The organism is Variovorax endophyticus, assembly GCF_025376855.1.
Taxonomy (GTDB): domain Bacteria; phylum Pseudomonadota; class Gammaproteobacteria; order Burkholderiales; family Burkholderiaceae_C; genus Variovorax.
Genome location: NZ_JAHUTH010000041.1, coordinates 1 through 55,709, shown reverse-complemented (window position 1 = coordinate 55,709; position 55,709 = coordinate 1). Strand labels below are relative to the sequence as shown.

Below are 55,709 nucleotides of genomic sequence, written 5' to 3'. Positions count from 1 at the left end.
CGAACACGGTGGCCACGATGAACAGCGAGAACGGCAGGCCCAGCAGGTAGCCGCTGCCGAGGAAGAAGAAGGGCTTGTAGTAGATGGTGATGATCTGGCCGTCGGCGATGAGCTGCGCGATGCCGCGACCGGCCACCATGAGGATCAGCGTGGCGATGATCGGCTGCATGCCGACCTTGGCGACCAGCAGGCCGTTCCACAGTCCGCACAGCAGCGCGATGCCGATGGCCGCCAGGATGGCCAGGCTCATGGGAAAGCGGCTCACGTCGCTGGCCACCGAGCCGCCGATCATCCAGGCCGCGAGCGCCGCCGCGATGGCCACGACGGCGCCGACCGAGATGTCGATGCCGCGGGTGGCGATCACCAGTGTCATGCCCAGCGACACCAGCACCAGGGGAGCGGCGCGGTTGAGGATGTCGATGAGGCTGCCGTAGAGATGGCCCTCTCGCCATTCGAGGTGGAGGAAGCTGGGGTTGAAGGCCGTGTTGACGGCCAGCAGGAGGAACAGCGTCACCAGGGGCCAGGTGAGGCGGTGGTGCATTGCTTCGTGCACTCGGCTTTTTGTCGTTGTCATCGGGGGGTTCTCTGCTGGAGGGCGGGGGCGCGTGCACAGGACAGCGGGTACTTCCCTCCGCGAATGTCCCCCGCCTTCGGCTCCTCCTTTATTTCGCTGCGGGAAGCACCCACTGCCCTGTGCACGAGGAGCGCAGTCGTTGTGCGGCCGGTTCCACGGCCGTGTCCAGGCGCGCGTCGACGGGGTACTCCCCGCAGCGAAATAAAGGAGGAGGCCGCAGGCCGGGGGACATTCGCGGAGGGGAGTACCCCGTCGGCGCGTGCCCGCCCCGAACAAGACATCGAACGAGCTTTCATGCCGCAGCAATCATGTCGTACACCTCGTCCTCCGTAGCCCCGCCCGGCAACTCCCCCACCTTCTTCCGATCACGCAGCACGACGATGCGATGCGCAACCCGCACCACCTCGCTCATCTCCGACGAGATGAAGATAACCGCCATCCCCGCGCGCGCGAGCCGCAGGATCTCTTCCATGATCTCCTGCTTGGCCGCCACGTCGATGCCGCGCGTGGGCTCGTCGAGGATCAGGATGCGCGGCTCGGTCGCGAGCCAGCGCGCGATCATGGCCTTCTGCTGGTTGCCGCCCGAGAGCAGGCCGATGGGGGTTTCGACACTCGCCGTCTTGATGCCCAGCGAGGCCACGAAGCGCTCGGCCATCGCCGTCTGCTCGGCATGCGAGAGGAACTTGCGCGTGCCCAGGCGTGCCTGCAGCGCGAGCGCGATGTTCTCGCGCACCGACAGCTCCGCCACGATGCCGTCGGTCTTGCGTTCCTCGGGGCACAGCGCCAGGCCCTCTCGGATCGCGTCGGCCGGGTTCGAGAAGCTCAGCGTGCGGCCCTCGATCTTCAGCACGCCGCGGTCGGGCGTCTCGAGCCCGAACAACAGCCGCGCCAGTTCCGTGCGGCCCGCGCCCAGCAGGCCCGCGATGCCGACCACCTCGCCGGCACGCACGCGCAGGTCGGTCGGCTGCAGCTGGCCGGCCTGTGCCAGTCCCTCGATCTGCAGCAGCGCGGGGGCCGCCTCGTCGAAGGCCGGCAGCGCCGCGGGACGCGCCGACTGCGCCGCCAGTTCGCGCCCGAGCATCGCCGCGATCAGCGCCTGCGGGCCCAGGTCCGCCGCCTTCCATTCGCCCACCCAGTGGCCGTTGCGCAGCACCGTGATGCGATCGGACACCGCATACATCTGGTTGAGGAAGTGCGTGACGAAGACGATCGCCATGCCTTCCGCGCGCAGCCGCCGCAGCACCTCGAACAGCTTCTCGACCTCGTCGTCGTCCAGGCTCGAGGTGGGCTCGTCGAGGATCAGCACCTTCGACGACACGCCGAGCGCGCGCGCGATCGCCACCATCTGCTGCACCGCCACCGAATAGCTCGACAGCAAGCGCGTCACGTCGATCTCGAGCCCGATGCGCGCGAGCAGTTCCTCCGCGCGGCGGTTCACCGCGCGCCAGTCGATGCGAAAGCCCTGCAGCGCGCCACGGCGCGGATAGCGACCCGCGAACACGTTCTCGGCCACCGACAGGTTCGGGCACAGGTTCACTTCCTGGTAGACCGTGCTGATGCCGAGCTTCTGCGCATCGAGCGGCGAGGCCGGATGGATCGCCTGCCCGTCGAGGAACATCTCGCCGCCGCTCGAGGGCAGCACGCCCGTCAGCACCTTGATCAGCGTCGACTTGCCCGCGCCGTTCTGCCCCATCAGCGCATGCACCTCGCCCGGGTACAGCTCGAGCTGCACGTCGTCGAGCACGGCGATGCCGCCGAACTGCTTGCGGATGCCGCGCAGCGCGAGCACGGGCAGGGGCGCGGAGGTCGCGGAGTCGGCCATGGCGCTACTTGTTCTTGTTGTAGACATCGATGAACACCGCCGCCAGCAGCACCAGCCCCTTGATCACCTGCTGGTAGTCGATGCCGATGCCGAGGATCGACATGCCGTTGTTCATCACGCCCATGATGAAGGCGCCGATCACCGCGCCCATCACCTTGCCCACGCCGCCCGAGGCCGAGGCGCCGCCGATGAAGCAGGCCGCGATCACGTCGAGCTCGAAGCCCAGGCCGGCCTTGGGCGTGGCGGTGTTGAGCCGGGCCGCGAACACCAGTCCCGCAAGCGCGGCCAGCGCGCCCATGTTCACGAAGGTCAGGAAGGCCAGGCGCTGCGTCTTCACGCCCGACAGCCGCGCCGCCTTCTCGTTGCCGCCCAGCGCATAGATGCGCCGGCCGATGGTGGTGCGGTTGGTGACGAAGTCGTAGGCCACGATCAGTACCGCCATCACGATCAGCACGTTGGGCAGGCCCTTGTAGGTGGCCAGCAGGTAGCTGAAGAACAGGATGATGGCCGCGAAGAACAGGTTCTTCACGAGGAAGAAGGCATAGGGCTCCTGCGCCATGCCGTGCGCCGCGAGCTTCGTACGGCCGCGCAGCTTGAAGAACACCAGCGCCGCGGCCGCCAGCGCGCCCACGACCAGCGAGGTGGTGCGCAGCGCCGCGCCGCCGATCGGGTCGGGGATGAAGCCCGAGCTCAGGCGCTGGAAGGCCTCGGGGAACGGCCCCACCGACTGGCCCGCGAGCAGTGCCAGCGTGAGCCCCTTGAACACCAGCATGCCCGCGAGCGTGACGATGAACGAGGGGATCTTGCGGAAGGCCACGAACCAGCCCTGCGCCGCGCCGATGAGCGCGCCCGCGAGGATGCTCACGATCGCGGTCGGCACGAAATGCCATTCGTACTCCACCATCAGCACCGCCGCCAGCGCGCCGATGAAGCCGCAGACCGAGCCCACCGACAGGTCGATGTGGCCGGCCACGATCACCAGCAGCATGCCCAGCGCCATGATCACCACGTAGCTGTTCTGCAGCAGCAGGTTCGTGAGGTTCAGCGGCCGCAGCAGGGTGCCGTCGGTCAGCACCTGGAACAGCACCATGATCGCGACCAGCGAGATCAGCATGCCGTATTCGCGCAGGTTGTTCTTGAGGAAGCCCGCGTGCAGGCCCCTGGGCTCGGCGGCCACGGCGGCGGTCGCCGCCTGTGCTTCAGGCTGCGACATGGACCGTGCTCCCCGCGCGCACGATGGCGTGCATGATGCGTTCCTGCGTGGCCTCGGCGGCCGTGAATTCGGCGACGAAGCGCCCCTCGTTCATCACGTAAATGCGGTCGCACATGCCGAGCAGCTCCGGCAGTTCGGAAGAGATCATGAGAATGCCTTTGCCCTCGCGCGCGAGCCGGTCGATGATGGTGTAGATCTCGTACTTGGCGCCCACGTCGATGCCGCGCGTGGGCTCGTCGAGGATCAGCAGCTCGGGCTGGGTGAAGAGCCACTTGCTCAGCACCACCTTCTGCTGGTTGCCGCCCGAGAGGTTGACCACGGGTTGCTCGATGCCCGCGCAGCGGATGTTGAGCGCCTTGCGGTACTCGTTCGCCACCTGGAACTCGCGGCCCGGGTCGATCACCAGGCCGTCGGCCACCGCGTCGAGGTTCGCGAGGCTCAAGTTCTTGCGGATCTCCTCCTCGAGCACCAGGCCCAGGCCCTTGCGGTCCTCGGTCACGTAGGCGATGCCGTGGTCGATGGCCTTGCGCACCGTGCTCACGTCGACCTCCTTGCCGTGGATCCGCACCTCGCCGCTGATGCGCTGGCCGTAGGAGCGGCCGAACACGCTCATCGCGAGCTCGGTGCGGCCCGCGCCCATCAGGCCCGCGATGCCGACGATCTCGCCCTGGCGCACGCGCAGGCTCACGCCGTGGATCTGCTCGCGGTCGGCATGCTGCGCATGGTGCACGCGCCAGTCGCGCAGCTCGAACACCGTCTCGCCGATCTTCGGCTCGCGCGGCGGATAGCGGTGCGCCATGTCGCGCCCCACCATGCCGCGCACGATGCGGTCCTCGCTGATCGCCTGGGCGCGGCAGTCCATGGTCTCGACCGTCGCGCCGTCGCGCAGCACCGTGATCGCATCGGCCACCTTGGCGATCTCGTTGAGCTTGTGCGAGATCAGGATCGAGGCGATGCCCTGGCGCTTGAGCTCGAGCAGCAGGCGCAGCAGCGCGTCGCTGTCGGTCTCGTTGAGGCTCGCGGTGGGCTCGTCGAGGATCAGCAGGCGCACCTCCTTCGCGAGCGCCTTCGCAATTTCAACCAGCTGCTGCTTGCCCACGCCGAGGTCGGTCACCAGCGTGGTCGGCGCTTCCTTCAGGCCGACCTTGGCGAGCAGCTCGCGCGTCCTCGCATAGGCAGCGAACCAGTCGATCACGCCGCCGCGCGCGATCTCGTTGCCGAGGAAGATGTTCTCGGCGATCGACAGCAGCGGCACCAGCGCGAGCTCCTGGTGGATGATGATGATGCCGAGCTTCTCGCTGTCGGCGATGCCCCGGAAGCGGCGCGGCTCGCCCTCGAACAGGATCTCGCCGTCGTACGAGTCGCAGGGATAGACGCCGCTGAGCACCTTCATCAGCGTGGACTTGCCGGCCCCGTTCTCGCCCACCACCGCGTGGATCTCGCCCGCGCGCACCGCGAGGTTGACGTTGCACAGCGCCTTCACGCCCGGGAAGGTCTTGGTGATCCCGCGCATCTCGAGGATCGTGCCGCCGCCGTGCGCGTCGCGCTCGTTCACTTGACCTGGCTTTCCTTGTAGTAGCCGCTGTCGACCAGCACCTGCTTCCAGTTGCTGCCGTCGACGCTGACCGGCTTGAGCAGGTACGAGGGCACGACCTTGACGCCGTTGTTGTAGGTCTTGGTGTCGTTGACCTCGGGCGTCTTGCCCGAGAGCATGGCGTCGACCATCGCCACCGTGACCTTGGCGAGCTCGCGCGTGTCCTTGAACACGGTCGAGCTCTGCTCCTTGCGCAGGATCGACTTCACCGAGGGAATCTCGGCGTCCTGCCCCGACACCACCGGCATCGGCTGCGAGCCCGAGCCGTAGCCCACGCCCTTGAGCGAGGACAGGATGCCGATCGACAGTCCGTCGTAGGGCGAGAGCACCGCGTCGACGCGCTCCTTGGTGTAGAAGGCCGACAGCAGGTTGTCCATGCGCGCCTGCGCCACCGCGCCGTCCCAGCGCAGGGTGCCGACCTTGTCCATGCCCATCTGCTTGCTGCGCACCACCAGCTTGCCGCTCTTGATGTAGGGGTCGAGCACCGACATCGCGCCGTTGTAGAAGAAGAAGGCGTTGTTGTCGTCGGGCGAGCCGCCGAACAGCTCGATGTTGAACGGTCCCTTGCCGGCCTTGAGGTCGAGCGCCTTCTCGATCGACTGCGCCTGCAGCACGCCGACCTGGAAGTTGTCGAAGGTGGCGTAGTAGTCGACGTTCTTCGAGCCCTTGATGAGCCGGTCGTAGGCGATCACCTTCACGCCCTTGTCGGCAGCCTTCTGCAGCACGTCGGACAGCGTGGTGCCGTCGATGGCCGCGATCACCAGCACCTTCGAGCCCTTGGTCACCATGTTCTCGACCTGCGCGAGCTGGTTCGGGATGTCGTCGTCGGCGTACTGCAGGTCGGTCTTGTACCCCTTCTCCTTGAAGTACTTGACCATGTTGGCGCCATCGGCGATCCAGCGCGCCGAGGACTTGGTGGGCATCGAGATCGCGATCAGGCCCTTGTCCTGCGCCCGGGCCAGCGGCGCGACGCCGGCGGCGGCGAGCGCGAGGCCCGCCACGGCCGCCTTGAGGAAGTTGCGCTTCATGGTCGTCCTCAGTACTTGCGGTTCGGGAATTCCTTGGCGGCCACTTCCATCGGGAAGATGCCCTCCTCGGTCACGATGCGCTTGGGCAGCGTCTTGCCGGCCTTGATGTCCTTCACCGCCTGCATCAGCTGCGGGCCCAGCAGCGGGCTGCATTCGACCGAGACGTTGAGCTTGCCGGCGATCATGGCCTCGAAGGCGCCCTTCACGCCGTCGATGGAGATGATCACGATGTCCTTCGCGGGCTTGAGGCCGGCCTCCTCGATGGCCTGGATCGCGCCGATCGCCATGTCGTCGTTGTGCGCGTAGAGCACGTTGATCTTCTTGCCCTCGGCCTTGAGGAAGGCTTCCATCACCTCCTTGCCCTTGGCGCGCGTGAAGTCGCCGGTCTGCGAGCGCACGATCTTGAACTTCGGGTCGGCCTTGATGATTTCCTCGAAGCCCTTCTTGCGGTCGATGGCGGGCGCCGAGCCCACCGTGCCCTGCAGCTCGACGATGTTGACCTCGCCCTTCTGGTCCTTCATCTTCTCGACCAGCCAGCGGCCGGCCTTGCGGCCCTCCTCGACGAAGTCCGAGCCCATGAAGGTCACGTAGAGCGTGTCGTCCTTGCTGTTGACGGAGCGGTCGGTCAGCACCACCGGGATCTTCGCGGCCTTGGCCTCGCGCAGCACCGTGTCCCAGCCCGACTCGACCACGGGCGAGAAGGCGATCACGTCGACCTTCTGCGCGATGTACGAACGGATCGCCTTGATCTGGTTCTCCTGCTTCTGCTGCGCGTCGGAGAACTTGAGCTCGATGCCCGCCTCCTTGGCCGAGGCCTTGATCGACTCGGTGTTGGCGGTGCGCCATTCGCTTTCGGCGCCGACCTGCGCGAAGCCCAGCACGAGCTTCTTCTGCGCGAGGACGGAAGCCGGCAGCAGACCGCCGAGGGCGGCGGCGGCGAGCGCGGCGTTGAGGGTGCGGCGGTTCATGGTCATGGGTCGTCTCCTGTTGTGGATGGGGGGCTGCTTGTCGGAAACCTTAGGGGGACCTGGGTGCGGGTCAGGCCAGCATGTAGCCGGTCTTGACCTGCGTGTAGAACTCGGCGGCCTGGCGTCCCTGCTCGCGCGGGCCGTAGCCCGAGCCCTTGCGGCCGCCGAAGGGCACGTGGAAGTCCACGCCCGCGGTCGGCAGGTTGACCATGGTCATGCCGACCTCGGCATGGCGCCTGAAATGCATCGCGTGCTTCAGCGAGTTGGTGCAGATGCCGGCGCACAGGCCGAACGGCGTGTCGTTGCACAGCGCGAGCGCATGCTCGTAGTCGGTGGCGCGCAGCACGCAGGCCAGCGGGCCGAAGATCTCCTCGCGCGCGATGCGGTGGCCGGGCTCGGCCAGGAACAGCGCCGGGCTCATGTAGTGACCGGTGGTGGCGCGCTCCAGCGCTTCGCCGCCCCAGACATGCTCGGCGCCCTCGGCGCGCGCGATGTCGACCCAGGCGAGATGCCCCGCGAGCCGTTCGGCGTCGGCCACCGGGCCGATCTCCACGCCGCGCTCGAGCGCATGGCCCACGCGCAGCGCCTTGAGCCGCTCGCGCAGCCGCGCCACGAAGGCATCGTGCACCGAGGCCTCGACGATCAGCCGGCTCGAGGCCGTGCAGCGCTGGCCGGCCGAGAAGTAGGCGCCCTGCACCGCGCAGTCGACCGCGCGCTCGAGGTCGGCGTCGGCCAGCACCACCAGCGCGTTCTTGCCGCCCATCTCGAGCTGCACCCGGGCCCGGCGCGCGGTGGCGCCGCGCAGCACGCGCTCGCCGACGGCGGCCGAGCCGGTGAAGCTCAGCGCGTCGACGTGCGGGCTGTCGACCAGCGCCTGGCCGACCTCGCGGCCGCTGCCCATCACGAGGTTGAACACGCCCGCGGGCAGCGCGGCGCGGCTGATGATCTCGGCCAGCGCCCAGCCGCAGGCCGGCACCCGCTCGGCCGGCTTGAACACCACGCTGTTGCCATGCGCGAGCGCGGGCGCGATCTTCCAGGCCGGCACCGCGAAAGGCGCGTTCCAGGGCGCGATCAGGCCGACCACGCCGAGCGGCTCGCGCGTGACGTCGACCTGCACGCCCGCGCGCGCCGAGGCGAGGCTCTCGCCGCCGCCGGCGCCCGCGCCGCCACGGAAGGCCTCGCCCGCGAAGAACTTGAACACCTGGCCCGCGCGCGCCACCTCGGCCACGGCCTCGGGCAGCACCTTGCCCTCCTCGCGCGCCAGCAGCAGGCCCAGCTCGTCCTTGCGCGCCAGCAGCTCGGCGCCGATGCGGTCGAGCACGTCGGCGCGGCGCTGCGGCGTGCTGTGGCTCCAGTGGGGGAAGGCGTCGGAGGCGGCGCGGATCGCCGCGTCGGTCTGGCGGCGGTCGGCCCGTGCGTACTCGGCCACCACTTCGCTGGTGTCCGAGGGATTGGTGCTCACACCGGTGGTCGCGCTGGTTTCCCAGCGGCCGTTGATGTACTGCCGCACGTTCTGATGGATCTCGCCGTGGAACACCGTGGCGCCGACCTTGTCTCTGTTGTTGTGGGGGGTGGGCGGCAGTCTAGGAATGAAACGGATATCGATCCAATCATTTTTTCGACAAAATGAATATCGATCGAGACATTCTGGAAAACCCGGGCGAACCGAGGTTCTCAGCCTTCATGACGAACTACACCCATTGGTTTATCCGCGCGCGGCTCAAGACGCGCCAGCTGCTGCTGCTGGTGGCACTGGCCGAGGAAGGCAACATCCACCGCGCCGCGCAGGTGCTCAACATGACGCAGCCGGCGGCCTCCAAGCTGCTCAAGGACCTGGAGGACGTGCTCGAGGTGCCGCTGTTCGAGCGGCTGCCGCGCGGCATGCGGCCGACCTGGTACGGCGAGACCATGATCCGCCACGCGCGGGTGGCGCTCGCGAGCCTGAACCAGGCGCACGACGAGCTCACCGCGCTCAAGGCCGGCCGCTTCGGCCAGGTGAGCGTGGGCGCGATCACCGCGCCCGGCCTCACGCTGCTGCCGCCCGCGGTGGCGATGGTCAAGCGCGAGCAGCCCCAGCTGCGGATCTCGCTCGAGATCGAGACCAGCCCGGTGCTGATCGAGCGGCTCGAGCAGGGCAAGCTCGACATCCTGGTGGCGCGGCTGTTCGCCGAGCACGACAAGTCGCAGCTGCGCTACGAGGCGCTGACCGAGGAGCCGGTGTGCGCGCTGGTGCGCCCCGGCCATCCGCTGCTGGGCGTGAGCGGCCTCACGCTGCGCGACGTGGTCGGCGAGGGCTGGATCGTGCCGCCGGCCGGCAGCGTGCTGCGGCATCGCTTCGAGCTGATGTTCCAGGAGGAGGGGCTGCAGCCGCCGATCAACACCATCGAAAGCTCGGCGCTGCTGTTCATCACGCGCATGCTGCAGCAGAGCGACATGGTGGCGGTGCTGGCGACCGACGTGGCGCGCTACTACGCCGCGCACGGCATCGTGTCGCTGCTGCCGCTGGACATGCCCTGCCACATGGACGCCTTCGGCATCATCACGCGCACCGACCGGCTGCTGTCGCCGGCGGCCAAGGTGATGATGAAGGCGCTGAAGACGGCGAGCCTGGGCGTCTACGGGCGCAAGCTCGAGATCGACTGAATTCGGGGGCGGGCAGCCGGACGCGAAGAACGCGAAGGTTTCGCGAAGTACGCAAAAGAGACCTCAAAAAATTTGGTATTCCTTTCGCGCTCTTCGCGAAACCTTCGCGTCCTCTGCGTCCGGCTGTTCGGCTGTCTCTCTCAGGTCCACCCGGCATCCACGGTGAACTCCTGCGCCGTGCACATCCGCGCATCGTCCGAGGCCAGGAACAGCACCATGCGCGCGATGTCCTCGGGCATCAGCCTGTCGGGCAGGCACTGGTTGCGCTTCAGGGCCTGCTCGCCCTCGGCGTCGAGCCACAGCGCGACCTGGCGCTCGGTCATCACCCAGCCGGGCGAGACGGTGTTGATGCGGATGCGGTCGCGGCCCAGTTCCACCGCGAGCCCGCGCGTGAGGCCGTTGACCGAGGACTTGGCGATCGCGTAGCAGGGGTAGCCCGAGCCCTTGGTCTGCCAGCCGGTGGAGCCGAGGTTGACGATCGAACCCGCGCCCAGGCGCTTCATGCCCGGCACCACCGACTGGATCGCGAACAGCGCGGGGCGCTCGTTGATCGCCATGCGGTTGTCGTAGTAGTCGGGCGTGACCGACTCGAGCGTGTGGCGGTCGTCGCTCGCGACGTTGTTGACCAGCACGGCGAAGTCGCCGAGTTCGGCCGCCGCATCGGCGATGGCGGCCTGCAGCGCGGCGATGTCGCGCACGTCGCAGGCACGCCACCAGGGCGCCACGTGGCCGGCCTGTGCGATGCGCTGCGCGAGTTCGGCGCTGGCGGCTTCGGCGATGTCGACGAAAGCCACCCTGGCGCCCTGCGCGGCGAAGGCCGACACGATGGCCGCGCCGATGCCGCTGCCGCCGCCCGTGACGAACACGGTGCGGCCCGAGAGGCTGGGGTGGATGGCAAGGGAGGAGGAAGCGGTCAAGGAGGTCTCCGGACGGGGTGGTCTTGATTCATTGCAAATTGAATATCAATACATGCCATTGTTTTTTATTTCAGTTATCAATATGCCTTGATACGATCCGCGGCGTCAAGAAGACCCGCCACGAGGCACCCAACCAAGAAGGCACGCATGACCGCCGCAGAGACAAGCCCCCTCCCCGCGCCGACGATCCTCGGCACGCCCGAATGCATCTGGGATGCCGGCGCCAACCTCGGCGAAGGCACGATGTGGTCGCCGCGCGAACAGGCGCTCTACTGGATCGACATCCTCACGCCGCGGCTGTTCCGCTTCCACCCCGCGAGCGGCGAGCGCCGGAGCTGGCGCTTCGCCGAGGAGATCACGGCCATCGCCGAGCGCGCCGCCGCCGCGGGCCTGGTGATCACGCTGCGCCGCGGCTTCGCCTTCTTCGATCCCGCGACGGCGCCCGAGGACGAGACCGCCTCGCCCGCCTACCTGCACCAGCCCGAGCCCGAGCGCGCGGGCAACCGCTTCAACGACGGCAAGTGCGACGCGCGCGGCCGCTTCTGGGGCGGCAGCATGGACTTCGACTGCAAGGCGCCCACCGGCGCGCTCTACCGCTTCGACGGCGACGGCCGCTGCGGCCGTCACGACGACGGCTTCGAGGTCACGAACGGCCCGACCTGGTCGGCCGATGGCCGCACTCTGTACTTCAACAACACGGTGCTCAACCATCTCTACGCCTACGACTTCGACATGGAGGCCGGCACGGTGTCGAACCGCCGCCTCTGGCACCGCTTCCCCGCCACCGACGGCCTGCCCGACGGCATGACCACCGACGCGGCCGGCCGGCTGTGGATCGCGCACTGGGACGGCGCCTGCGTGAGCTGCCACGATCCGGTGAGCGCGCGGGAACTCGCGCGCATCGCGCTGCCCGCGGGCAACGTCACCGACTGCGCCTTCGGCGGCCCCGACCTGCGCACGCTCTACATCTCGACCGCGCGCAACGGCCGCAGCGAGGCGCAGCTCGCCGCCGAGCCGCTGGCCGGCGGTTTGTTCGCGGTGCGCATCGACGGCCCTGGCGTAGCGGCGAACCTGTTCGCGGGCTGACCCGACCCCGTCGGCCCCACGGACACCGGGGATTGCCATGCCGGCGACGCGAAGTCGCCGGAGAATCCGTCGCTTCGCTCCGACGGCCATGCTGCATTTCTCGACCGACGACCTCCGCCCGCAGGACCGCTTCGACCATTGGTGCGAAGTCCGCGGCAAGCACCTGTTCGGCGTCACGATCGAGGTGCCGCGCGAACGGCGCACGGCCTTCGAAGGGCACTTCCTCTCCACGCCGGTCGGCGACGCGAGCATCTGCGCCAGCGTCTCCGAGCTGCGCGCCTCCTCCTACCGCGTGAGCCGCACGCGCGCCGACATCGCGCGCGTCGCGGGCCAGAGCCTGTGCATCGGCCTGCAGGTGCGCGGCCCGGGCTGGGTCGGCAGCGGCCGCGGCGAACCCCTGCTGGTGCGCGAGGGCGACCTCGTGGTCCACCATGCCGACCTGCCGTTCGAGGCCACGCCGATCCGCGGCGACGGCTTCGACTTCCGCTCGCTGCGCATACCGCTCGCGCCCGGCATGCTGCTGGGCGCGCGCGCCGACGACCTGTTCGCGGCACCGCTCACGCGCACGGCCGCCTTCGCGCGACCGCTGCTGGCGCTGTTCCGCGCGCTGACGACGCGACCCGGTGAACTCGCCAACGCCGGGGCCGAGGTGGTGCATGCCGTGCGGCTGACGCTGCTGGCGCGCGGCCGCCTCGCGCCGGGCTTGCCCGAGAGCCGTGCCGCGCTGCGCGCGGGCCTGCTGCACGCGGCGCGCGAGATCCTGCAGCGCGACCTGCGGCTGCCCGAACTCTCGCCCTCGGGCGTGGCACGCGAACTGGGCATCTCGCTGCGCCAGGTGCACGTGCTGTTCGAGCCCACCGGCCATTCGTTCGCGCGCACGCTGACGGCGCTGCGGCTCGCCGACGCCTCGCGGCAGCTGGCGGCGGCACCGGAACGCTCGGTCACCGACATCGCCTACCGCAGCGGCTTCGACAGCCTCGCGACCTTCTACCGCGCCTTCCGCGCCGCTTACGCCATGACGCCGCGCGACGCGCGGGCACGGGCCGGCGGCCACTGATCGTTTCGCCGCGGGGCGCCTGCGCGCAATGAGAAGACGCGGCGGCCGCGCTCGCCAATCATCGCGGCCATGTACCTGCATCCCCTCACGGCCGGCCTTCCGATGGCGGAACGGGAATGGCTGACCCGCCACAGCGAGCTGCGCTACTTCCGGCGCAACGAGACCGTGCTCGAGGCCGGCGAAGACACCGACCGCGTCTACTGCGTGGCGAGCGGACTGCTGCGCGTGGTGGCGCGCGGCCGCACGCCGGGCGCCGACTTCACGAGCGAGTTCATCCGCGCCGACGACTTCTTCCTCGATCTCGGGCTGCCGGAGGATCGCTACCGCTCGACGCAGGCGCTGGTCGCCGCATTGCCCTCGTCGGTGCACCTGGTGTCGGCGGCGGCGCTGCGCGAGCTGTGCGCGCGCCGGCCCGAGATCGCGCTGCGCCTGCTGGGCCTGGTCGCGAAGCGGCTGGCCCTGCTGCGCGGACGGCTGCGGCGCGTCTCCACGCTGTCCTCGGGCGCGCTGGTGGGCCACGTGCTGCACCAGCTCACGCAGCTGGCGCCGGCGCATGCGGGCGGCTTCGACAAGCGCATCTCGCAATCGATGATCGCCTCGTACTCGGGGCTGTCGCGCGAGGTGGTCAACAAGACCATGCGCGCCATGGAACAGCGCGGCCTGCTGCGGCGCGATGCGCGCGCCGTGCACGTGCCCGAGGATTTCGCGCTGACGGATTTCGGCACGGTGCCCGACGACCGGCTGTCGGCGGCCTGACAAGGTATGAATAAACCTACTGCGCGCCCCGATCTCGCACCTGCGGTCCTCACCGTACGTGAGTACGGCTGCGGTCCTCGGCGCGACCTCGGGGCGCTCGCTACGGTTTCTTCACACCTCGTGAGCCCGGCGCCGGGCTTCAGGCGATGCCGAAGCGGTGCTCGGTCACGCTGCGGAACACCTCGCCGGGCCGCAGCACCGTGGAGGGAAATTCCGGCCGGTTCGGCGAATCGGGGAAGTGCTGCGTCTCCAGGCACAGGCCGTCGCCCTGGCGAATCGCCGCGCCACCGCTGCCCAGCAGGCTGCCGTCGAGGAAGTTGCCCGAATAGAACTGCACGCCGGGCTCGGTGGTGTGCACCTCCATCGTGCGGCCCGAGGCTTCGTGCGCCAGCCGCGCGGCCAGCGCGAGGCCATCGCGTTCCTGCGCGCGGTCGAGCACCCAGTTGTGGTCGTAGCCGCGCGCGGCGAGCATCTGCGCATGGCCGTCGCGGATGCGCTCGCCGATGGGCATCGGCTGCCGGAAGTCGAAGGGCGTGCCCGCCACCTCGGCCAGCCCGGTCGGGATCAGCGTGGCATCGACCGGGCAGTAGCGGCTGGCCGGCAGCGTGAGCCGGTGCGCCATCGCGCTGCCCTCGCCCGCGAGGTTGAAGTAGTCGTGGTGGCTCAGGTTCAGCACGGTCGGCCGGTCGGTCTCGGCGCGGTAGCCGATGCGCCAGGTGTTGGCCGTGGTGCTCAGCTCGTAGCGCACGGCGAGCCGCAGCTCGCCCGGGTAGCCCTCGTCGCCATGCGCGCTGACATGGCGCAGCTCGATGCCGATGCGCCCGGGCTCGCCCGGCAGCGCGTAGATGCTCCAGAAGCGCTTGCCGAAACCCTGCGGCCCGCCGTGCAGCGAGTTCGGCCCGTCGTTGAGCGCGAGCTGGTGCGCCTGCCCGTCGAGCTCGAAGCGCCCGGCCGCGATGCGGTTGGCGAAGCGGCCGACGATGGTGCCCAGGTGCGGATGCGGCCCGAGGTAGGCCGCGAGGTCGGGCAGGCCCAGCACCACGTTGGCGGCGCGGCCCTGGCGATCGGGCACCAGCAGCGCGGTGACGATGCCGCCGAGGTTGATCGCCTGCAGCCGCAGGCCGAGGCCGTTGTCGAGCGTGTACTCGATGACGGGCCGGCCATCGGGCATGCGGCCGTAGCTGCGCTGGGAGATTCTCGGTTCGCTCATCGAATGACGTCTGGTGTGAATGGAGCGGCCCGGGCTCAGTGCTCCATGCCGCGCGGTTCCGGGTACATGGCTTCGCGCGCGCAGGCCGCGGCGGCGTTCGGCCCCGCGCGGTCCTTGAGGTCGTGGAAGTCGGGCGGCTCCGCGGCCGCGGTACGGATCTCCACGCGATGGCCGGCGCGCTGCAGCGCCTCGGCGAAGCGCTCCTGCAGCGCGAAGGGCGTGTTCTGGTCCTCGCGGTTGCCGATCAGCACGATGCGGCGCGCCGCATCGGGCACCACGCCGTCGACATGGTCGAGCGGGTCGTAGAAGCGCGTGCTGCCGGTGGTGTCGGTGCGCCCGTCGCGCGAACGCCCGAGCAGGCGCGCGCGCTCGAGCAGGCCGTAGGCGCCCGAGGTCAGCACCGCGCAGGCCACGCGCGTGCGGCCCAGCGTGAGCAGCGCGGCACCCGCGGTGGCACCGCCGCTGTGGCCGAGGATGACCAGGCGCTGGATCCGGTGGCGCTGCATCAGCGCGTCGAGCGCGGCATCGAGCGCATGGAACTCCACCGGCTGGCGGCGCTGGCGGTGGTTGCCCGAGGAACCGTAGGTGCCGGGCCGCGCGACGAAGATCCACGGCACGCCGGCGCGGTCGCGGTTCTTCTGCGCATCGGCCGTGCGCAGCGCCTCGGTGTTGCCCGAGATGCGCGCGGGCGGCTGGTCCATCACGGCATCGCGGTCGCCAGAGAACTGCACGATGGCGATGCGCGCGCCCTCGATGTCGCTGCTCGCGAAATAGCGGATGCAGGCCGGCCCCTCGACCGGCTGCACCCAGAGGAAGCCGAAGCGGCCCTCGGGGCAGTTCTCGCGCACCGCCGGCTGGTTCCAGTGCAGCACCTCGTCGCCGATGGCGCGGATCGCGGGCGGCCGGATCTCGGCGCGCTGCGCGCAGGCCGCCTGCACCAACGCCACGGCGAGCGCGCACAGCAGCATGGCGGTCGAACGCAGGTTCATAGCTTCTGCAGCAGCTCGGGGATGTCGCCGAAGTCGGAGCGGTCGCGGTCGCCCTTCACCAGCAGCAGGTCGCCGTCGCGCAGGAAGGCGCCGAGATAGCCGGCGGCCTCGGCCGCGCTCTCGAAGTGCGGACCCAGCATCGCGGCCGGCATCTCCTCGCGCAGCCAGCGCATCTCCTGGCCGTGCGTCACGACGTGCTCGATGCCCGAGGCCAGCAGCGGCGCCGCGAGGCTGCGGTGCATGGCCTCGGACTCGTGGTCGAGGTTGACGATGCGCCCGAGCATGGCGATGCGGCGCGCGACCGGCGTGGCACCATTCCCGCGTCCGTAGTCGCGCACGAACGCCATCGCATTGCGCATCGACATCACCTCGGCGTTCCAGCTGTCGTCGATCAGCGTGGCCTGCACGCCGTTGCCGGTGCGCAGCGCATGCACCTGCATCACCGAGGCCGGCAGCCGCACGCCGGGCATGCGCGCGCAGGCGGCCTCGGGATCGAAGCCCATCGCGACCAGCGCCGCGAACGAGAGCGTGGAGTTGCGCACCAGCCCTTCGCTCGCGACCGGGAACAGGTAGGAATGGGTGCGCCCGCGCAGCGCGATGCGCACGCGGCAGCCGTGGCCCTCGGGTTCGATGCCGAGCACGCGCACGTCGGCCTGCGGCCCCGGCCCCACCACCCAGACCGCGCCGGCGGTGCGCGCGGCCGCCTGCACCACCGGCAGCAGGCAGGGGATGTGGTCGGGCACGATCGCCACGCCGCCGGGCTCCAGGCCGAGGAAGATGCGCGACTTGTATTCGGCCGTCTGCTCGACGCTCACGGCCTGCCGGGTCTGCGACAGGCCGATCTCGGTGACGATCGCCACGTGCGGGCGCGCCATCAGCGAGATCGGGCCGCGGTCCATCCACAGCGAGCTCTGCGCCATCTCGAGGATGCAGACGTCGACGTCGGGCCCGAGGCTGGCCAGCATCGCCGGCACGCCGACGCGCGAGTTGTAGTTGTCGATGGTGGTGTGCACGCGCGCCTGCGCGGGCAGCAGGTCGCGCAGCATCGCGATGGTGGAGGACTTGCCCACGGTGCCGGTCACGCCGACCAGCAGGCCGCGGTAGCGCTCGCGCGCGGCGGCGCCCAGGCGCAGCAGGGCACGGATCGGGTCCTCCACCTGCAGCAGCGGGAAGTCGCTCGCGAGGCCCTCGACCGGGTGCTGCACGATCGCGCCCGCGAGCTGGTCCTGCAGCCCGGGCAGCAGCAGGTGGCGGTCCCAGTTGACGGTACTGCGCGGCCGGCTGTAGCGCTCGTGCGCGGCCAGCGTCTCGTAGTCGGAGGCGACGAACAGCGCCGGCGCCGGCAGCAGCTCCATGTGCTTGGGCCCGCGCACCACCGAGCGCGCGAGCCAGCCGGGCGGCGGCTCGACCAGCCACTGGCCGTGCGTGATGCGCTGCAGCGCCTCGGCGGTCCACACCGGCTCGGGCGTGGCCGACGCACCGGGACGCAGCGCGAACAGCACGGGCGCGGGCCGCTCGGGCAGCGGCAGCGCCACCTGCGAGGCACGCAGCCCGCACCACACGGGCAGGCGCCGCGCCGGCCATTCGGGCGCGGGCACGGTCTCCTCGCTCTCCTCGCCCAGGCGCGCGGGCCGGGCGCTGCCGACCACCCGCACCTCGAGCTGCAGCACGTCGCTGCGCAGCAGGCTGCTCGCGGGCGGGCGCAGTCCGTAGCGGTCGCGGTGGATGCGCCCCGGCTGCCAGCGGCTGGTGGGCCACATCCAGTCGCAGGGATCGTGGTCCATGCTCTCGCCCCAGGGCGGCATGTGGGTGCTGCGCATCGGCATGGCACGGAACTGGATGCGCAGGTCGTCGGCCACCGGTTCGACCGCGCGCCAGAACGACTCGACCCACAGCATGCGGCGGCCCGAGATCTGCGTCGGCGTGCAGCGGATGCCGAGCAGCTCGAGCGGGCCGAAGCGCATCGGCGCGATGTGGCGCGAATCGGGCGGCAGCACGTCGACCAGCCATTCGGGCCGCGGCGCGAGCATCGGCGCGACGCGCGCGAACACCTGCTCGGGCAGCGCGGGCGCGTCGGCGGCGAGCCGCGAGGCGCGCTCGGGCGGCGCCAGCGCGAGCGTGCAGCGGCCCTCGGGCTGTACCGTCATGGCGGTGCCCAGCGCCTCGCACTGGCGCGCGAAGCGCGCGGCCGCGCCGCGCGCGCGTTCGTTCGCGTACTGGCGCGAGCGGCCGAAGCCCACGCCGATCGGCGTGAAGACCAGCTGCTCGACGCCGCGCGGGCTCAGTGCGAGCGTGAACACGCCCGCGTCGACGAAGTCGTTGCGCACCGCCTCGAACAGCAGGTCGCCCGCGTCGTGCACGATCGGCCGGCCGCGGTAGACCTCGATGCCCTGCAGCACGTGCGCCGAGGTGCCGAGCACGGCATCGGCGTCCGCGTCGACGATCGCGTGGCCGACCGCGATCTCGGCCTCGGAGGGCTCGGTCTCGAGGTTGTCGCCCCAGTGCACCGCCACCAGCACCACGTCGGCCGACTCGCGCGCCTTCGCGATGCGCGGCGCGAGCAGCGCGGTCCAGGCCGCGGGCTCGTCGAGCGGCAGGTAGGCGGCGCCGGGCCTGTCGGGGCCGGCCGCGAACTGGGGCTGGGTGGCGTCGAGCGAGAACAGCGCCACGCGCACCTCGCCGGCCATCGCGAAGGCCGGGCGCAGCGCGGCCTCGAGGTCGCGCCCGGAACCGGCCCAGGCGATGCCCGCGGCGCGCAGGTGCCACTGCTGCTCCATCAGCGCGCCCGGACCGTAGTCGCCGCTGTGGTTGTTGGCGGTGGCGACGATGCCGACGCGCGCGGTGGTGAGCACGTCCAGCATCTCGGGCCGCGCGCGGAAGTAGTAGGAGCCGGCCTCGCCCTTGTCCACGCCCTGCTCGCCGGTGGTGGCGACCACGCATTCGAGGTTGACGATGCGCAGGTCGGCCTCGCGCAGCGCGGGGATGCCGCTGAGCATGCGGCGCGCGCCGCCGAGCTCGAGGCGCCGGTAGTGCAGGCGGCGGGCGAGGTTCACGTCGCCGCCGAAGGCGACGGTGCCGGTGCGCGTCGCGGGCGTGTCGGCCGGCGCCTGCGAGGCGGCCTGCGGCACGGACGGCGCGGCGATCTCGCCGCCCTCGCGCGCCTTCAGCATCCGGTGGTAGGCCACGTAGCCCGACAGGTAGTGCTCCACGTCGTCGATGCGCACGCGAAAGCTGTGGTGCTTGATGAAGAACGCGCCCGCGATGCGCTCGGGATGGCGGAAGAACATCGCGAGCTCGGGCCAGAAGTGGCCGTTCGCGAGGTAGCGCGCGCGGTGCTCGAGCGCGCGCTCGAACTTGTCGCGATCCAGGCCCTCGAGCAGGGGGCGCAGTTCGGGATCGGCCTCGATGCGCAGCACCATCTCGCGCGCGGCCATCATCAGCTCGAGCAGGGTCGGGAACGTGGTGACGCGTTCGAGCACGAAGTCGAGGTAGTCGGCCACGTTGCGCAGCCCGAACTCGTAGTAGCGCAGCGCGGGCCGGTGGCGCGTGAGCTCGTTGACGCAGTAGCCGAGCCAGTGGTCGTGCGCGCGCCAGTGCTCGGCGGCGATGAAGTGGTCGAAGGCCTTCTCGACCATCGCGAGCCAGCGCGGATCGCGCGTGAGGCCGTACAGCCGCATCAGGCCGAACGCGGCCTCGCCGTCGTAATAGATGACGCGGAAAGCCTCCTTCACCGCGAGGCTGGGCCGGTGCAGCACGTGCACGAAGCGGCCGCTCTCGGGGTCCTGCATGTGGCGGATGCCGAGCGCGAGCTGCTCGAGCAGCGGCAGGAAGCGGCGGTCGCCCGTGAGCTCGGTGTACTTGACGAAGGCCAGCAGGCAGACGGCGTTGCCGCCGAGCTTGATCTCGTGCGCCACGTCGACCAGGAAGGCCGCGCGGCTGCCGTCGGGCAGCACCGCGGGCCGGATCAGCGAGCCCGCGAGGAAGGCCAGCGAGCGGTCGATGGCCTCCTTCTGCGCGGCATCGCGCGTGAGCTCCCAGGCCTCGAGCAGCGCATAGGTCGAGCTCGCGTGGCGCAGCGTGTTGTAGGTCGGGATGGCGCGGTCGAAGCAGGGGAACCAGCCGTAGTGGAACTCGCCCGTGGGCTTGACCTGCGCCGCGAGATAGCGGCTGGCGTCCTCCACCATGCCGCGCACCCGCGCGGCGTTCCAGTCGTCGAGGCGGCGCAGGTTGGCCTCCTGCCCCTCGGGCACGATCGGCCAGGCCCCACCCGCATCGACGTAGACCGCGCGCGTGGTGAAGCACCACACGGGCGCGGCATCGTCGTCGGGAAAGTCGAGCTCCTTGCCGAAGCGGCGCCGGGTGTGCAGCCGCAGGTTGCCGGGATTGGGCAGGCAGTGGTCCACGCTGCCGTCGTAGAAGACCGCGCTGCCGTTGGCCTCGGGCGCGAGCAGCGCGAACTCGAAGCGGCTGTCGAAGGACACGCCCTGCTGGAAGTAGTTGCGCCGCGTCTTCGCGAGCAGTTCCTTGAACTCGCCCCAGTGCATCGGCAGCACGTGCTCGACCAGCTCCGCGCGCAGCCGCTGCGGCGGCCGCTCGCCGCGCTGCGCGGCATCGGCCAGCGCCTCGGCCGCTTCCTCCCAGGCCTGCGCGGCATCGGCGCCGCGGCCCGAGACCACGCGCGCGCGGCTGCCGCCCTCGCCGATCGCGAGGAAGACCACGCTGCCGGTGACCGGCGTGGCCGGCGGCAGCGCGGGCAGCACGCCCTCGGGACCCGCCAGTGCCTGCCTGGCGCGGTTCAGGAGTTCGGCGAGAGAAAGGGTCGGTTCGGGCATGCGAGAAAGGAGGAAGACCCCGCCAGCGGCAGGCCGCGCGCATCGTACCCGCGTGCCGGCGTTTCGCGCTGACCGGAGGCTGACAGGGGCCGCCTTGCCACAGGGGCGGATGGCCTCAGACGCCCCAGGCCTCGAACACCGCCTGCCGCACCACCTCGACCGCCGGCGCCCGCGCACCCGCGGCCGGTTCGATCCAGCACAGCCAGGTGTGGGCGCGCCAGCCGGGCCAGATCGCGAGCTCGCCGTGGCGCTCGCCCTGCTCGGCCTGGTCGAGCCGCATCAGCCCCGCGCCCATGCCGCTCGCGACCATGCTGCGCACCGCGCTCTCGCTGTCGGCGGTGCGGCCCTGGCGGTACTCGCGGCCGGCACCGGCGAACAGGCGGTCGAGGTGCGCGCGCAGCACGCAGGAGGGCGGCGTGCCGACCCAGGGCTGCTCGGTGAGCGTCTCGAGCGACAGGCCCGGATGGGCGTCGGCCATCGGCAGCGGGAGCACGACCACCAGGTCGACCGGCGCCAGCCGGTGCAGCGCCAGGCCTTCGCGCGAAGCCACGTCGCTCAGCGTGTAGGCACAGTCGAGCTCGCCGCGCTCGACCGCCGAGGCGGTCTCGTACGACAGGCCCTGGCGCAGTTGCAGCGTGACCTGCGGATGGCGCTCGGCCAGCTTCACGAGCACGTCGCCGAGCCGCAGCGAGACCGGATCGACCACGGTGCCGAAGCGCACCACGCCCTGCGCGGCGCCGCGCAGCTGCTCGGCGGCCGAGCGCATGCGCAGCGCCGAGGCCAGCGTGCGCTCGGCCTCCTCGAGCAGGCTCTGGCCCGCGGGCGTGGGCGTCATGCCGCGCGGCGTGCGCTCGAACAGGCGCACGCCGAGTTCGTCTTCGAGCGCCTTGAGCTGCGCGCTCACGGCGGGCGCGCTGGTGAACACGCGCTCGGCGGCGCGCGTGAGGCTGCCCTCGCGGGCGATGGCGACGAAGGTCTTCAGCTGGTAGAGCTCCATGGCGGCCGATTGTGAGCGCGCGGCGGCGCGCGGTCCCTTCGCTTTTTCGGAGGGCCCGCTCCAAAGAAGCGAATGGCATTCGCGCGGCCCCGCCCCGATCCTCGGACACATCGACTCCTTCATCGTCCGAAAGCCCCCCATGTCCCGATCCCAACGCCTGTACGGCATCGCCGCCCTGCTCTTCGCCACCTCCGGCTGGGGCTCCCTGTTCCTCGTCAGCAAGGGCGTGCTCCACCACGTCGAACCCGTGTGGTTCACGCTGATCCGCTACAGCCTGTCGGCGCTGCTGTTCGCGCTGCTGGTGCTGCCGCGCGGCGCCGCACCCTGGCGCAGGCTGCGCCGCCATGCGGGTGCGCTGGCGCTGCGCGGCGCGGCCGGCTTCGGGGTGTTCAGCGTGCTGCTGCTGATCGGCCTCGCGCACTCGGTGCCCTCGCACGGCGCGGTGATCATCGCCACCACGCCGATGACCACGCAGCTCGTGCGCTGGCTGCTCGACGGCGTGCGCCCCACGCGCGCCGCGCTGCTCGCCACCGCGCTGGCGCTCGCGGGCGTGGCGATCGTCTCGGGTCTCATCGGCGGTCATGGCGGCCACGGCGGCGCGGGCAACGCCACGCTGTTCGGCGACGCCATCGCCTTCGCCGGCACCTTGGGCTGGGTCTGGTACACGCGCGGCGCGGCGCGCTTTCCCGAACTCGACGCGGTCGAGTACAGCGCGCTCACGGTGCTGGCCGCGTGGCCGGTGCTGCTGGCGGCCGCGGTCGGTGCCGCGCTGCTCGGCTGGTCGGCGGCGCCCAGCCTCGAAGGGCTGCGGCTCTCGTGGCAGGCGCTGCTGTTCGTCGGCGTGGTGCCCTCGGCCGCCTCGGTGCTGGCCTTCAACCATGGCGTGCGCACGCTCGGCGCCGTCACCGGCACCGCCTTCCTCAACTTCGTGCCGGTGTCGGCGCTGCTGATGAGCGCGGCACTCGGCACCCTGCCCACGGCGAACGAACTGCTGGGCATGGCGATGGTGGTGGCTGCGCTCCTGATCCATACCGCCCTGAACCGCAAGGCCAACGCCCTGCCCGCGGCAAGGATCGCGCCGCCCCCGCAGAATCCCTGCACCTACCGCACCCCTGGAGCCACGACACCGTGAGCAGCGACACCCCCCGCCTCTTCGAGCCGATGCGCATCGGCCCGCTCTCGCTCGACAACCGCATCCTGATCGCGCCGATGTGCCAGTACTCGGCGAGCGAGGGCACGCCGGGCGACTGGCACCTGATCCATCTCGGCCATCTCGCGCTGTCGGGCGCGGGACTGCTGATCCTCGAGGCCACCGCGGTCGAGGCCGAGGGCCGCATCACGCCGGGCGACCTCGGTCTCTATTCGGACGCCAACGAGAAGGGCCTGGCACGCGTGCTCGCCGCCATGCGCGCCCATTCGTCGATGCCCGTGGCAATGCAGCTCGGCCACGCCGGGCGCAAGGCCTCGAGCCGCGCGCCCTGGGAAGGCGGCGCGCAGATCCGCCCCGGCGAGCCCGGCGGGTGGAAGGCCTTCGCGCCCTCGGCCGTGCCGCATGCGCCCGGCGAGGACGTGCCGCTCGCGCTCGACACCGAGGGCCTGGCGCGCGTGCGCGAGGCCTTCGTGGCCGCCGCCCGCCGTGCCGCGCGGCTCGGCATCGAGGGCATCGAGATCCATGCCGCGCACGGCTACCTGCTGCACCAGTTCCTGTCGCCGCTGGCCAACCACCGCGACGACGCCTATGGCGGCAGCCTCGAGAACCGGCTGCGCTTTCCGCTCGAGGTGTTCGACGCGGTGCGTGCCGTCTTCCCGGCCGAGCGGCCCGTGTGGGTGCGCGTGTCGGCGGTCGACTGGGTGGAAGGCGGCTGGGACCTCGAGGGCACCGTGGCCTTCGCCCGGGCACTCGAGGCGCGCGGCTGCGCGGCCATCCATGTCTCGAGCGGCGGCGTGTCGCCGAAGCAGGCGATCGCGCTGGGCGCGGGCTACCAGGTGCCGTTCGCCGAACGCGTGAAGGCCGAGGTCGGCATCCCGGTGATCGCGGTCGGCCTGATCACCGAGGCGCGGCAGGCCGAGGCCATCCTCGCCGAGGGCAGGGCCGACGCCATCTCGCTGGCGCGCGCGATCCTCTACGACCCGCGCTGGCCCTGGCACGCGGCCGCCGAACTCGGTGCGCAGGTGAAGGCCCCCGTGCAGTACTGGCGCTCGCAGCCGCGCGAGTTCAAGGACCTGTTCGAGAACGCGAAGTTCGGGGCGCGCTGAACGCCTTCAGCGCAGCGCCTCGAGCCAGAACAAGGTCTGCCGCACCTCGATCGCCTCGCCCGCCTGCTGCCGGCGATGCAATTGCGCGAGCGCATCGCGCGTGCCCTCGATCGTGAAGTCGGGGCAGACATAGGGCACGTTCTTCAGGTACCAGGCGAAGGCACCCACGTCGGCGAAGCGCAGCAGCTCGGCGCCCGCCTCCGCGCGCAGGATCTCGAAGCCCGCGCGCTCGAGCTGGCGCCGCGCGATGTCGAGCCGCCACTCGGGCGGCGGCTCGGCCGGTGCCAGGCCCGCGAGCCGGTGGTGGTCGGCATTGAAGTCCGAGGCCACCTGCTGCGTGAGGAAGTGGCCGCCGCGCGCGAGCACGCGCGCCACCTCGGCCGGCACGAAGGACTCGTGGCGGTTGACCACCAGGTGGAACTCGCCATCGGCGAAGGGCAGCGGCGCCTCGTCGTGCGCATCGTCATCGCCATCGCTTCGCGCGCCGTTGTCGAGCGCGCCCTCCACCGCCACCACCTCGATGCCCAGCGGCGCGAGCCGCTCGCGCGCCACCGCGACGTTGGGCGCCCAGCCCTCGGTGGCGACGGTGCGCGCGGGCCGCAGCGGCAGCCGGCCGAGCCACTCGCCGCCACCCGTGCCCATGTCGAGCAGGTCGGGCGACTGGCGCGCGCGGTGGACCACCGCCCGTTCGAAATCCCAGGGCACGGCGGTGGTCGCGATGCGGCCATCGCAGGACAGGTCCCAGCCGACCAGCGGCTTGCGCGCAGCCTCGGCCAGCAGTCGATCGAATTCGGTCATCGCGCCAGTCTGCCGCATGACGGCCTCAGGGCGCGAGCGTGCGATAGAAGTAGGTGGTGTCGCAGAAGCCGCCGCGCGGCAGCAGCGCATAGCCGGGGATGGTGCCGCTGCGCTGCCAGCCCGAGCGTTCGTAGAGCCGCTCGGCCTCGGGGCTCGAGGTGTCGAGCACCAGCAGCGTCTTGCCGCTGTCGCGCGCGGCCTGCTCGGCCGCCTGCATCAGCAGCGCGCCGAGCCCCTGGCGCCGAGCGCGCCGGTGCACCAGCATCTTCGCGAGGTCGGCGCGGTGCGGCTGGTTGTCGGGCTGGTCGAGCACGAGCTGCACCGTGCCGACGATGCCCCGCGCGTCCTCCGCCACCATCAGCGCGCGCTCTCCGCGCGCCACGCCGTCGGCCACCTTGCGCCAGAAGGCCAGCGCCTGCTCGAGCGACAGCGGATGCATGAAGCTCACCGAGGCATCGCCGTCGACGCAGTCGATCAGCAGCTCGGCCAGCGATTGCAGTTGCGCCGCGTCCACCGCCTGCAGGCGGCGCACCGGGTGGAGGCTGGTGGGGTTCATGGCGTTCTCACTTCCAGGCATCGGGATGGGGGCTCACGATCGCGACCGCGTAGCGGGCGTTCTCGCGCGTGGGATTGAAGTAGGCGACGGGCCGGTCGAGCACCATCGCGAGGCAGTCGCCGGCGTCGAGCCGGTGGCGCTCCTCGCCCATCGTGATCTCGATCGTTCCCTCGAGCATCCAGACCTGCTGGTGCACCTGCGACTCGCGCGCGCCCGATTCGTAGGCCACGCGCGCCTTGGGCGGGAACAGCACCTCGACGATCTGCAGCGGCGAGGCGATGCCGCCGGGCGAGACGTTGCGCCGCAGGTAGCCCGACGAGGGATCGCGCCATTGCGGCTGGTCGGCGCGGCGCGCGACCGGATCGGCGCGCGGGCGCGGCTCGTCGAACAGCGAGGCCAGCATGGTGCCGAGGCCGGTCGCGAGCTTCTCGAGCACCACCGCCGTGGGGCTGCTCTCGCCGCGCTCGATCAGCGAGATCATCGAGCGGCTGACCCCGCTCTGCGCGGCCAGCGCCTCGAGCGAGAGGCCGCGCGCGGCGCGCAGTTCGCGCACGCGGCGGGCGATGCGGTCGTTGAGGGGGACGAGCTCTTGTTCTTTCATGTTGGATTTATTTTCCAACATGATGGAATACTGGTCAACCCGGTGCGGCGGCCTCGCGCAGCGCCTTGTAGGCCGCCACCAGCTCATCGAGCGAGAACGCGCGATTGAGTCCGCTGGGATTGGGCAGGATCCAGGTCTCGATGCCGGCGAAGGGCTCGGGCTGGCGGCCCCAGGCGATCTGCCGGTGTCCCGTCATGCCCGCGTAGGCGGCCTTGCCGAGGAACGCGAGGCGGCGCGGGCCGCAGGCGGCGATCTTGCGGGTGAAGGCCTCGGTGGCGGCCGCGAACTCATGCGTCGCCAGCTGGCTCGCGCGCGCCGTCGGCCGGTCGACGGCCGTGGTCAGGCCGTAGCCGCTTTGCAGCAGCAGCGGCGCCTGGGCGGGTTGCAACAGCACCGGCGTGAAGCCTGCCAGGTGCAGCACGCGCCAGAAGCGGTTGCCCCTGCCTTCGAAGTGCAGGCCCGAGGCGGCCGCGCGCTGGCCCGGGTTGATGCCGCAGAAGACGATGGCGAGGCCGGGGGCCAGGAGGTCCCGCAGGCCTTGGGAAGCCATTCGGGCCGATCCCGCCCGCTCACTCCACCGTCACGCTCTTCGCCAGGTTGCGCGGCTTGTCCACGTCCGTCCCGCGCGCGCAGGCCGTGTGATAGGCCAGCAGCTGCAGCGGCACCACGTGCAGCAGCGGCGACAGCGCGCCGTAGTGCTCGGGCATGTGGATCACGTGCAGGCCTTCGCTGCTCTTGATCTTCGAGTCGCCGTCGGCCAGCACGTAGAGCACGCCGCCGCGCGCGCGCACTTCCTGCAGGTTGCTCTTGAGCTTCTCGAGCAGGGCGTCGTTGGGCGCCACGGCGACCACCGGCATCTCGCTGGTCACCAGCGCGAGCGGGCCGTGCTTGAGCTCGCCGGCGGCATAGGCCTCGGCGTGGATGTAGGTGATCTCCTTGAGCTTGAGCGCGCCCTCGAGCGCGATCGGGTAGTGCAGGCCGCGGCCCAGGAACAGCGCGTTGTCCTTGCGCGCGAAGTCCTCGGCCCAGTTGATGATCTGCGGCTCGAGCGCGAGCACCGACTGCAGCGCGACCGGAAGGTGGCGCATCTCCTTGAGGTAGCGCGCCTCGTCTTCCGCGCTCAGCAGGCCCTTCGACTGCGCGATCGCCAGCGTGAGCAGGAACAGGCCCGCGAGCTGGGTGGTGAAGGCCTTGGTCGAAGCCACGCCGATCTCGACGCCGGCGCGCGTGATATAGGCCAGCTTGCATTCGCGCACCATGGCGCTGGTGGCGACGTTGCAGATGGTCAGGGTCTGCTCCATGCCGAGCGAGCGCGCATGCTTGAGCGCGGCCAGGGTGTCGGCGGTCTCGCCCGACTGGCTGATGGTGACGACCAGGGTGCGTGGATCGGGCACCGAGTCGCGGTAGCGGTACTCGCTCGCGATCTCGACCTGGGTCGAGATCTTCGCGATGCCCTCGAGCCAGTACTTGGCGGTGCAGCCGCTGTAGTAGCTGGTGCCGCAGGCCAGGATCAGGATGCGGTCGATCTCCTTGAACACGCGGTGCGCGCTGGCGCCGCTCTGCTTGCCGTCCTGGCCGATGCCGTCGAACAGCTCGGGCACGATGCCTTCCACGCCCTCGAGCGTGTCGCCGATGGCGCGCGGCTGCTCGAAGATCTCCTTCTGCATGTAGTGGCGGTAGGGGCCGAGCTCGGCCGCGCCGCTGTGGGCCTGCACGGTGCGCACCGGGCGCTGCACCGGCTTGTGGGCGCGGTCGACGATCCAGTACTTGCCGGGCTGCAGGTCGACCACGTCGCCTTCCTCGAGGTACACGATCTGGTCGGTGACGCCGGCCAGCGCCATCGCGTCGCTGGCCAGGAAGTTCTCGGTGCCGTCCTTGCCCGCGCCCAGGATCAGCGGCGAACCGGCGCGCGCGCCGACCACGCGCTGCGGTTCGTCGCGGCAGATCACGGCAATGGCATAGGCGCCCGTGAGCTGGCGCACGGCGCCCTTCACGGCCTCGAACAGGTCGCCGTCGTAGAGGCTGTCGACCAGGTGGGCGATGACCTCGGTGTCGGTCTGGCTCTCGAACACGTAGCCCTTGGCCTCGAGGCCGGCGCGCAGCGACTCGTGGTTCTCGATGATGCCGTTGTGCACCAGCGCGATGCGGCCGGGCCGCGCTTCCTGCGCGCCGGCGCCCGGGCCGTGGCTGAAGTGCGGATGCGCGTTGTGCACCGCGGGCGCGCCGTGCGTGGCCCAGCGGGTGTGGGCGATGCCGGTCAGGCCCTCTAGCCTGTCCTCGGCCACCTGGGTCTGCAGGTCGGCCACGCGCGAGGTGGTGCGCGCGCGCGTCAGGCCGCCCGCGTGCACGGCCACGCCGCAGGAGTCATAGCCGCGGTATTCGAGCCGCTGCAGGCCCTGGACCAGGACCGGGACGATGTTTCGATGGGAAGCCGCGCCGACGATGCCGCACATGGTTGTCTTGCCTTTGGAAAGGAATGAGGGAGAACGAAAAGAATTGCTGCGAATGGTAGGGAGGGTGAAAAGAAATTTGCCGTCTAAATTTCAATGAATTTGGACTTTTCTTTCACACATTCAGGTCAATGAATTTTTATTCCATAATTTCACAAATCATGGAATCCATCGCACTCGACGCCATCGACCTGAAGCTGCTCGACGCCCTGCAGCGCGACGCCTCGGCCACCAACCAGAAGCTGGCGGCGGCCGTGGGCATCTCGCCGCCGACCTGCCTGCGGCGGGTGCAGCGGCTGTGGCAGGAGGGTTTGATCGAGCGCCAGGTGGCGCTGCTGTCGCCCGACCGGCTGGCCGCCGTGCTGGGCCACGGGCTGCAGGCGGTGGTGGAGATCTCGCTCGACCGGCAGGACGCCGGGTCGCTCGAGGCCTTCGAGGCGCGCGTGATGGCGGACGACGCGGTGCAGCAGTGCTGGCGCGTGTCGCCGGGGCCGGACTTCGTGCTGGTGGTGGCCGCGCGCGACATGCCCGCCTACGGGGCGCTGGTGCAGCGGCTGTTCACCGCCGACGCCAACGTGCGCAACGTCAAGGCCTTCTTCAGCCTCAAGCGCGCGAAGTTCGAGCCGCGGGTGCCGCTGACACCGCTGGCGCCCGCGGGCTGAGGCCCGTCAGGCCTTCGGCTTCTTCTGCGGCCGCTGCCAGTTCGGCAGGCTGATCTGCTTGCCGCGCGCCACGGTCAGCGCGCCCGCCGGCGTGGTCTTGGTGACGGTGGAGCCGCCGCCCACGGTGCCGCCCGCGCCGATGGTGACCGGCGCCACCAGCACGCAGTTGCTGCCGATGTGCACGTCGTCCTCGAGCACGGTGCGGTGCTTGTTGGCGCCGTCGTAGTTGGCGGTGATGCTGCCCGCGCCGTAGTTGACGCGCGCGCCCACGGTGGCGTCGCCGAGGTAGGCCAGGTGGTTGGCCTTGGCGCCGGCGGCCAGGGTGGAGTTCTTGACCTCGACGAAATTGCCGATGTGCACCTCGGTGCCGAGCTGGGCGCCGGGGCGCAGCCGCGCGAAGGGGCCGATCAGCGCGCGTTCGCCGACCGTCACGCCGGCCTTCTCGCCGTCGATGTGGGTGAAGGGATGGATCACGGCGCCGGCCTCGATGCGGGCATTGGCGATCACGCAGTTGGCGCCAATGCGCACGCCCTCGCCGAGCGCGACCTGGCCCTCGAACACGCAGTTGACGTCGATCTCGACGTCGCCGCCGCATTCGAGCGTGCCGCGCAGGTCGAAGCGCGCCGGGTCGGCCAGCCGCACGCCCTGGGTCATCAGGGCCTCGGCCTGGCGGCGCTGGAAGGCGCGCTCGAGTTCGGCCAGCTGCACCGGGCTGTTGATGCCGGCCACCTGCAGCCCGTCGGTCGTGATGTGGGCCACCACCGGCACGCCGTCGGCCGCGGCGTGCTTGACGATGTCGGTCAGGTAGTACTCGGCCTGGGCGTTGCGGTTGTCCAGCCGCTCGAGCCAGCCCTTGAGCAGCTTCGCGGGCGCGGCCATCACGCCGCTGTTGATCTCGCGCACCGCGCGCTGCGCCTCGCTGGCGTCCTTGTGCTCGACGATGGCGGTCACCTCGCCGCCCGCGGCGTTGCGGATGATGCGGCCGTAGCCGGTGGGGTCGTCCAGCTCGATGGTCAAGAGCGCCAGCCGCTCGCCGCCGCTGGCGGCGATCAGGGTGCGCAGCGTGTCCTCGGCGATCAGCGGCACGTCGCCCGAGAGGATCACTACCGTGCCGTCGTCGGGCAAGAGCGGCGTGGCCTGCTGCACCGCGTGGCCGGTGCCCAGCTGCGGCTCCTGGCGCGCGAAACGCAGCGAGGCGGCCTCGGGCGAGGCGGCCATGGCGGCCTCGACCTGCTCGGCGCCGTGGCCCGTGACGATCACCACGTGCCGGGCGCCGATGCGCGCGGCGGTGCCGGTCACGTGCGACAACAGTGCGCGCCCGCCCAAACGATGCAACACTTTGGGAAGCCTGCTCTTCATGCGCGTGCCTTTGCCGGCCGCCATGATCACGACGTCGACCGGTCCCTGGTCGCCCTGCTTCGGAATCTGATTCATGCCTTTTTCTACCCGGATGCGTTGTTTCAAGCTGGCGCGGATTATCGGCGTGCTGGCGCTGGCGGCCGTCCTGGGGGCTTGCAGCGCGATCCGGCTGGCCTACAACAACCTGCCCGAGCTCAGCTACTGGTGGCTCGACGGCTACCTCGATTTCGACGGCTCGCAAACGCCCAAGGTGCGCGACGACCTGGCGCGGCTGCTCGAATGGCACCGGCGCAACGAACTGCCGAAGATCGCGGCGCTGCTGCAGGAGGCCGAGGCGCTGGCGCCCGGCGACATCACGCCGGCCCAGGCCTGCGCCATGACCGACCGCATCCGCGACCGGCTGCTGGCGGTCAGCGAGCGCGCCGAGCCCGCGGGCACCGAGCTGGCGTTGAGCCTCGGCGAGGCCCAGCTGCAGCAGCTCGAGCGCAAGTACGCGAAGAACAACGCCGACTACCGCAAGGACTGGCTCGACCGCTCGCCGGCCCGGGTGCAGGAGAAGCGCTACGACCAGTTCCTCGACCGCTTCGAGGATTTCTACGGCCGGCTTTCGTCCGAGCAGCGCGAGTTGCTGCGCCAGCAGGTGGCGCAGTCGGTGTTCGACCCGAAGCTGCAGGACGTGGAGCGCCGCAAGCGCCAGCAGGAGGCGCTGGTGCTGCTGCGCGGCTTCGTCGCGAACCGCACGCCGCCGGCCGAGGCGCGCGCCGCGCTGCATGCCTACCTGCAGCGCATCGCCGACCCGCCACCCGGCCCCTGGCGCGAGCAGCAGCAGGCGCTGCTGCAGGAAGGCTGCCGCAACCTGGCCGCGCTGCACAACGGCACCAGCGCGGCGCAGCGCGCGCAGGCGGTGAAGCGGCTGCAGGGCTACCGCGAGGACCTGCGGCAGCTCTCGGAGGCGGCCGGTTGAGCCGGCCCCGGCCTCAGATCAGCGGCGTGGGCCGCAGCGGCCGCTCGAAGTAGTCGCCCAGCGCCTCGAGCGCGCGCGGCTCGAGGATGCGCAGCCAGCGGTCGTCGAGCTTGTAGAGCCCGAGCTGCGACAGCCGCCGCAAGGTCTTGTTGGTATGGACCAGCGACAGCCCGAGCGCATCGGCGATGTGCTGCTGGTTGAGCGGGAACTCGACCCAGCCGTCGCGCACCATGCCCACGCGCTCGGCGCGGCGGTACAGATGCATCAGCAGCATCGCCACGCGCTCGACGGCGCTGCGCCGGCCGGTGGTCACGAGGTTGTCGTCGATCATCTTTTCCTCGCGCGCGGCCAGCCAGGTGATGTCGTAGCCGAGCTTGGGCTCGGCATGGAACAGCTCCCACAGCCGGTCGCGCGCGAACACGCACAGCGAGACCTCGGTCAGGGCCTCGACGCCATGGGTCTGGCCATCGGCGAACTCGTCCTGCAGCCCGACGAAGTCGCCGGGCAGCAGCACGTTGAGGATCTGCCGCCGGCCGTCGCTCAGGGTCTTGTAGCGGAAGGCCCAGCCTGAGTAGAGCGTGAACAGCTGCGGGCTGCGCCGGTGTTCCTCGATGATCGAGCCGCCGGCCTCGACGCGGCGCGCGCCGATGCGGAACGATTCGATGGTGCGCAACTGGTCGGCGGACACCGGCAAAAAGGCCGGCAGCTGACGCAGCGCGCAACGGCTGCAGGGATGTGGCCCGTTCTCCGGGGCGGCGGGTGTGGGGTACTGGTCGAGCACCACCGACTATAGGCATCGAGGGGGGTGGTCCCGGTATGTCTTTTTACATTTCGTGATGTCGGACGGCTGCCTACACTGCGCTCGCCTTTCCCATCCCGGCCCATGATTTCCGACGAACAGACGCAAGCTCCCGCGCCCGCCCCGGCGCTCTCCGAGATCCTCTACTGCAGCGAGCTTGCGCCGGACCTGCCGCCCGACACGGTGGCCAGCATCGTCGCGCGCGCCCGCGTGCGCAACGGCGAACTCGGCATCACCGGGCTGCTGGTCTTCGACGGCCAGCGCTTCTGCCAGCACATCGAGGGACCGCCCGATGCCCTGCGCTCGCTGATGGATCGCATCGCGCGCGACCCGCGCCATGTCGACGTGCGCGTGGCCTGGCAAGGCGAACTGGCCGCGCGCCGCTACAGCGGCTTCCGGCTCGGGCTGGCCGAGAGCGAGGGCCCCGACCTGATGGCCGGCGTGCATGCGCTCGACGGCGAGGTCGCGCTCAAGCATTTCCTGGCGCTGCGCCGCAGTTTCGACATCAACGGCTGAAGACGGCCGCGCCAAAGAAAAAGGGCCGGACGATGCGCGAAGCGCCGTCCGGCCCCTTGTATGACGGGCGCGGCTCGCGCCGCCGCCCGATGGCCCAGGATCGATCAGGAAAGCCGCGGGATCAGGCGGCGTCCCACGTGTACGTGGCACCGTAGCCGTCCCAGGCTTCCATCACGATGCGCTGGCCGGCCGCCACGGTGAGCGATTCGCCGGGGGCGAGCACCAGGTCCTCGCTCGGGCTCTCGAGCGTGGCATCGGGCGTGATCCAGACCCGGCCCTGGCGCACGCGCAGCACGCTCTCGCCGCGCGCCTTCAGGCTCATCGCCTCGCCGGGCGCGATTTGCCAGGCACCGCGGCGCACGGCCGGCGGAATAGCGGCGGCGGTGTTGCGGTTGGGCAGCGACAGGGTGGACAGCGTAGAGGTGGTGCAGACGGCAGTGGACATGATGGGCTCCTAGGTGTTTGCCGAATCGCGAATCAATGGGTGCTTGGAGAAGGAGGCAGCAATGGCGCGGTTCGGGAATGAATGATCGTTTCCCGGCCGTTGGCAGTCCAATGAAAAGGAGGTAGCCTACTGATTCCGGTTTCGCATCAATCCCGAGGCAGGCGCCGGCCCCCGATCCATGCAGCATTCGCAAACCCACCTGCGCTCCCGCCCGATCTCCGCCGGCCACCTGCGGGCCTTCGAGGCGGTCGCGCGGCACCTGAACTTCCGCGCCGCGGCCGAGGAAATGGCCCTGACCCAGTCGGCCGTGAGCCGCCAGATCCAGTCGCTCGAGGAGGAAGTGGGCGTGCCGCTGTTCCTGCGCCACACGCGCGCGGTCGAGCTGACCAGCGCGGGCGCCCAGCTGCTTTTGGCGGTGCAGCAGGCGCTGCCGCGCGTCGACACCGCGGTGCGGCAGATCCGCCAGAGCGCCGGGCGCAAGAGCGTCTCGCTGACCACCTTCGCCTCGTTCGCCTCGATGTGGCTGATCCCGCGGCTCGAGGCCTTCCAGCGCGACAACCCCGAGATCGACATCCGGATCGACGCCAGCGACCTCGCGGTCGACCTCGAGGTGGCCGACGTCGACATCGCGCTGCGCTACGGCCCGCGCGAGGCCATGCCCCCGCAGGCCGTGCGGTTGTTCGGCGAAAACCTCACGCCGGTGGCGAGCCCCTGGCTCATCAAGAGCAGCCCGCCGATCAAGAAGCCCGAGGACATCGCACGCTTCACGCTGATCGAGGCCGGCGACGCCCACCGCACCCATCTCGAATGGCTGACCTGGCGGCGCTGGTTCGAGCTGCACGGCCTGGAACGCGCCCAGCCCAAGCGCTGGCTCTATTTCAACTACGCCTACCAGATGGTGCAGGCCGCGCTCACCGGCCAGGGCGTGGTGCTGGCGCGCAGCTCGTTGATCGCGGAGAGCCTGGCCAACGGCGACCTGATCGAGGTGCTGCCGCAGCACCGCATGGATTCGCCGATGTCCTACTGGCTGATCGCCGGCCCGCGCAGCGCGCTGCGGCCCGAGATTAAGGCCTTCTGGGACTGGCTGCTGGCGCAGGCCGGCACCACGCGCGAGACCATCGGCGAGGTGCCCGACCCGGACACCGTCGACAACATGGACTGACGAGAAAAAGGGCGCCGCGGCTCGAAGCCGGGCGCCCGTATGCGCAGGAAGCAGCCGCTCAGCCGATCGGCCAGACCACCCCGTTGTCGTTGAGGATCGCGTCGAGCGGCAGGTCGTGCGCCTCGGGCTCGAAGTCCTCGAGGAAGCCGTTCGCGAAGCCCAGGCCGACCGTGAAGGGCCGCGGCTCGAGCGCCGCCAGCGTGCGGTCGTAGAAGCCGCCGCCGTAGCCCAGCCGGTAGCCGCCCGCGCTGTAGCCCACGCAGGGCACGAACAGCAGGGTCGGCACGATCAGCTCGGTGTCCTTGGGCTTGGGAATGCCGTAGGCGTCCTCTTCCATCTGGCAGCCCGGGTACCAGGCGTGGAAGGTCAGGGTCTTGTGGACCTTGTCGATCACGGGCAGGCCGATGCGGCGGCGCTGCGGCTCGTCGATCAGTTCGCCGTCCTCCTTCCACCGATGCAGCGCGGGCAGCGGATCGAACTCGCCCTTGATCGGCCAGTAGGCGCCGATCACGGTGTCGGGCCGGCCGACCAGCCAGATGCGCATCACGCGCTGCAGCAGGTCCGCGCGTGTCAGCCGGTCCGGCATCCCCAGACGTTGTTCGATCAACGCCTTGCGCAGCTGATCCTTGAGAAAACTCGCCGTCGCCGACGTGGCGGCATCCTTTGACTTGTCCATAATCTCCCGATGCAGTTTCCAAGCATTTTGGCATCCATGTGCCGTCGCCCGCGCCGCGCCGCGCCGGCACTGGTTCTTTCGGCCCTGGCGGCCTGCGCGCTGGCCCTCCTCGCCCCCGCGTCCGCATCGGCCCAAGGCAACACCAACGACGAAGTGCTGCTGCAGATGAAGCAGGCCTTCCAGCGCGGCGACAAGGCCCGGCTCGCGGCGCTGCTGCCGCAGGCCCGCGGCCACGTGCTCGAACCCTGGGCCGCCTACTGGGAACTCAAGGCCCGGCTGCAGGAAGCCGGCGCGAACGAGGTGCAGGACTTCTTCGCGCGCTATCCCGGCACCTACCAGGAAGACCGGCTGCGCAACGACTGGCTGCTGCTCACGGGCCAGCGCCGCGACTGGGACAACTTCTCGGCCGCCATCGGCGGCTTCCGCATGGGCGACGACGCCCAGGTGCGCTGCTACGCGATCCTGGTCGACGCGCTGCGCAGCGGCAGCGCCACCCAGGCCCAGGCCGACGAGATCCGGCGCAACTGGTTCGCCCAGCGCGACAGCGACGACGGCTGCCTCACGGCCGCCGACCGCATGATCGCCGCGCGCCTGCTCACGCCCAACGACGCCTGGAAGAAGGCGCGCCTGGCCATCGAGGCCAACCGGCCGCAGGCGGCGCGCGGCGCCGTCACGCTGGCCTCGCCCGATGCGCTGCCGCTGTTCGAGGAAGTCAACGCGAGCGCGGCCAAGTTCCTGGTCGCGCGCGGGCCGGTGGCCGCCAAGTCGCGCCGCGAGCTGGTGACGCTGGCACTGATCAAGATCGCGATGGCCGACCCCGAGCAGGCCGCCTCGCAGCTCGACGCCAAGTGGAGCGCGATGCTCTCGGCCGAGGAGCGCAACTGGATCTGGGGCATCATCGGCCGCCAGTCGGCGATCAAGCTCTGGCCGCAGGCCGTGGGCTACTTCGGCAACGTCACGAAGAACGCCGACCTGTCGGACGACATGCTCGGCTGGCGCGTGCGCGCGGCGCTGCGCGCCGGCCAGTGGAAGGACGTGGCGCCCGCCATCAACGCCATGAGCGAGTCCAGCCAGCAGGACCCGACCTGGACCTACTGGAAGGCGCGCGCGCTGGTCAATGCCGGCGGCGACGAGCGCCGCGCCCAGGCGCGCGAGCTCTACCAGGGCATCGCGGGCACGCGCGGCTTCTACGAGATGCTGGCGCTCGAGGAGCTGGGCCAGCGCGTGATGGCCGCCACCCGGCCCGCGCCGCTCACGCCCGAGGAACGCAATGCCGCGCGCATGAACCCCTCGCTCAACCGCGGCCTCTACGCCATCGCGATCGGCCTGCGCCCCGAGGGCACGCGCGAATGGAACTACGCCACCAACCTGCACGACCGGGGCGGCATGGACGACCGCGCGCTGCTGGCCGCGGCCGACTTCGCCTGCCAACGCGAGGTCTGGGACCGCTGCATCAACACCAGCGAGCGCACCAAGGGCGTGATCGACGTCGAGCAGCGCTTCCCGATGCCCTTCCACGACACGGTGCTGCGCAAGAGCCAGGACATCGGCCTCGACCCGGCCTACGTCTACGGCCTGATCCGCCAGGAGAGCCGCTTCATCATGGACGCGCGCTCGGGCGTCGGTGCCTCGGGCCTGATGCAGGTGATGCCCGCCACCGCGCGCTGGACCGCGCGCAAGATCGGCATGACCGACTTCACGCCGGGCCAGATCAACGACCGCGAGACCAACATCACCATCGGCACCAACTATTTGAAGCTCGCGCTCGACGACTTCGACGACTCGATGGCGCTGGCCGCCGCGGCCTACAACGCCGGCCCGGGCCGCCCGCGCAGCTGGCGCAACGGCCCGGTGCTCGATGCCGCGATCTGGGCCGAGAACGTGCCGTTCAACGAGACCCGCGACTACGTGAAGAAGGTGCTGGCCAACACCACCAACTACGCCGCGATCATCACCGGCCGGCCGCAGTCGCTGAAGGAACGCCTGGGCCGGGTCGGCCCGCGCGACGCCGCGATGCCCGAACCCAACAAGGACCTGCCCTGAGATGAGCTGGCGCGACGAGGTCCTCGACACCATCGCCGCGGAGTTCTCGGACGTGGGCGATCTCGCCCAGCTCACGCGCATCCTGGTGCGGCTGCTGCTCGCGGCGCTGCTGGGCTTCGTGCTCGGCTTCGAGCGCGAGCAGCAGGGCAAGGCGGCCGGCGTGCGCACCCACATGCTGGTGGCCATCGGCTCGGCCCTGTTCGTGCTCGTGCCGCAGCAAACCGGCATCGTGCCGGCCGACATGAGCCGCGTGATCCAGGGCCTGGTGGCCGGCGTCGGCTTCCTCTGCGCGGGCACCATCCTCAAGCAGGGCAAGGACGAGCATCACGTGCAGGGCCTCACCACCGCCGCCGGGCTGTGGATGACTGCCGCGATCGGCATGGCCTGCGGCCTGGGCCGCGAGGCCACGGCGGTGATCAGCGCACTGCTGGCGCTGGTGGTGCTGCAGTTCGTGCCGAAGCTCGTGAGCCTGATCGAGCGCGCGATCGGGCCGCCCAAGGGCGAAGGCCAGGCGGCACCGCGCGTCATCGCCTCGAGCGCCGAGCCCGTGCCGCGCACCGACGACAGCGACCGGCGATAGACAGCGGCGCGCCGCCCGCGCCCGTCATCAATGCGCGCCGCAAACGGTATCAATCGCGCGGCGCCGGCGCCCTAGCATCGAAGGCTTTGCCACGAACCAACCGGAGGAATCCCATGCTCAAGCTCTACATCGGCAACAAGAACTACTCGTCGTGGTCCATGCGTCCCTGGGTGCTGCTCAAGCAGGCCGGCATTCCCTTCGAGGAGGTGATGGTGCGCTTCGACGCCTTCGAGGCCGGCTCCAACTTCAAGGCCGTGGTCGGCGCGGTCAACCCCACGGCGCGCGTGCCGGTGCTGATCGACGGCGACCTCACGGTCTGGGATTCGCTCGCCATCGCCGAGTACCTGGCCGAGCAGTTCCCCGACAAGGCGCTGTGGCCGCGCGACAAGGCCGCGCGGGCCCGCGCGCGCAGCATCAGCGCCGAGATGCACTCGGGCTTCGGCAACCTGCGCAGCCACTTCCCGATGAACATCGAGGCCTCGCTGGCCGAGGTCGGCGCGCGCGTGCTGAAGGAACAGCCCGGCGTGGTCGAGGACCTGCAGCGCATCGCGGGCATGTGGAGCGAGTTGCTCGACACCCATGGCGGCCCGATGCTGTTCGGCGAATTCAGCATCGCCGATGCCTTCTACGCGCCGGTGTGCATGCGCATCCGCGGCTACGGGCTGCCGGTGCCGCCCGCGGCGCGGGCCTACATCGAGCGGGTGGCGGCCCTGCCGGGCGTCGCCGCGTGGATCGAGCAGGCGCTCGCGGAGCAGGATTTCGTGGCCTTCGACGAGCCCTACCGGACCTCGCGCTGATCGTCGTTCGCGATCGGCGCGAGCCGGCCAGGCCGCGTCGCGCCGCTCAGAAGCGGTAGGTCGCCGACACGTAGGTCACGATCGGGTTGAGCTTCAGGCGCGCCTCGCTGGTCGCGATCGGCAGGCCCGTGATCGAGGTCGTCGTGAGCTTGGCCTTGGTCTTCAGCGGGATGTAGGAGACCGAGAAGGAAATGCCCCAGTGCTTGTCGAACTGGTAGGCCAGGCCGGCATTGAGCACGGGCGCGAAGGAGCTGTCGAGCTTGGCCGTGGTCACGGTCGACAGCGGCCGCTGGTGCAGCTGGCTGCCGAGCGCTTCCTGCAGGTTCGACGTCAGGTTGATGTCGCTGTACCAGACGTAGGTGGCGCCCAGGCCCACGAAGGGACGGAAGGCCGAGTTGGCCTCGTTGAAGTAGTACTTGCCGAGGATGGTCGGGCTCCACTGCCGCGCTTCGCCGAGCTGGCCCACGCGTGCCAGCGTGCCGGTGCCGTTGAGCTTGAACTTCGGCGGAATGCCCAGCACGCCTTCGACGGCCCAGTGGTCGTCGACGAAGTACATGGCGCTCAGGCCCAGCGTGTCGGAATCGCTCACGCTCGCGCCCGAACCCGCGAGCACGCTCTGCACCGGCGCGGTGAGCGTCAGCGGCTTGCTCTTGTCCTGCGGCGACAGATGGAACCAGCCCGCGCCGACGACCCAGTCGCCGGCCTTCTGTGCAAAGGCGCTGCCGGACGTCAGTGCCCCCAGGGCTGCCAACGCCAACATGGTCTTTTTCATGATGTGAATACTCCTTTGGTTGAAATGCCCCCTCCAAACGCGGTGCCGGTCTGCAGCCGGTGAAGCGTTCGAGCGCCTCGAACGAGCGAACGGTCGTTCGATTTGCTCGTGGATTATCGAACGACCGTTCTTTTTAAGCCCTGCGGGGTATCCCTACACTGGGCGCATGAAAACCTATCTCGTCGGCGGCGCGGTGCGCGATCGCCTGCTCGGACGCCCGGTGTCGGACCACGACTGGCTCGTGGTCGGCGCCACGCCCGAGGCCATGGTGGCACAGGGCTTCCTGCCCGTGGGGCGCGATTTCCCGGTATTCCTGCATCCATCGACGCGCGAGGAATACGCGCTCGCGCGCACCGAGCGCAAGAGCGCGCCCGGCTACCGCGGCTTCGTGATCCATGCGTCGCCCGACGTGAGCCTCGAGCAGGACCTCGCGCGGCGCGACCTGACCATCAACGCGATCGCGCTGCCGGCCGAACGCGTGGCCGCCGACGGCAGCTTCGACCCCGCCCCCACCGACCTGGCCGATCCCTTCCACGGCCAGCGCGACCTGCGCGAGAAGCGGCTGCGCCACGTCACCGACGCCTTCCGCGAGGATCCGGTGCGCATCCTGCGCGTGGCGCGCTTCGCCGCGCGCTTCGACGACTTCGAGGTCGCGCCCGACACCCTGGCGCTGATGCGCGAGATGGTCGCGGCCGGCGAGGTCGATGCGCTGGTGCCCGAGCGCGTGTGGCAGGAACTTTCGCGCGGGCTGATGGAGACGCGGCCCTCGCGCATGTTCGAGGTGCTGCGCGCCTGCGGCGCGCTCGCGGTGCTGCTGCCCGAGGTCGACCGGCTCTGGGGCGTGCCGCAGCCCGCGCAGCACCATCCCGAGATCGACACCGGCGTGCACCTGATGATGGTGCTCGACACCAGCGCGCGGCTCGCGGCCTCGCTCGCGGTGCGCTTCGCCTGCCTGATGCACGACCTCGGCAAGGGCACCACCGAGCCGGAGATCCTGCCGCGCCACATCGGCCACGAGAAGCGCAGCGCCGAGCTGCTGCAATCGGTGTGCGACCGCTGGCGCGTGCCGGTCGACATCCGCGAGCTGGCCGAGGTGGTGGCGCGCGAGCACGGCAACATCCACCGCAGCGGCGAGCTCGATGCCGCCGCGCTGGTGCGGCTGCTCGAGCGCTGCGACGCCTTCCGCAAGCCCGCGCGCTTCGCCGAGGCGCTCTTGGCCTGCGAATGCGACGCACGCGGCCGGCTCGGCTTCGAGCAGCGCGACTATCCGCAGCGCGAGCGGCTGCTTTCGGTGCTGGCCGCGGCCGCGGCCGTGGCCACCGACGCGGTCGCGCGCCAGGCGCAGCAGGCCGGCGCCACCGGGCCGAGGATCGGCGAGGCGATCCACCGCGCGCGCATCGACGCGGTGAAAGCCGCGGCCGGCTGAGCACCCAGGCGGCGCGCGCAATACCACGCGCGCCGCGGCATGTCTTCATGCCTATGGCGGAGGTTCCATGACTTAGGGCACTTCCGACGCCGCGCGCCATGGCTAGCATGGGTCGGGTGATCGCCGCCCCGCCCCCCCGCTCCTCGCCGGACCCGACCGCCACGCATGCCGCGGCGCCGGTCGCGGCCGCCGTGCCGCAGGACCTGGCGCTGCGCGTGCTGCGCGAGCACCTGGCCGCGGTCTACGGCGCCTACGACGCCTCGATCGTGGTGCACTTCGGCCTCGGCGCCGCGCTCGGGGCCGCAATGTACATCGCCTCGCCGCGCGCCTGGATCCTGGCCTGGATGGCGGCCCACCTGCTGCTCGGCCTGGCGCTGTTCCTGATGCCGCGCTGGCACGCCGGCCTGCCGCTGCGGCAAACCCCGCTGTGGGCGCGCCGCCATGCGCGCACCGTCACGCTGGTGAGCCTGGCGACCGCCACGGCGCCCTGGCTCTTCATCTCGCGCGACGACCTGTCCGCGACCTCGGTGCTCACGGTCGTCATCATCGGCAGCTGCGCGCGCGCCATGCAGCTGCTGTGGCCGCTCAAGCCCGCGCTCTACGGCTACACGCTGCCGATGATGCTGAGCCTGATCGTCGCGCTGGCCTGGCAGGGCGACGGCATGCACCTGTTCCTGTCGATGTTCAGCCTGGCCTACCTGCTGTTCACGCTGCGCGTGGGCCGGCAGCAGCACCGGCTGCTCACCGACTCGCTGGTGCTGCGCTTCGAGAACGAGGCGCTGGCCACGCGCCTGGGCGAACAGATCGCCGCGGCCGAGCGCGCGAGCATCGAGAAGACCCGCTTCCTGGCCACCGCCAGCCACGACCTGCGCCAGCCGCTGCATGCGATTGCGCTGTTCGGCGCCGCGCTCGAGAACGAGCATCCGGGCAGCCGCAACGCGCAGCGGCTGATGCGCGCGGTGAACGCGCTCGGCAGCTCGCTCGACACCATGCTCGACGTCTCGCGCCTCGATGCCGGCGTGGTCGAGCCGGTGCTCGAGCCGGTCTCGCTCGACGGCCTGTTCCGCGCGCTCAACCCCATGTTCTCGGCGCAGGCCGAGCAGCGCCAGCTGCAGCTGCGGCTGCGCGCGAGCGGCCTGTGGGTGCGCAGCGATCCGCGGCTGCTGCACCGCATGCTGTCGAACCTGCTCGACAACGCGCTCAAGTACACGGCGCGCGGCGGCGTGTCGGTGCGCGCGCGCGTGCGGCGCAACGGCGACGGGCTCGGCGATTCGGTGTGGATCGAGGTGGTCGATTCGGGCATCGGCATCGCGCCGGGCCAGCTCGAGCGCGTGTTCGAGGAGTTCTATCAGGTCGACAACCCCGGGCGCGAGCGCTCGCACGGGCTGGGCATCGGCCTGGCCATCGTGCGCCGGCTCTCGCGGCTGCTCGGCCATCCGGTGCAGCTGCGCTCGCGCGTGGGACGCGGCACGCGCTTTCGGCTCGTGCTGCCGCGCTGCGACGCGCAGGCCGCCCCCGGGCCCTGGGCCGTCCGCGCCGAGGCCGTACCCGCCCCGGCGGTGCCGGTGCCGGGGCGCATCCTGCTGATCGACGACGACGCCGAGATCCGCGCGGCGATGACCGAGCTGCTGCGGGCCCACGGCATCGACCTGGAGGCCGTGGCCGGCGAGGCGGAAGCGGCCGCGCTGCTGGCCTCGGGCCCGGCGCCCTTCCGTGCGCTGCTGTGCGACTACCGGCTCGCCAACGGCGACAACGGCCTCGACGTCGGCCAGCGCCTGCGCGCGCGCTTCGCGCTCGCGGCGCCGCTGATGCTGGTGACCGGCGAGACCGCGCCCGAGCGGCTGCAGCGCGTGCGCGCCTCGGGCGTGCCGGTGCTGTTCAAGCCGGTGGAAGCCATGGCGCTGCTGCGCGCGCTGGCCGAACTCGCGCCCCACGGCACACGCTGAACCGCTCGCGCGGGTCGCGGCCCCGGCCCCGGGGCACGTCCGGTTTTGGCCGACACGGTGCGCGCGGAGGCCGTGCTAAGGTCTTTCCCGATGTCCAATCCCATCCGCAGCAACGATTCGCTGCCTCCTCCCCTGGGCCGGGACGCGGCCCTCTTCCTCGATTTCGATGGCACCCTGGTGGGCCTCGCGGCCACGCCCGAGGCGATCGAAGTCCCCCCCGCCCTGGTCGCGCTGCTGAGCGACCTCAAGGACCAGCTCGGCGGCGCCCTCGCCGTGGTGTCGGGCCGCCAGATCGACGTGCTCGACCGCTTCCTCGCGCCCCTGCGCCTGCCGGCCGCCGGCGAGCACGGCGTGCAGCGCCGCGACGCCAAGGGCGCGATGCAGGAGCAGCATCCGCCCGACCTGGTGCCCGTGCTCGAGATCGCCAACGAGCTCGCGCGCGTGCACGAAGGCCTGCTGGTCGAGCGCAAGCACGCGGCCATCGCGCTGCACTACCGGCTCGCGCCGCAGCTCGAGGCCGTGTGCGGCGACGCCATGTCGCGCGCCATCGCCGACCAGCCGCAGCTCGAGCTGCTGCATGGCAAGTTCGTGTTCGAGGTCAAGCCCGCCGGCGTCAACAAGGGCATCGCCATCGACGCCTTCATGCACGAGCCGCCGTTCGCGGGCCGCGTGCCGGTGTTCGCGGGCGACGACACCACCGACGAGAGCGGCTTCGCCGTGGTGCAGCCGCGCGGCGGCATCGGCATCAAGGTCGGCTCGGGTCCGAGCCTGGCGCTGCACCGGCTCGAGTCGCCGCGCGCCGTCTACGAATGGCTGGTGCAGGCGCGCGACCGGCTCGCCAACGCGCCCCGGCCCGCCCCCGAAGAAGCTTCGCCAAGGAATCCCGGATGAGCGACACCCAGCAGGAAGAACAACAACCATCGACGGCCGCCGACGCGGCACCCGCCGGCCGGCACGAGGACCCGCAGGCGCGGCAACTGCCCAAGGCGCCCGAGGACCGCGGCGGCGAAGCGGTGGCCGGCGCGGCCGGCCCCGACGACGATGCGCCGGTCGACGAACGCACGGCCGCCGCGCCCAAGCCGCGCGAATTTCCGCGCCCGGCCGACTGCTCGCTCAACCTCGGCGTGATCGGCAACTGCGCCTTCAGCGCGCTGGTCGACGCGCGCGCACGCGTGGTCTGGTGCTGCCTGCCGCGCTTCGACGGCGACCCGGTGTTCAACGCCCTGCTGCATCCGGGCGAGGGCGCGGCGGCCTGGGGCTTCGAGATCGAGGACTTCGCGCATGCCAAGCAGTGGTACGAGCCGAACACCGCGGTGCTGCGCACCCAGCTGTTCGACAGCGCGGGCCAGGGCATCGAGATCACCGACTTCGCGCCGCGCTTCTACAGCCGCGCGCGCTATTTCCGCCCGCTGATGCTGGTGCGCCGCGTGCGCCCGATCGCGGGCGCGCCGCGCATGCGCGTGGCGCTCGATCCGCGCTTCCAGTGGGGCGCGCAGGAGCCGGTGGAGGTCACGCGCGGCAGCAACCACATCCGCTACGTCGGCCCCGACGTGACGCTCAGGCTCAACACCGACGCCTCGATCTCGCACATCCTCTCGCGCCAGCCCTTCGTGGTCTCGCGCGAATACAACTTCATGTTCGGCGTCGACGAGACCCTGCTCGACGGCATCGCCGACACCGCGCGCCGCTTCGAGCAGGAGACCATCGCCTACTGGCGCGTGTGGTCGAAGCGGCTCGCGATCCCCTTCGAGTACCAGGACGCGGTGATCCGCGCGGCCATCACGCTGAAGATGTCGCTCTACGAGGACACCGGCGCCATCGTCGCCGCGATGACCACCAGCATCCCCGAGGCGCCCGACAGCCAGCGCAACTGGGACTACCGCTACTGCTGGCTGCGCGACGCCTTCTTCGTGGTGCGCGCGCTCAACTCGCTGAGCGAGGTCGGCACCATGGAGGACTACCTGCGCTGGCTCGGCAACGTGGTGATCGGCTCGCACGGCGAGCACATCCAGCCGCTGTACGGCATCGGCCTGGAGCGCGAGCTGCCCGAGTCCTTCGTCGAGAGCCTGCCCGGCTACCGCGGCATGGGCCCGGTGCGCGTGGGCAACCAGGCGCAGGAGCATTTCCAGCACGACGTCTACGGCAACATCGTGCTGGGCGCCGCGCAGGCCTTCCACGACCACCGGCTGCTGCAGCGCGCGGGCGAGGCGGAGTTCCCGCACCTCGAGGCCGTGGGCGAGCGCGCGATCGCCGTCTACGGCACGCCCGACGCCGGCATGTGGGAGCTGCGCACCCGCGCGCGCGTGCACACCAGCTCGGCGCTCATGAGCTGGGCCGCCTGCGACCGGCTCGCGAAGATCGCGCGCGCGCTCGACAAGAACGCGCGCGCCGAGGCCGCCTCGGCCGGCAAGCCCGTGGACACGCGCATCAACTTCGCCGAGCGCGCCGCCTACTGGCACGGCCATGCCTCGCGCATGCGCGAGGAGATCCTCGCCAAGTCGTGGAGCGAGGAGCGCCAGGCCTTCGCCGAGAGCTTCGGCGGCCGCGAGCTCGACGCCAGCATCCTGCTGATGGCCGAGGTGGGGCTGATCGACGCGCGCGACCCGCGCTTCGTCTCGACCGTCGACGCGATGGAGAAGACGCTGTGCGACGGTCCCTACATGCGCCGCTACGAGGCGGCCGACGACTTCGGCAAGCCCGAGACCGCGTTCAACATCTGCACCTTCTGGCGCATCGACGCGCTCGCGAAGATCGGCCGCAAGGCCGAGGCGCGCCAGATCTTCGAGACCATGCTGGCCGCGCGCAATCCGCTCGGGCTGCTGTCCGAGGACACGCATCCGGTCACGGGCGAGATGTGGGGCAACTTCCCGCAGACCTACTCGATGGTCGGCATCATCAACGCGGCCATGCGCTTGTCCGCTCCTTGGGATTCAGCGATATGAGCCGCCTCGTCGTCATCTCCAACCGCGTGGCCGATCCGCGCAAGCCCGCCGCCGGCGGCCTGGCCGTGGCGCTCGGCGAAAGCCTGCAGCAGTCGGGCGGCATGTGGTTCGGCTGGAGCGGCCAGATCGTCGAGGACGGGCCGACCGGCGAAGGCGAGCTGCGGCGCCAGCAGGCCGGCAAGGTCACGCTGGCCACCATCGACCTGAGCCGCGAGGACCACGACAGCTACTACCTGGGCTACAGCAACGACGTGCTGTGGCCGGTGTTCCACGACCGGCTCGACCTGGCCCATTTCGACGCCAACTTCATCGGCGGCTACCGGCGCGTGAACCAGCTGTTCGCGCGCAAGCTGATGCCGCTGCTGAAGGAGGACGACGTCATCTGGGTGCACGACTACCACCTGATCCCGCTGGCGGCCGAGCTGCGCGCCATGGGCTGCAGGCAGCGCATCGGCTTCTTCCTGCACATCCCGCTGCCGCCGCAGATCATCCTGGCGGCGATCCCGCAGCACGAGTGGCTGATGCGCTCGCTGTTCGCCTACGACCTGATCGGCTTCCAGGCGCAGCAGGACGTGCAGCACTTCGAGCACTACGTGCACAACGAGGCCAAGGGCGAGAGCCTGGGCGCAGAGATGTACCGCGCCTACGGCAACACGGTGCGCGCGGCGGCCTTCCCGATCGGCATCGACGTCGACGAGTTCGCGGCGCTCACCCATGCCAAGGAAGCGCGCGACATGTACGAGACCATGAAGCGCGAGTACTCGCAGCGCCGGCTGCTGCTGGGCATCGACCGGCTCGACTACTCCAAGGGCATCCCGAACCGGGTGCGCGCCTTCCGCGAGCTGCTGGCCCACTACCCCGAGAACCGGCGCAGCGCCACCTTGATCCAGATCGCCTCGCCCACGCGCGAGACGGTCGATGCCTACGCCGACATCCGGCGCGAGCTCGAGTCGCTGTGCGGCGCCATCAACGGCGACTACGGCGAGCTCGACTGGATGCCGGTGCGCTACATCCACCGCATGGTGGCGCGCAAGCGCGTGCCGGGCCTGTGCCGCGCTGCGGCCGTGGGTCTGGTGACGCCGCTGCGCGACGGCATGAACCTGGTCGCCAAGGAGTACGTGGCGGCGCAGGACCCGGCCGACCCCGGCGTGCTGGTGCTGTCGCGCTTCGCGGGCGCGGCCGAGCAGATGCAGGAAGCGCTGCTGGTCAATCCCTACGACACCCACGGCACCGCCGAGACGGTGCAGCAGGCGCTGCAGATGCCGCTGGAGGAACGCCGCGAACGGCACCAGGCGCTGCTCTCGCGCATCCGCGCGCAGGACATCCACTGGTGGCGGCGCAGCTTCCTCGAGACGCTGCGCGAGGCGGCCAGCGTGCGCTGAGGCGGCCGCTCACCAGCCGGTGAGCAGCTGCATCAGCCGCATCACCGGCCGCCGCGGCAGGGCCCAGGTGGCCGAAACCGGCTCGGCCGGCGGCTCGGCCCGCGTGGGCAGCCGGCCCCCCGCGGCGACCGGCGCATGAAGGCGCAGCTGCACCGGCGACAGCGCCGTCAGCTCGATCCAGCCGCCGTGCTCCACGCCATGCATCTCGCCCTCGCCGAGCACCGTGTGCGCGGTCCACACGGCCTCGCCGATCCAGCGCGGCGGCGACGACACCCGCACGCGGCCCTCGGCCACCTGCAGCCAGGTGCCGGCGTCCACCGCCGTGCGGAAGGAATCGCCGGCCTCGAGGAAGACGGCATCGGGGGCTTGCGAGAGGGTGGTGATCATGGCGGTACCTCGGGGGTTCGGAAATCGGTGAAGGAAGGGCTGGAAGCGCTTCGATCGTAGGAATTCCCCCGCCCGGAAAACAGGCACACCGCCGCGCGATTCGCACCGCAACAGCCAGGGCCGGCGGCCATCTGTTATGGTCGTTTTCCCTCGCAACTGCATCTGTTTTTCAATGAACGATCGCGCGAGCATCGAGGCCATGGACTCGCTACCGCTCTACCGACAACTGGCGGCGCACTACGTGGACGCGATCCACACCGGCTCGCTCAAGCAGGGCGACAAGCTGCCCTCGCTGCGCAGCCTGATGCGCCTGCACGACATCAGCCTCTCGACCGCGCTGCAGCTGTGCCGCGCGATGGAGAGCGACGGCTGGGTGGAGGCGCGCGACCGCTCGGGCTATTTCGTGCGACGGCCCCAGCGCATGGCCATCGCGCCGATGGAAGAGCCGGTGGCCGACATGCCGCCGGACCCGGCGCAGTTCGTCAGCATGCGCACCCGCATGGCCACCTTCATGGCGCGCGGGCGGCATGCGGGCGTGAAGCTGAACTTCGCCATCGCGCGCGCCGCGCCCGAGCTGTACCCCGCCGAAGCGCTGCGCAACGCCATGACGCGCGCGCTGCGCCAGCGGCCCGAGCTGCTGACCACCGCCTCGTCGCAGAAGGGCCACGAGCAGTTCCGCGAGGCCGTCGCGCAGCGCAACCTGCGCATCGGCATGACGGTGTCGCCCGACGAGGTGCTCGTCACCAACGGCTGCATCGAGGCGCTGAACCTCGCGCTGCGCGCCGTCGCCAAGCCCGGCGACACGGTGGCCGTGGAGTCGCCCACCTTCTACGGGCTGCTGCAGGTGCTCGAGAGCCTGGGCATGCGCGCGCTGGAGATCCCGACCAGCCCGCAGACCGGCATCTCCATTGAGGCGCTGGACCTGGCCATCCACACCTACGACGACATCAAGGCCGTGGTGGTGGTGCCGCACCTGCAGAACCCCATCGGCAGCGTGATGCCCGATGCGCACAAGCAGCGCCTGGTGCATCTGTGCGAGAGCCACGGCATTGCGCTGGTCGAGGACGACACCTACAGCGACCTGGTGGAAACCGAGGTGCCGCTGCGCGCGGTGAAGTCGTGGGACCGCACGGGCAACGTGATCTATTGCGCCTCGCTGCACAAGGTGCTGGCGCCGGGGCTGCGCCTGGGCTGGATCACCGCCGGGCGCTGGCATGCGCAGGTGGAAATGCTCAAGTACGCGCAGACGCGCAACAACGAGGCGCTGGCGCAGATCGCCGCGGGCGAGTTCATCGCCAGCGGTGCCTACGACCGCCACCTGCGCCGCCTGCGCGAACGCCTGCACGTGCAGCGCGACCAGACGGCCGATGCCATCGCGAAGTACTTCCCGCCCGGCACGCGGCTGAACCTGCCGCGCGGCGGGCTGCAGCTGTGGGTGGAGCTGCCCGAGCAGCGCTCCTCGGTCGAGGTGTTCGAGGCGGCGCTGCGCGAGCACATGCTGGTGTCGCCGGGCGCGCAGTTCTCGAACTCGGGGCGCTTCGACCACTACCTGCGCATCAACTGCGGCTGGCCTTATTCACCGGCCGTCGACGCGGGCCTGAAGCGGCTGGGCGAACTCGCGGCGCGGTGCCGCGCGCGCGAGGCACCGCGCCCGAAGGCCTGATTCAATCGAGCAGCGCGAGCGCGGCGTAGTCGCCGACCTTGTCGCCGAGACCCGCGGGCACGAGTTCGACGCCGCGCGTCAGCGGCGGCAGCCGGCCGTCGATCTGCGCCTGCAGCCGCGGCAGCAGGAAGTCGCGGTGGTGCCAGAACACGCTGCCGCCGAGGCTGATGCGCTGCAGGTCGAGCGTGGCGACCAGGTTGTAGAGCATGCGGCCCATGACGCGGCTGAGCGCGTCGACCACCTCGAGCGCATGCCGCTCGCCGGCCGAGGCGGCGGCGAACAGGTCGGGCGCGGGCTGGCCGAAGCGGCGGTCGATGGAGTTGCCGGCCACCAGCGCCTCGACGTCGCCGATGTTGCCGCAGCCGCAGAGCGCGCCGCTGCCGTCGTCGACCACGAAGCTGTGGCCCGCATGGCCCGCGTTGCCGTTCTTGCCGCGCAGCGCGCGGCCGTCCACGCACAGGCCCACGCCCACGCCGGTGCTCCAGGTGACGTAGGCGCAATGGTCGAAGCCCTGCAGCGCGCCCCAGTGGCGCTCGGCCTCGAGCGCGGCCACGGCGTCGTTCTCGACCCGCACCCAGCCGTAGCGCTGCGCGAGCGGCGCCTCGACCTGTGCCGTCATCCAGTCGTTGGGCAGGCCGCGCGCGGGGCCCGCGATGCCGCCGCAGATGTTGGGGGTGGCGAGTTCGACCTTGCCCTCGCGCAGCTCGAAGGGACCGGCCGAGGACACGCCCACGCGGTCGATGCTCGCGGGATCGATGTGCTGCTCGGCACAGACGGCATCGATCATGCGGATGATCTGCCGTGCCACGGCATCGTTGTCGCCGGTCTTCGCGGTCGGCTCGCTGCGCCGGCCGATCAGCGGCGCGTCGCTCGAGGTGGAAAGGCTCACGGCCACCTTGGTGCCGCCGATGTCGACGCAGGCTCTCATTGCGGTTGTCTTCTCTTTCAGGGGCGAAACGCCTACAGCAGCCGGGCCACCAGCGCGGCCAGCATGCTGAGCACCACCGTGCTCGCGATCGGCAGTTGCCATTCGCGGCCGAAGGCGCGGAACTCGAAATCGCCGGGCAATCGCCCGAAGCCGAAGCGGCGCAGCCAGGCGGTCAGGCCGCTCATGAGCACCAGCGCCAGGACGACGACGATCAGCCAGCGAAGCATGAAACCAGTCTAGCCCCGCAGGACGGCCAGCGCTTGTCGGTGAAGTTCGAGTGTGGCCGCCGCGATCACGCGGCCGTCGGACTGGAGCCCCAGCGGCCGGCCCTCCCAGTCGGTGATCACGCCGCCCGCGGCCTCGATCAGGCCGGCCGGGCCGAGGTAGTCGTAGGGCTGCAGGCCGGTCTCGACCACCAGGTCGATGGTGCCGCCCGCGAGTTGGGCATAGCCGTAGCAGTCGCCGCCGAAGCGGCGCATCGCGCACTGGCGGCTCAGCCGGTCGAAGGCCTGCCAGTCGGCGGGCGCGAAGATGTCGGGCGAGGTGGTGACGATGCGCGCCTTGGCGACCTCGCCGCAGGCGCTCGCGTGCACCGGCTGGCCGTCGCGCGTGGCGCCCGCGCCGGCCTGGCCGACCCAGCGTTCCTTGAGCACCGGCATGTCGACCATGCCGAACACCACGCGCTCGCCCTGCAGCACGCCGATCAGCGTGCCCCACAGCGGCGAGCCGGTGATGAAGCTGCGGGTGCCGTCGATCGGGTCGAGCACCCAGACGCGCTCGGCCTCGAGGCGCTCGGCGCCGTGTTCCTCGCCGTAGATGCCGTCGGCCGGCGCGCGCTGCGCGAGCAGCTCGCGCATGGCGCTCTCGGCCGCGCGGTCGGCCAGCGTGACCGGGCTTTCGTCGGCCTTGGTGATGATGTCCAGCGGGGTACGGAAATGGCGCATCGACTGGGCGGCGGCGGCGTCGGCCAGCGCCTGCGCGAGGCTCGGGAGATCGGCGTTGGAAGTGCTCATGGCGAAGGACTGCGGGCAAGGCGGCGGGGTTGCCGCGGACCCCGGATTAGACCCGACCTTGCGCCGGGGTCCAGGCCGAACTTGGATCGGCCCGGGGTTTGACCGGCGCCGCACCGCGTCCTAGCATGGTCCGAAAATTGCCGAGTGGAGACGACATGACCAGCTTCCAGCCCCTGCGCCGCGCGCTGCTCGCGGCCCTGCTCGGCACCGCCGCCGCCCTCGCCCACGCCACCCCGTCCGAGTCGGAGCACCGGCTGATCGACACGCTGATCCAGCGCGTGGCGAAGATGGGTTCGATGACCTTCCTGCGCAACGGCAGCGAGTACAACGCCGCCGACGCCGCCAAGCACATGCAGGCCAAGTACGAGCACTTCAAGAAGGAGATCGTGACCGCCGAGGACTTCATCGAGCGCTGTGCCACGCGCTCGGAGATGACCGGCCAGGCCTACCGCGTGAAGCTTACCAACGGCGTGGTCAGGGAATCGAACGAGTTCCTGCGCGCCGAGCTGCGCAGCCTGCGCGAGGACGCGAAGAAGACCGGCAAGGCCGGCTGAAGCGCGTCAGCGCTGCTGGCCCCACTTGCGCACCGTCAGGCGCTCGAGCGTCTTGAAGCCCAGGCTTTCCACCAGCAGACCGATCAGCACCACCAGCACCAGGCCCGCGAACACGCGGTCGGTATAGAGCTCGTTGCGGTTCTGGAAGATGTACCAGCCCAGCCCGCCCTTGCCCGAGGAGGCGCCGAACACCAGCTCGGCCGCGATCAGCGTGCGCCAGGCGAAGGCCCAGCCGATCTTGAGCCCCGAGAGGATCGACGGCAGCGCGGCCGGCACCAGGATCTGCAGCACGTAGCGCAGGCCCGTGAGGCCGTAGTTGCGCCCGGCCATGCGCAGGGTCTCGGGCACGCCCTGGAAGCCCGCGTAGGTGTTGAGCGCCAGCGGCCACAGCACCGAGTGGATCAGCACGAACACCAGGCTGCCGCGGCCCAGGCCGAACCACAGCAGCGCCAGCGGCAGCAGCGCGATCGCGGGCAGCGGGTTGAACATCGAGGTCAGCGTGTCCAGCAGGTCGCGGCCGATGCGCGTGGACACCGCGAGCGTGGTCAGCGCGAAGGCCAGCGCCACGCCCGCGAGATAGCCCTGCACCAGCACCGCGAGCGAGATGCGCACCTTCTCGAGCAGCTCGCCGCTGGCCAGGCCCTCGACCAGCGCACGCGCGGTGGCGCTGAAGGTGGGCAGCAGCAGGTCGTTGTCCTGCCAGCGCGCCGCCAGTTCCCACAGCAGCGCGATCGCGACCAGGATCAGGCCCTTGCGCAGCCAGGCCTGCGAGGCCAGGCGCGCGCCCAGCGGCAGCCGGCGCTCGACCGGCAGCTCGGTGAAGGGTTCGAGCGTGCGCTCGTACTCGGGGCGCACGGGGGGAAGGATCGCGCTCATCGGCCGGCCTCGGTGTCGTGTGCTTCGTCGAACAGCATGTCGTGGATGCGTTTCGCGGTCTGCTGGAACTCGGTGCCGCCGAGGCTGTCGAGCGTGAAGCCGTGGCTGTTGATCTCGGCGCGCATGCGCCCGGGATGCGGCGACAGCAGCGCGATGCGGTTGCCCACCACCAGCGCCTCCTCGATCGAGTGGGTGACGAACAGCAGCGTGAAGCGCACCTCTTCCCACAGCGCCAGCAGCTCCTGCTGCATGCGCCGGCGCGTGAGCGCGTCGAGCGCGGCGAAGGGCTCGTCCATCAGCAGCACGCGCGGCTGCATCGCGAGCGCGCGCGCGATCGCCACGCGCTGCTTCATGCCGCCCGAGAGCTGGTGCGGATGCACGTCGGCGAACTTCGAGAGGCCCACCTTGTCGAGGTAGTGCAGCGCGCGCTCGGCCGCCTCCTTGCGGCCCAGCGTGCGCGAGGCCAGCAGCGGGAACATCACGTTCTGCCGGACGGTCTTCCACGGCGGCAGCTGGTCGAACTCCTGGAACACCACGATGCGGTCGGGCCCGGGCCGCAGCACGCGCTCGCCGGCCAGCCGGATCTCGCCCTCGACCGGCGCGATGAAGCCCGCGACCGATTTCAGCAGGGTCGACTTGCCGCAGCCCGAGGGACCGAGCAGCACGAAGCGGTCGGCCTGGTGCACGTCGAAGCTCACGCGGTGCGTGGCGCGCACCACGCGCTCGGGCGTGCGGTACTCGAGGCTGACGCCGTCGACCTGCAACAGCGGCGTCGCGGCCTCCCGCGTGCGCGCCTCCTCGCGTGCCAGCTCCGGGAAGGAGGACCCGGCCGCGGGCGCCACCCGCTGCCGGTGGGCCAGGGCATCGGCCCGCGAATCCAGCACCGCCGCCGTGCTCGTCATCAGTTGCCCGAGGCGTTGTGCGCGTCGTCGAAGAAGTAGTCCTTCACCGAGGCCGGCTTGTTCCTGATCGCGCCCACGCGGTGCATGAAGTCGGCCAGCGCGTAGGTGTTCTGCGGCGTGGTCTTGAACTGCACCTCGGGGTTCCTGATGATCTTCAGCAGCAGCTCGCGGTCCAGCTTCGCGTTGCTGACCTTGAGGTAGATGTCGGCCGCCTTCTCGGGATTGGCGCTGACGAACTTCGCGGCCTCGTCGAGCGCGTCGATGAAGGCCTTGTAGGTCTTCGGGTTCTCGTTGCGGAATTTCTCGGTGGCGTAGAGCACCGTGGCCGACGAGGGGCCGCCCAGCACCTGGTAGGAGTTCAGCACGATGTGCGCCGCGGGGTTGCCCGCGAGCTCCTGCTCCTGGAACGGCGGGTTGCCGAAGTGGGCCGTGATCTCGGTGCCGCCCTTGATGATGGCCGCGGCCGCGTCGGGATGCGGCAGCGCTACGCTGATCTTGTCGAGCTTGTTGAATTCCTTGTCGCCCCAGAGCTTGGCCGAGGCGAACTGCAGCACGCGCGACTGCACCGACACGCCGACCGCGGGCAGCGCGATGCGGTCCTTGTCCGTGAAGTCGGCGATGGTCTTCACGTTCGGGTTGTTGCTCACCAGGTAGTAGGGGAAGTTGCCCAGCGAGGCCACGCCCTTGACGTTCTGCTTGCCCTTGGTGCGGTCCCACAGCGTGAGCAGCGGGCCGACGCCTGCGCCCGCGATCTCGATGTTGCCCGACAGCAGCGCGTCGTTGACCGCCGAGCCGCCCGAGAGCTTGACCCATTCGACCTTGGCGTCGACGCCCGCGGCCTTCGCGTGCTTCTCGATCAGCTTCTGGTCCTGCGCCACGTTGAGCAGCAGGTAGACGATGCCGAACTGCTCGGCGATGCGGATCTGGCCCTCGGCGTGCGCGGCGAGGCTGCCGGCCAGCAGGCCGAGGCCGGCGACGAGGGATGCAGCCTGGCGGGTGAAGCGGTTCATGGCGGGAAGGACTCCAAGGGAAGAAATTCGGGGTGCAGCGCTCCGCGCGGACCCGGCGTCGCCGGTCCGTCGAGGACGTTCGTCTGCGGAGGTGGTCGGTCTATCGGGGCTCGTCGCCCACGATGGTGGTGCGGTTGAGCCGGCGGCGCAGGTGGTCGGGCGTGCCCGCCGCCAGGTGCATCAGCGAGCGGTTGTCCCAGAACACGAGGTCATGGGGCGCCCATTGGTGGCGGTAGACGAATTCGGGCTTCACGCTGTGCGCGAACAGCTCGGACAGGAGTTCATCGCTTTCTTCCTTGGGCAGGCCGACGATGCGGGTGGTGAAGTGCTCGCTGACGAACAGCGCCTTGCGCCCGGTCTCGGGATGCGTGCGCACCACCGGCTGCACCGCGGGCGCGACCTGGTCGATCTGCGCCTGCGAGAGCTTGGGCCGCCACGGGTTCCTGGCGCGCAGTTCCTCGTACTTGGCGAGGTAGCTGTGCTCGGCCTTGAGCGGCAGGATGCGCTGCTGCAGTTCGCTCGGCAGTGCTTCCCACGCCAGGTGCTGGTCGGCGAACAGCGTGTCGCCGCCCTCGCTGGGTAGTTCCTGTGCGTGCAGCAGGGAGCCGAGGCTGGGCTTGGGCTTGTAGGAGATGTCGGAATGCCAGTAGACGCCCGCGTCGCCGAGGCCGATGGGCTCGCCGTTCTCCTTGATGTTGGAGACGATGAGGATCTCGGGATGGTTCTTGAGCTGGAACTGGTGCAGGACGTGGATCTCGAGCGGGCCGAAGCGGCGGCTGAAGTCGATGTGCTGCTGGGGGGTGATCTGCTGGTTGCGGAAGACCAGGACGTGGTGGTCGAGGTGGGCGCGGTGGATGCGGGCGAAGTCTTCTTCCGGGATGGGGCGCGCGATATCGAGGCCGATGACTTCGGCGCCTACGGGGGCGGGGAAGGGGCGGATCTCGAAGGATTGGGTGCGCTCGGGGACGAGGACTTGGCTCATGTGCCGCAATGTAGGCGGGGATGGGGGGTTGGGCAACGAACTCTTCGTTGAATGCTTATGACTGTCTGGGGCGTTTTTTCTTTGGCTCTCTCTGGTGAGGCTGTCGGCCGGGTCTCGCCCCGGCGGGCGAGTCACTTTCTCTTGTCTCGCCAAGAGAAAGTAACCAAAGAGAAGGCGACCCCGCTGTCTGTGTCCCTCCGCTTCGCTGCGGGCAACCTGCGGTGCTCGGAGAAAGCGGGGGTCCGCAGAACTCGCTCCACTTCGTTGCGCTCAGACAGCTGCGGCCCTTATCCCGCTTTCTCCTGCGCTCCTCGGCACAGCCAGAGGGGATGAGGGTCAACGCGCCATGGCGCGTCCTTGTGTGGTGTGTGGGAGTGCAAAGGCCCTCGGCCTTCTTCTACCTGGGCCGAGCGAAGCGACGGCCCGAAGGGTCTGCTGGGCCGAGCGCAGCGATGGCCCGACCCACCCCCTCTGGCTGCGCCGAGGAGCGCAGCGTTTCGCGGATCAGGGCTCGCAGCTGTTTGAGCGAAGCGAGTTCTGCGAGACCCCGCGAAACGCGAGCACCGCAGGTTGCCC

50 protein-coding genes (1 of these 50 running past the window's edge) are annotated in these 55,709 nt (G+C 70.6%); 20 read left to right on the top strand and 30 right to left on the bottom strand.

Annotated features, from left to right (window positions below; all coding sequences use genetic code 11):
• The 7 genes from KV106_RS36040 to KV106_RS36010 all read right to left on the bottom strand — a co-directional run.
• A protein-coding gene (locus tag KV106_RS36040; RefSeq protein WP_314733665.1) for an ABC transporter permease crosses the window boundary here: on the bottom strand, positions 1-541 show its 5' portion. The gene continues 473 nt to the left of window position 1, outside the view; 541 of the gene's 1,014 nt are visible here — the first part of the coding sequence; its start codon is at positions 539-541; its stop codon lies beyond the left edge, outside the window.
• A 325-nt stretch (positions 542-866) separates the two neighbouring features.
• A complete protein-coding gene (locus tag KV106_RS36035) occupies positions 867-2,396 on the bottom strand; it encodes a sugar ABC transporter ATP-binding protein (RefSeq protein WP_057594596.1) in 1,530 nt (509 codons plus the stop codon).
• A 4-nt stretch (positions 2,397-2,400) separates the two neighbouring features.
• The gene (mmsB, locus tag KV106_RS36030; protein WP_261216619.1) at positions 2,401-3,609 is read right to left on the bottom strand and encodes a multiple monosaccharide ABC transporter permease; all 1,209 of its coding nucleotides are present in this window, start codon (positions 3,607-3,609) and stop codon (positions 2,401-2,403) included.
• Positions 3,596-5,122, bottom strand: coding sequence for a multiple monosaccharide ABC transporter ATP-binding protein (gene mmsA / locus KV106_RS36025; protein ID WP_261216639.1), 1,527 nt, complete (start codon positions 5,120-5,122; stop codon positions 3,596-3,598). Before mmsA ends, mmsB begins: the two co-directional genes overlap by 14 nt.
• A 38-nt stretch (positions 5,123-5,160) precedes the next feature.
• Positions 5,161-6,231, bottom strand: coding sequence for a multiple monosaccharide ABC transporter substrate-binding protein (chvE, locus tag KV106_RS36020; RefSeq protein ID WP_261216616.1), 1,071 nt, complete (start codon positions 6,229-6,231; stop codon positions 5,161-5,163).
• Positions 6,232-6,239: 8 nt separating this feature from the next.
• Positions 6,240-7,205 (bottom strand): ABC transporter substrate-binding protein, encoded by a 966-nt coding sequence (locus KV106_RS36015; RefSeq protein WP_057594593.1) that lies wholly within the window; start codon positions 7,203-7,205, stop codon positions 6,240-6,242.
• A gap of 64 nt (positions 7,206-7,269) precedes the next feature.
• A complete protein-coding gene (locus KV106_RS36010; RefSeq protein WP_261216614.1) occupies positions 7,270-8,736 on the bottom strand; it encodes an aldehyde dehydrogenase family protein in 1,467 nt (488 codons plus the stop codon).
• Positions 8,737-8,882: 146 nt separating this feature from the next.
• Between KV106_RS36010 and KV106_RS36005 the strand changes: the two genes are divergently transcribed.
• On the top strand, positions 8,883-9,842 hold the full coding sequence (locus KV106_RS36005; RefSeq protein ID WP_057594591.1) for a LysR family transcriptional regulator: 960 nt from the start codon (positions 8,883-8,885) through the stop codon (positions 9,840-9,842).
• Between the two features lie 140 nt (positions 9,843-9,982).
• On the opposite strand, the gene KV106_RS36000 is transcribed toward KV106_RS36005, so the two are convergent.
• Positions 9,983-10,759, bottom strand: coding sequence for an SDR family NAD(P)-dependent oxidoreductase (locus KV106_RS36000; RefSeq protein WP_261216612.1), 777 nt, complete (start codon positions 10,757-10,759; stop codon positions 9,983-9,985).
• 147 nt (positions 10,760-10,906) lie between these two features.
• On the opposite strand from KV106_RS36000, the gene KV106_RS35995 reads away from it, so the two are divergent.
• From KV106_RS35995 to KV106_RS35985, 3 genes are all read left to right on the top strand, one after another.
• Positions 10,907-11,845, top strand: coding sequence for an SMP-30/gluconolactonase/LRE family protein (locus KV106_RS35995; RefSeq protein WP_261216609.1), 939 nt, complete (start codon positions 10,907-10,909; stop codon positions 11,843-11,845).
• Positions 11,846-11,933: 88 nt separating this feature from the next.
• The gene (locus KV106_RS35990) at positions 11,934-12,902 is read left to right on the top strand and encodes an AraC family transcriptional regulator (RefSeq protein ID WP_057594588.1); all 969 of its coding nucleotides are present in this window, start codon (positions 11,934-11,936) and stop codon (positions 12,900-12,902) included.
• A gap of 69 nt (positions 12,903-12,971) precedes the next feature.
• Positions 12,972-13,658 (top strand): Crp/Fnr family transcriptional regulator, encoded by a 687-nt coding sequence (locus tag KV106_RS35985; RefSeq protein WP_057594587.1) that lies wholly within the window; start codon positions 12,972-12,974, stop codon positions 13,656-13,658.
• Between the two features lie 139 nt (positions 13,659-13,797).
• Here KV106_RS35985 and KV106_RS35980 read toward each other — a convergent pair whose 3' ends face one another.
• The 4 genes from KV106_RS35980 to KV106_RS35965 all read right to left on the bottom strand — a co-directional run bounded on the left by KV106_RS35980 (position 13,798) and on the right by KV106_RS35965 (position 21,686).
• Positions 13,798-14,868, bottom strand: a complete 1,071-nt coding sequence (locus KV106_RS35980) for an aldose epimerase family protein (protein WP_261216608.1) — start codon at positions 14,866-14,868, stop codon at positions 13,798-13,800.
• 35 nt (positions 14,869-14,903) lie between these two features.
• On the bottom strand, positions 14,904-15,857 hold the full coding sequence (locus tag KV106_RS35975) for an alpha/beta hydrolase family protein (RefSeq protein WP_261216606.1): 954 nt from the start codon (positions 15,855-15,857) through the stop codon (positions 14,904-14,906).
• On the bottom strand, positions 15,854-20,689 hold the full coding sequence (locus tag KV106_RS35970; RefSeq protein WP_261216605.1) for a CapA family protein: 4,836 nt from the start codon (positions 20,687-20,689) through the stop codon (positions 15,854-15,856). The genes KV106_RS35975 and KV106_RS35970 overlap by 4 nt, the downstream gene beginning before the upstream one ends.
• 115 nt (positions 20,690-20,804) lie before the next feature.
• Positions 20,805-21,686, bottom strand: a complete 882-nt coding sequence (locus tag KV106_RS35965) for a LysR family transcriptional regulator (protein WP_261216604.1) — start codon at positions 21,684-21,686, stop codon at positions 20,805-20,807.
• A 139-nt stretch (positions 21,687-21,825) separates the two neighbouring features.
• On the opposite strand from KV106_RS35965, the gene KV106_RS35960 reads away from it, so the two are divergent.
• Positions 21,826-22,818: a DMT family transporter gene (locus KV106_RS35960; RefSeq protein ID WP_261216603.1), complete on the top strand. Its 993-nt coding sequence runs from the start codon at positions 21,826-21,828 to the stop codon at positions 22,816-22,818.
• 29 nt (positions 22,819-22,847) lie between these two features.
• Complete coding sequence (locus KV106_RS35955; protein ID WP_261216637.1) at positions 22,848-23,942, top strand: NADH:flavin oxidoreductase/NADH oxidase; 1,095 nt, start codon at positions 22,848-22,850, stop codon at positions 23,940-23,942.
• Between the two features lie 6 nt (positions 23,943-23,948).
• Here KV106_RS35955 and KV106_RS35950 read toward each other — a convergent pair whose 3' ends face one another.
• From KV106_RS35950 to glmS, 5 genes are read right to left on the bottom strand one after another with little or no spacing between them, the layout of a single operon-like run.
• A complete protein-coding gene (locus tag KV106_RS35950) occupies positions 23,949-24,740 on the bottom strand; it encodes a class I SAM-dependent methyltransferase (protein ID WP_261216602.1) in 792 nt (263 codons plus the stop codon).
• Positions 24,741-24,765: 25 nt separating this feature from the next.
• The gene (locus KV106_RS35945) at positions 24,766-25,296 is read right to left on the bottom strand and encodes a GNAT family N-acetyltransferase (protein WP_057594579.1); all 531 of its coding nucleotides are present in this window, start codon (positions 25,294-25,296) and stop codon (positions 24,766-24,768) included.
• Positions 25,297-25,303: 7 nt separating this feature from the next.
• Positions 25,304-25,897, bottom strand: coding sequence for a helix-turn-helix domain-containing protein (locus tag KV106_RS35940; RefSeq protein ID WP_261216601.1), 594 nt, complete (start codon positions 25,895-25,897; stop codon positions 25,304-25,306).
• A gap of 34 nt (positions 25,898-25,931) precedes the next feature.
• On the bottom strand, positions 25,932-26,447 hold the full coding sequence (mug, locus tag KV106_RS35935) for a G/U mismatch-specific DNA glycosylase (protein ID WP_261216600.1): 516 nt from the start codon (positions 26,445-26,447) through the stop codon (positions 25,932-25,934).
• Positions 26,448-26,466: 19 nt separating this feature from the next.
• Positions 26,467-28,350 (bottom strand): glutamine--fructose-6-phosphate transaminase (isomerizing), encoded by a 1,884-nt coding sequence (gene glmS / locus KV106_RS35930; RefSeq protein WP_261216599.1) that lies wholly within the window; start codon positions 28,348-28,350, stop codon positions 26,467-26,469.
• Between the two features lie 158 nt (positions 28,351-28,508).
• Between glmS and KV106_RS35925 the strand changes: the two genes are divergently transcribed.
• Complete coding sequence (locus KV106_RS35925) at positions 28,509-29,009, top strand: Lrp/AsnC family transcriptional regulator (RefSeq protein WP_261216597.1); 501 nt, start codon at positions 28,509-28,511, stop codon at positions 29,007-29,009.
• Between the two features lie 6 nt (positions 29,010-29,015).
• Here KV106_RS35925 and glmU read toward each other — a convergent pair whose 3' ends face one another.
• Positions 29,016-30,443, bottom strand: coding sequence for a bifunctional UDP-N-acetylglucosamine diphosphorylase/glucosamine-1-phosphate N-acetyltransferase GlmU (glmU, locus tag KV106_RS35920; protein WP_261216595.1), 1,428 nt, complete (start codon positions 30,441-30,443; stop codon positions 29,016-29,018).
• Between glmU and KV106_RS35915 the strand changes: the two genes are divergently transcribed.
• Positions 30,442-31,332 (top strand): DUF6279 family lipoprotein, encoded by an 891-nt coding sequence (locus KV106_RS35915; RefSeq protein ID WP_261216593.1) that lies wholly within the window; start codon positions 30,442-30,444, stop codon positions 31,330-31,332. The two genes, glmU and KV106_RS35915, sit on opposite strands and share 2 nt — an antisense overlap.
• 13 nt (positions 31,333-31,345) lie before the next feature.
• Here KV106_RS35915 and KV106_RS35910 read toward each other — a convergent pair whose 3' ends face one another.
• Positions 31,346-32,038: a Crp/Fnr family transcriptional regulator gene (locus KV106_RS35910; RefSeq protein ID WP_082322025.1), complete on the bottom strand. Its 693-nt coding sequence runs from the start codon at positions 32,036-32,038 to the stop codon at positions 31,346-31,348.
• Between the two features lie 177 nt (positions 32,039-32,215).
• Here KV106_RS35910 and KV106_RS35905 point away from each other — a divergent pair, with 177 nt between their 5' ends.
• Positions 32,216-32,647 carry a BLUF domain-containing protein gene (locus KV106_RS35905; RefSeq protein ID WP_057596548.1) on the top strand — a complete coding sequence of 144 codons (432 nt, stop codon included), beginning with the start codon at positions 32,216-32,218 and terminating at the stop codon, positions 32,645-32,647.
• Positions 32,648-32,768: 121 nt separating this feature from the next.
• Here KV106_RS35905 and KV106_RS35900 read toward each other — a convergent pair whose 3' ends face one another.
• Positions 32,769-33,092 carry a DUF2917 domain-containing protein gene (locus KV106_RS35900; protein WP_057596549.1) on the bottom strand — a complete coding sequence of 108 codons (324 nt, stop codon included), beginning with the start codon at positions 33,090-33,092 and terminating at the stop codon, positions 32,769-32,771.
• A gap of 178 nt (positions 33,093-33,270) precedes the next feature.
• Between KV106_RS35900 and KV106_RS35895 the strand changes: the two genes are divergently transcribed.
• On the top strand, positions 33,271-34,254 hold the full coding sequence (locus KV106_RS35895; protein ID WP_209546293.1) for a LysR substrate-binding domain-containing protein: 984 nt from the start codon (positions 33,271-33,273) through the stop codon (positions 34,252-34,254).
• Positions 34,255-34,312: 58 nt separating this feature from the next.
• On the opposite strand, the gene KV106_RS35890 is transcribed toward KV106_RS35895, so the two are convergent.
• Complete coding sequence (locus KV106_RS35890) at positions 34,313-34,930, bottom strand: 5-formyltetrahydrofolate cyclo-ligase (protein WP_057596551.1); 618 nt, start codon at positions 34,928-34,930, stop codon at positions 34,313-34,315.
• A 36-nt stretch (positions 34,931-34,966) separates the two neighbouring features.
• On the opposite strand from KV106_RS35890, the gene KV106_RS35885 reads away from it, so the two are divergent.
• The 3 genes from KV106_RS35885 (at position 34,967) to KV106_RS35875 (ending at position 38,350) form a co-directional block, all read left to right on the top strand.
• Positions 34,967-36,973, top strand: coding sequence for a lytic transglycosylase domain-containing protein (locus tag KV106_RS35885; protein ID WP_261216577.1), 2,007 nt, complete (start codon positions 34,967-34,969; stop codon positions 36,971-36,973).
• Between the two features lies 1 nt (position 36,974).
• Positions 36,975-37,553 carry an MgtC/SapB family protein gene (locus KV106_RS35880; RefSeq protein WP_057596553.1) on the top strand — a complete coding sequence of 193 codons (579 nt, stop codon included), beginning with the start codon at positions 36,975-36,977 and terminating at the stop codon, positions 37,551-37,553.
• Between the two features lie 113 nt (positions 37,554-37,666).
• Entirely contained in the window at positions 37,667-38,350 is a 684-nt protein-coding gene (locus tag KV106_RS35875; protein ID WP_057596554.1) for a glutathione S-transferase family protein, read from the top strand.
• A gap of 46 nt (positions 38,351-38,396) precedes the next feature.
• Here KV106_RS35875 and KV106_RS35870 read toward each other — a convergent pair whose 3' ends face one another.
• A complete protein-coding gene (locus KV106_RS35870) occupies positions 38,397-39,122 on the bottom strand; it encodes an OmpW/AlkL family protein (protein WP_057596555.1) in 726 nt (241 codons plus the stop codon).
• Positions 39,123-39,288: 166 nt separating this feature from the next.
• On the opposite strand from KV106_RS35870, the gene KV106_RS35865 reads away from it, so the two are divergent.
• The 5 genes from KV106_RS35865 (at position 39,289) to otsA (ending at position 46,818) form a co-directional block, all read left to right on the top strand.
• Positions 39,289-40,548 carry a multifunctional CCA addition/repair protein gene (locus KV106_RS35865; RefSeq protein ID WP_057596556.1) on the top strand — a complete coding sequence of 420 codons (1,260 nt, stop codon included), beginning with the start codon at positions 39,289-39,291 and terminating at the stop codon, positions 40,546-40,548.
• Between the two features lie 98 nt (positions 40,549-40,646).
• Complete coding sequence (locus KV106_RS35860) at positions 40,647-42,494, top strand: ATP-binding response regulator (RefSeq protein ID WP_261216573.1); 1,848 nt, start codon at positions 40,647-40,649, stop codon at positions 42,492-42,494.
• A 90-nt stretch (positions 42,495-42,584) separates the two neighbouring features.
• Complete coding sequence (gene otsB, locus KV106_RS35855) at positions 42,585-43,385, top strand: trehalose-phosphatase (RefSeq protein ID WP_261216571.1); 801 nt, start codon at positions 42,585-42,587, stop codon at positions 43,383-43,385.
• Entirely contained in the window at positions 43,382-45,436 is a 2,055-nt protein-coding gene (locus KV106_RS35850) for a glycoside hydrolase family 15 protein (RefSeq protein ID WP_261216563.1), read from the top strand. Before otsB ends, KV106_RS35850 begins: the two co-directional genes overlap by 4 nt.
• Entirely contained in the window at positions 45,433-46,818 is a 1,386-nt protein-coding gene (gene otsA, locus KV106_RS35845; RefSeq protein ID WP_057596558.1) for an alpha,alpha-trehalose-phosphate synthase (UDP-forming), read from the top strand. The genes KV106_RS35850 and otsA overlap by 4 nt, the downstream gene beginning before the upstream one ends.
• Positions 46,819-46,827: 9 nt before the next feature.
• On the opposite strand, the gene KV106_RS35840 is transcribed toward otsA, so the two are convergent.
• Positions 46,828-47,205, bottom strand: a complete 378-nt coding sequence (locus KV106_RS35840; protein WP_261216560.1) for a hypothetical protein — start codon at positions 47,203-47,205, stop codon at positions 46,828-46,830.
• Between the two features lie 199 nt (positions 47,206-47,404).
• Between KV106_RS35840 and KV106_RS35835 the strand changes: the two genes are divergently transcribed.
• Positions 47,405-48,868 (top strand): aminotransferase-like domain-containing protein, encoded by a 1,464-nt coding sequence (locus KV106_RS35835; RefSeq protein ID WP_057596570.1) that lies wholly within the window; start codon positions 47,405-47,407, stop codon positions 48,866-48,868.
• Between the two features lies 1 nt (position 48,869).
• Here the strand turns inward: KV106_RS35835 and KV106_RS35830 are convergent, their stop codons facing one another.
• From KV106_RS35830 to hisN, 3 genes are read right to left on the bottom strand one after another with little or no spacing between them, the layout of a single operon-like run.
• Positions 48,870-49,796: an ROK family protein gene (locus KV106_RS35830; RefSeq protein WP_057596560.1), complete on the bottom strand. Its 927-nt coding sequence runs from the start codon at positions 49,794-49,796 to the stop codon at positions 48,870-48,872.
• Positions 49,797-49,828: 32 nt separating this feature from the next.
• A complete protein-coding gene (locus tag KV106_RS35825) occupies positions 49,829-50,023 on the bottom strand; it encodes a DUF2905 domain-containing protein (protein WP_057596561.1) in 195 nt (64 codons plus the stop codon).
• 9 nt (positions 50,024-50,032) lie between these two features.
• Entirely contained in the window at positions 50,033-50,809 is a 777-nt protein-coding gene (gene hisN / locus KV106_RS35820; RefSeq protein ID WP_261216559.1) for a histidinol-phosphatase, read from the bottom strand.
• A 155-nt stretch (positions 50,810-50,964) separates the two neighbouring features.
• Between hisN and KV106_RS35815 the strand changes: the two genes are divergently transcribed.
• Complete coding sequence (locus tag KV106_RS35815; RefSeq protein WP_057596563.1) at positions 50,965-51,363, top strand: DUF5329 family protein; 399 nt, start codon at positions 50,965-50,967, stop codon at positions 51,361-51,363.
• A 6-nt stretch (positions 51,364-51,369) separates the two neighbouring features.
• Here KV106_RS35815 and KV106_RS35810 read toward each other — a convergent pair whose 3' ends face one another.
• The 4 genes from KV106_RS35810 to KV106_RS35795 form a co-directional block, all read right to left on the bottom strand.
• Positions 51,370-52,239 (bottom strand): ABC transporter permease, encoded by an 870-nt coding sequence (locus tag KV106_RS35810; RefSeq protein WP_057596564.1) that lies wholly within the window; start codon positions 52,237-52,239, stop codon positions 51,370-51,372.
• Positions 52,236-53,141, bottom strand: a complete 906-nt coding sequence (locus KV106_RS35805) for an ABC transporter ATP-binding protein (protein ID WP_261216557.1) — start codon at positions 53,139-53,141, stop codon at positions 52,236-52,238. The genes KV106_RS35810 and KV106_RS35805 overlap by 4 nt, the downstream gene beginning before the upstream one ends.
• The gene (locus tag KV106_RS35800; RefSeq protein ID WP_057596565.1) at positions 53,141-54,151 is read right to left on the bottom strand and encodes an ABC transporter substrate-binding protein; all 1,011 of its coding nucleotides are present in this window, start codon (positions 54,149-54,151) and stop codon (positions 53,141-53,143) included. Before KV106_RS35800 ends, KV106_RS35805 begins: the two co-directional genes overlap by 1 nt.
• 100 nt (positions 54,152-54,251) lie before the next feature.
• The gene (locus tag KV106_RS35795) at positions 54,252-55,133 is read right to left on the bottom strand and encodes a TauD/TfdA dioxygenase family protein (RefSeq protein WP_261216554.1); all 882 of its coding nucleotides are present in this window, start codon (positions 55,131-55,133) and stop codon (positions 54,252-54,254) included.
• Between the last annotated feature and the right edge of the window lie 576 nt (positions 55,134-55,709).

Bases quoted from the DNA above. Each gene is read 5' to 3' on its own strand.
- KV106_RS35915 (WP_261216593.1), top strand. From the start codon at position 30,442: ATGCCTTTTTCTACCCGGATGCGTTGTTTCAAGCTGGCGCGGATTATC.
- hisN (WP_261216559.1), bottom strand. From the start codon at position 50,809: ATGAGCACTTCCAACGCCGATCTCCCGAGCCTCGCGCAGGCGCTGGCC.
- KV106_RS35865 (WP_057596556.1), top strand. From the start codon at position 39,289: ATGAAAACCTATCTCGTCGGCGGCGCGGTGCGCGATCGCCTGCTCGGA.
- KV106_RS35990 (WP_057594588.1), top strand. From the start codon at position 11,934: ATGCTGCATTTCTCGACCGACGACCTCCGCCCGCAGGACCGCTTCGAC.
- KV106_RS35925 (WP_261216597.1), top strand. From the start codon at position 28,509: ATGGAATCCATCGCACTCGACGCCATCGACCTGAAGCTGCTCGACGCC.
- KV106_RS35960 (WP_261216603.1), top strand. From the start codon at position 21,826: ATGTCCCGATCCCAACGCCTGTACGGCATCGCCGCCCTGCTCTTCGCC.
- KV106_RS35830 (WP_057596560.1), bottom strand. From the start codon at position 49,796: ATGAGAGCCTGCGTCGACATCGGCGGCACCAAGGTGGCCGTGAGCCTT.
- KV106_RS35975 (WP_261216606.1), bottom strand. From the start codon at position 15,857: ATGAACCTGCGTTCGACCGCCATGCTGCTGTGCGCGCTCGCCGTGGCG.
- KV106_RS36005 (WP_057594591.1), top strand. From the start codon at position 8,883: ATGACGAACTACACCCATTGGTTTATCCGCGCGCGGCTCAAGACGCGC.
- KV106_RS35995 (WP_261216609.1), top strand. From the start codon at position 10,907: ATGACCGCCGCAGAGACAAGCCCCCTCCCCGCGCCGACGATCCTCGGC.
- KV106_RS35980 (WP_261216608.1), bottom strand. From the start codon at position 14,868: ATGAGCGAACCGAGAATCTCCCAGCGCAGCTACGGCCGCATGCCCGAT.
- KV106_RS35895 (WP_209546293.1), top strand. From the start codon at position 33,271: ATGCAGCATTCGCAAACCCACCTGCGCTCCCGCCCGATCTCCGCCGGC.
- KV106_RS36015 (WP_057594593.1), bottom strand. From the start codon at position 7,205: ATGACCATGAACCGCCGCACCCTCAACGCCGCGCTCGCCGCCGCCGCC.
- KV106_RS35880 (WP_057596553.1), top strand. From the start codon at position 36,975: ATGAGCTGGCGCGACGAGGTCCTCGACACCATCGCCGCGGAGTTCTCG.
- KV106_RS35885 (WP_261216577.1), top strand. From the start codon at position 34,967: ATGTGCCGTCGCCCGCGCCGCGCCGCGCCGGCACTGGTTCTTTCGGCC.
- KV106_RS35860 (WP_261216573.1), top strand. From the start codon at position 40,647: ATGGCTAGCATGGGTCGGGTGATCGCCGCCCCGCCCCCCCGCTCCTCG.
- KV106_RS35945 (WP_057594579.1), bottom strand. From the start codon at position 25,296: ATGAACCCCACCAGCCTCCACCCGGTGCGCCGCCTGCAGGCGGTGGAC.
- KV106_RS35825 (WP_057596561.1), bottom strand. From the start codon at position 50,023: ATGCTTCGCTGGCTGATCGTCGTCGTCCTGGCGCTGGTGCTCATGAGC.
- KV106_RS35965 (WP_261216604.1), bottom strand. From the start codon at position 21,686: ATGGAGCTCTACCAGCTGAAGACCTTCGTCGCCATCGCCCGCGAGGGC.
- KV106_RS35900 (WP_057596549.1), bottom strand. From the start codon at position 33,092: ATGTCCACTGCCGTCTGCACCACCTCTACGCTGTCCACCCTGTCGCTG.
- KV106_RS35890 (WP_057596551.1), bottom strand. From the start codon at position 34,930: ATGGACAAGTCAAAGGATGCCGCCACGTCGGCGACGGCGAGTTTTCTC.
- mmsB (WP_261216619.1), bottom strand. From the start codon at position 3,609: ATGTCGCAGCCTGAAGCACAGGCGGCGACCGCCGCCGTGGCCGCCGAG.
- KV106_RS35795 (WP_261216554.1), bottom strand. From the start codon at position 55,133: ATGAGCCAAGTCCTCGTCCCCGAGCGCACCCAATCCTTCGAGATCCGC.
- KV106_RS35955 (WP_261216637.1), top strand. From the start codon at position 22,848: ATGCGCATCGGCCCGCTCTCGCTCGACAACCGCATCCTGATCGCGCCG.
- KV106_RS35985 (WP_057594587.1), top strand. From the start codon at position 12,972: ATGTACCTGCATCCCCTCACGGCCGGCCTTCCGATGGCGGAACGGGAA.
- KV106_RS35870 (WP_057596555.1), bottom strand. From the start codon at position 39,122: ATGAAAAAGACCATGTTGGCGTTGGCAGCCCTGGGGGCACTGACGTCC.
- chvE (WP_261216616.1), bottom strand. From the start codon at position 6,231: ATGAAGCGCAACTTCCTCAAGGCGGCCGTGGCGGGCCTCGCGCTCGCC.
- otsB (WP_261216571.1), top strand. From the start codon at position 42,585: ATGTCCAATCCCATCCGCAGCAACGATTCGCTGCCTCCTCCCCTGGGC.
- KV106_RS35905 (WP_057596548.1), top strand. From the start codon at position 32,216: ATGATTTCCGACGAACAGACGCAAGCTCCCGCGCCCGCCCCGGCGCTC.
- KV106_RS35940 (WP_261216601.1), bottom strand. From the start codon at position 25,897: ATGAAAGAACAAGAGCTCGTCCCCCTCAACGACCGCATCGCCCGCCGC.
- KV106_RS36035 (WP_057594596.1), bottom strand. From the start codon at position 2,396: ATGGCCGACTCCGCGACCTCCGCGCCCCTGCCCGTGCTCGCGCTGCGC.
- KV106_RS35970 (WP_261216605.1), bottom strand. From the start codon at position 20,689: ATGCCCGAACCGACCCTTTCTCTCGCCGAACTCCTGAACCGCGCCAGG.
- KV106_RS35950 (WP_261216602.1), bottom strand. From the start codon at position 24,740: ATGACCGAATTCGATCGACTGCTGGCCGAGGCTGCGCGCAAGCCGCTG.
- otsA (WP_057596558.1), top strand. From the start codon at position 45,433: ATGAGCCGCCTCGTCGTCATCTCCAACCGCGTGGCCGATCCGCGCAAG.
- mmsA (WP_261216639.1), bottom strand. From the start codon at position 5,122: ATGCGCGGGATCACCAAGACCTTCCCGGGCGTGAAGGCGCTGTGCAAC.
- KV106_RS35875 (WP_057596554.1), top strand. From the start codon at position 37,667: ATGCTCAAGCTCTACATCGGCAACAAGAACTACTCGTCGTGGTCCATG.
- KV106_RS35815 (WP_057596563.1), top strand. From the start codon at position 50,965: ATGACCAGCTTCCAGCCCCTGCGCCGCGCGCTGCTCGCGGCCCTGCTC.
- KV106_RS35805 (WP_261216557.1), bottom strand. From the start codon at position 53,141: ATGACGAGCACGGCGGCGGTGCTGGATTCGCGGGCCGATGCCCTGGCC.
- KV106_RS35810 (WP_057596564.1), bottom strand. From the start codon at position 52,239: ATGAGCGCGATCCTTCCCCCCGTGCGCCCCGAGTACGAGCGCACGCTC.
- glmS (WP_261216599.1), bottom strand. From the start codon at position 28,350: ATGTGCGGCATCGTCGGCGCGGCTTCCCATCGAAACATCGTCCCGGTC.
- glmU (WP_261216595.1), bottom strand. From the start codon at position 30,443: ATGAATCAGATTCCGAAGCAGGGCGACCAGGGACCGGTCGACGTCGTG.
- KV106_RS35800 (WP_057596565.1), bottom strand. From the start codon at position 54,151: ATGAACCGCTTCACCCGCCAGGCTGCATCCCTCGTCGCCGGCCTCGGC.
- KV106_RS35850 (WP_261216563.1), top strand. From the start codon at position 43,382: ATGAGCGACACCCAGCAGGAAGAACAACAACCATCGACGGCCGCCGAC.
- KV106_RS35840 (WP_261216560.1), bottom strand. From the start codon at position 47,205: ATGATCACCACCCTCTCGCAAGCCCCCGATGCCGTCTTCCTCGAGGCC.
- mug (WP_261216600.1), bottom strand. From the start codon at position 26,447: ATGGCTTCCCAAGGCCTGCGGGACCTCCTGGCCCCCGGCCTCGCCATC.
- KV106_RS35835 (WP_057596570.1), top strand. From the start codon at position 47,405: ATGGACTCGCTACCGCTCTACCGACAACTGGCGGCGCACTACGTGGAC.